Origin of the sequence: Oceanobacillus piezotolerans (genome assembly GCF_003665065.1) — a bacterium.
Lineage (GTDB): Bacteria > Bacillota > Bacilli > Bacillales > Amphibacillaceae > Oceanobacillus > Oceanobacillus piezotolerans.
This window is the reverse complement of the sequence record NZ_RCHR01000003.1, coordinates 1-57,671: the sequence shown is the minus strand read 5'-3', so window position 1 is coordinate 57,671 and position 57,671 is coordinate 1. Positions and strand designations below refer to the sequence as shown.

Annotated in this window: 57 protein-coding genes and 1 riboswitch (1 of these 58 running past the window's edge); of the genes, 21 read left to right on the top strand and 36 right to left on the bottom strand. The window is 37.7% G+C overall.

Annotated features, from left to right (window positions below):
* Together D8M04_RS08295 and D8M04_RS08290 are read left to right on the top strand one after the other, a co-directional pair.
* Positions 1 to 112: the 3' portion of a YpzI family protein gene (locus tag D8M04_RS08295; protein WP_121522462.1), read on the top strand. Its footprint begins 29 nt before the window's first position; the window shows 112 of its 141 coding nt (coding positions 30-141); its start codon lies beyond the left edge, outside the window; its stop codon occupies positions 110 to 112.
* A gap of 265 nt (positions 113 to 377) precedes the next feature.
* Entirely contained in the window at positions 378 to 653 is a 276-nt protein-coding gene (locus D8M04_RS08290; protein WP_121522461.1) for a phospholipase, read from the top strand.
* A gap of 142 nt (positions 654 to 795) precedes the next feature.
* On the opposite strand, the gene D8M04_RS08285 is transcribed toward D8M04_RS08290, so the two are convergent.
* The 10 genes from D8M04_RS08285 to D8M04_RS08245 form a co-directional block, all read right to left on the bottom strand.
* Positions 796 to 996 (bottom strand): cold-shock protein, encoded by a 201-nt coding sequence (locus D8M04_RS08285; protein WP_121522460.1) that lies wholly within the window; start codon positions 994 to 996, stop codon positions 796 to 798.
* Positions 997 to 1,148: 152 nt separating this feature from the next.
* On the bottom strand, positions 1,149 to 3,872 hold the full coding sequence (locus D8M04_RS08280) for a GTP-binding protein (RefSeq protein ID WP_121522459.1): 2,724 nt from the start codon (positions 3,870 to 3,872) through the stop codon (positions 1,149 to 1,151).
* A gap of 108 nt (positions 3,873 to 3,980) precedes the next feature.
* On the bottom strand, positions 3,981 to 4,061 hold the full coding sequence (locus D8M04_RS20710) for a putative holin-like toxin (RefSeq protein ID WP_222928586.1): 81 nt from the start codon (positions 4,059 to 4,061) through the stop codon (positions 3,981 to 3,983).
* Positions 4,062 to 4,428: 367 nt separating this feature from the next.
* Positions 4,429 to 4,854, bottom strand: a complete 426-nt coding sequence (locus tag D8M04_RS08275; RefSeq protein ID WP_121522458.1) for a helix-turn-helix domain-containing protein — start codon at positions 4,852 to 4,854, stop codon at positions 4,429 to 4,431.
* A 454-nt stretch (positions 4,855 to 5,308) separates the two neighbouring features.
* Complete coding sequence (gene codY, locus D8M04_RS08270) at positions 5,309 to 6,085, bottom strand: GTP-sensing pleiotropic transcriptional regulator CodY (RefSeq protein ID WP_121522457.1); 777 nt, start codon at positions 6,083 to 6,085, stop codon at positions 5,309 to 5,311.
* Positions 6,086 to 6,636: 551 nt separating this feature from the next.
* A complete protein-coding gene (locus D8M04_RS08265) occupies positions 6,637 to 7,401 on the bottom strand; it encodes an alpha/beta hydrolase (RefSeq protein WP_121522456.1) in 765 nt (254 codons plus the stop codon).
* Positions 7,402 to 7,656: 255 nt separating this feature from the next.
* A complete protein-coding gene (gene ilvA / locus D8M04_RS08260; RefSeq protein WP_121522455.1) occupies positions 7,657 to 8,856 on the bottom strand; it encodes a threonine ammonia-lyase in 1,200 nt (399 codons plus the stop codon).
* A gap of 96 nt (positions 8,857 to 8,952) precedes the next feature.
* The gene (locus D8M04_RS08255) at positions 8,953 to 11,331 is read right to left on the bottom strand and encodes a polyprenyl synthetase family protein (RefSeq protein WP_121523096.1); all 2,379 of its coding nucleotides are present in this window, start codon (positions 11,329 to 11,331) and stop codon (positions 8,953 to 8,955) included.
* A 329-nt stretch (positions 11,332 to 11,660) separates the two neighbouring features.
* The gene (locus D8M04_RS08250) at positions 11,661 to 12,650 is read right to left on the bottom strand and encodes a processed acidic surface protein (RefSeq protein ID WP_158595096.1); all 990 of its coding nucleotides are present in this window, start codon (positions 12,648 to 12,650) and stop codon (positions 11,661 to 11,663) included.
* Positions 12,651 to 13,404: 754 nt separating this feature from the next.
* Positions 13,405 to 14,649, bottom strand: a complete 1,245-nt coding sequence (locus D8M04_RS08245; protein ID WP_121522453.1) for an aminopeptidase — start codon at positions 14,647 to 14,649, stop codon at positions 13,405 to 13,407.
* Between the two features lie 320 nt (positions 14,650 to 14,969).
* Here D8M04_RS08245 and D8M04_RS08240 point away from each other — a divergent pair, with 320 nt between their 5' ends.
* From D8M04_RS08240 to D8M04_RS08225, 4 genes are all read left to right on the top strand, one after another.
* Positions 14,970 to 15,245 (top strand): DUF1292 domain-containing protein, encoded by a 276-nt coding sequence (locus D8M04_RS08240; RefSeq protein ID WP_121522452.1) that lies wholly within the window; start codon positions 14,970 to 14,972, stop codon positions 15,243 to 15,245.
* Between the two features lie 92 nt (positions 15,246 to 15,337).
* Positions 15,338 to 15,958 (top strand): RsiV family protein, encoded by a 621-nt coding sequence (locus tag D8M04_RS08235; protein ID WP_246001164.1) that lies wholly within the window; start codon positions 15,338 to 15,340, stop codon positions 15,956 to 15,958.
* Entirely contained in the window at positions 15,933 to 16,271 is a 339-nt protein-coding gene (locus D8M04_RS08230) for a hypothetical protein (RefSeq protein ID WP_121522450.1), read from the top strand. Before D8M04_RS08235 ends, D8M04_RS08230 begins: the two co-directional genes overlap by 26 nt.
* A 201-nt stretch (positions 16,272 to 16,472) precedes the next feature.
* Positions 16,473 to 17,606: a CAP domain-containing protein gene (locus tag D8M04_RS08225; protein ID WP_121522449.1), complete on the top strand. Its 1,134-nt coding sequence runs from the start codon at positions 16,473 to 16,475 to the stop codon at positions 17,604 to 17,606.
* A gap of 112 nt (positions 17,607 to 17,718) precedes the next feature.
* On the opposite strand, the gene D8M04_RS08220 is transcribed toward D8M04_RS08225, so the two are convergent.
* On the bottom strand, positions 17,719 to 18,309 hold the full coding sequence (locus D8M04_RS08220) for a TetR/AcrR family transcriptional regulator (protein WP_121522448.1): 591 nt from the start codon (positions 18,307 to 18,309) through the stop codon (positions 17,719 to 17,721).
* Between the two features lie 177 nt (positions 18,310 to 18,486).
* Between D8M04_RS08220 and D8M04_RS08215 the strand changes: the two genes are divergently transcribed.
* Positions 18,487 to 19,257, top strand: a complete 771-nt coding sequence (locus D8M04_RS08215) for an SDR family NAD(P)-dependent oxidoreductase (RefSeq protein WP_121522447.1) — start codon at positions 18,487 to 18,489, stop codon at positions 19,255 to 19,257.
* Positions 19,258 to 19,412: 155 nt separating this feature from the next.
* Here the strand turns inward: D8M04_RS08215 and D8M04_RS08210 are convergent, their stop codons facing one another.
* Complete coding sequence (locus D8M04_RS08210) at positions 19,413 to 19,712, bottom strand: MGMT family protein (protein ID WP_121522446.1); 300 nt, start codon at positions 19,710 to 19,712, stop codon at positions 19,413 to 19,415.
* A 276-nt stretch (positions 19,713 to 19,988) separates the two neighbouring features.
* Between D8M04_RS08210 and D8M04_RS08205 the strand changes: the two genes are divergently transcribed.
* From D8M04_RS08205 to D8M04_RS08190, 4 genes are all read left to right on the top strand, one after another.
* Positions 19,989 to 20,438, top strand: a complete 450-nt coding sequence (locus D8M04_RS08205) for a hypothetical protein (RefSeq protein WP_121522445.1) — start codon at positions 19,989 to 19,991, stop codon at positions 20,436 to 20,438.
* Complete coding sequence (locus D8M04_RS08200; protein WP_121522444.1) at positions 20,426 to 20,713, top strand: YxcD family protein; 288 nt, start codon at positions 20,426 to 20,428, stop codon at positions 20,711 to 20,713. Before D8M04_RS08205 ends, D8M04_RS08200 begins: the two co-directional genes overlap by 13 nt.
* Positions 20,714 to 21,057: 344 nt before the next feature.
* Positions 21,058 to 21,159: riboswitch (SAM riboswitch) on the top strand.
* A 145-nt stretch (positions 21,160 to 21,304) separates the two neighbouring features.
* The gene (locus D8M04_RS08195) at positions 21,305 to 22,411 is read left to right on the top strand and encodes a 5-methyltetrahydropteroyltriglutamate--homocysteine S-methyltransferase (protein WP_121522443.1); all 1,107 of its coding nucleotides are present in this window, start codon (positions 21,305 to 21,307) and stop codon (positions 22,409 to 22,411) included.
* A 389-nt stretch (positions 22,412 to 22,800) separates the two neighbouring features.
* On the top strand, positions 22,801 to 24,303 hold the full coding sequence (locus tag D8M04_RS08190; RefSeq protein ID WP_246001192.1) for a Na+/H+ antiporter NhaC family protein: 1,503 nt from the start codon (positions 22,801 to 22,803) through the stop codon (positions 24,301 to 24,303).
* Between the two features lie 112 nt (positions 24,304 to 24,415).
* On the opposite strand, the gene D8M04_RS08185 is transcribed toward D8M04_RS08190, so the two are convergent.
* The 4 genes from D8M04_RS08185 to D8M04_RS08170 all read right to left on the bottom strand — a co-directional run bounded on the left by D8M04_RS08185 (position 24,416) and on the right by D8M04_RS08170 (position 27,668).
* Positions 24,416 to 25,090 (bottom strand): amino acid ABC transporter permease, encoded by a 675-nt coding sequence (locus D8M04_RS08185; protein WP_425464011.1) that lies wholly within the window; start codon positions 25,088 to 25,090, stop codon positions 24,416 to 24,418.
* 11 nt (positions 25,091 to 25,101) lie between these two features.
* Positions 25,102 to 25,998 carry a transporter substrate-binding domain-containing protein gene (locus D8M04_RS08180; protein ID WP_121522440.1) on the bottom strand — a complete coding sequence of 299 codons (897 nt, stop codon included), beginning with the start codon at positions 25,996 to 25,998 and terminating at the stop codon, positions 25,102 to 25,104.
* 185 nt (positions 25,999 to 26,183) lie between these two features.
* Complete coding sequence (locus tag D8M04_RS08175; protein ID WP_246001163.1) at positions 26,184 to 26,615, bottom strand: FixH family protein; 432 nt, start codon at positions 26,613 to 26,615, stop codon at positions 26,184 to 26,186.
* 105 nt (positions 26,616 to 26,720) lie between these two features.
* Positions 26,721 to 27,668 (bottom strand): alpha/beta hydrolase, encoded by a 948-nt coding sequence (locus D8M04_RS08170; RefSeq protein ID WP_121522439.1) that lies wholly within the window; start codon positions 27,666 to 27,668, stop codon positions 26,721 to 26,723.
* Between the two features lie 291 nt (positions 27,669 to 27,959).
* On the opposite strand from D8M04_RS08170, the gene D8M04_RS20170 reads away from it, so the two are divergent.
* Positions 27,960 to 28,310 carry a hypothetical protein gene (locus D8M04_RS20170; RefSeq protein WP_187695429.1) on the top strand — a complete coding sequence of 117 codons (351 nt, stop codon included), beginning with the start codon at positions 27,960 to 27,962 and terminating at the stop codon, positions 28,308 to 28,310.
* 297 nt (positions 28,311 to 28,607) lie between these two features.
* On the opposite strand, the gene D8M04_RS08160 is transcribed toward D8M04_RS20170, so the two are convergent.
* The 3 genes from D8M04_RS08160 to D8M04_RS08150 form a co-directional block, all read right to left on the bottom strand.
* Positions 28,608 to 29,450: an aldo/keto reductase gene (locus D8M04_RS08160; RefSeq protein ID WP_121522438.1), complete on the bottom strand. Its 843-nt coding sequence runs from the start codon at positions 29,448 to 29,450 to the stop codon at positions 28,608 to 28,610.
* Between the two features lie 115 nt (positions 29,451 to 29,565).
* A complete protein-coding gene (pepV, locus tag D8M04_RS08155) occupies positions 29,566 to 30,975 on the bottom strand; it encodes a dipeptidase PepV (RefSeq protein WP_121522437.1) in 1,410 nt (469 codons plus the stop codon).
* A 468-nt stretch (positions 30,976 to 31,443) separates the two neighbouring features.
* The gene (locus tag D8M04_RS08150) at positions 31,444 to 31,887 is read right to left on the bottom strand and encodes a CBS domain-containing protein (protein WP_121522436.1); all 444 of its coding nucleotides are present in this window, start codon (positions 31,885 to 31,887) and stop codon (positions 31,444 to 31,446) included.
* A gap of 179 nt (positions 31,888 to 32,066) precedes the next feature.
* Here D8M04_RS08150 and D8M04_RS08145 point away from each other — a divergent pair, with 179 nt between their 5' ends.
* Entirely contained in the window at positions 32,067 to 32,387 is a 321-nt protein-coding gene (locus tag D8M04_RS08145) for a hypothetical protein (RefSeq protein ID WP_121522435.1), read from the top strand.
* Positions 32,388 to 32,772: 385 nt separating this feature from the next.
* On the opposite strand, the gene D8M04_RS08140 is transcribed toward D8M04_RS08145, so the two are convergent.
* The 4 genes from D8M04_RS08140 to D8M04_RS08125 all read right to left on the bottom strand — a co-directional run bounded on the left by D8M04_RS08140 (position 32,773) and on the right by D8M04_RS08125 (position 37,224).
* On the bottom strand, positions 32,773 to 33,300 hold the full coding sequence (locus D8M04_RS08140) for a chromate transporter (protein WP_121522434.1): 528 nt from the start codon (positions 33,298 to 33,300) through the stop codon (positions 32,773 to 32,775).
* Positions 33,297 to 33,863 carry a chromate transporter gene (locus D8M04_RS08135; RefSeq protein WP_121522433.1) on the bottom strand — a complete coding sequence of 189 codons (567 nt, stop codon included), beginning with the start codon at positions 33,861 to 33,863 and terminating at the stop codon, positions 33,297 to 33,299. Before D8M04_RS08135 ends, D8M04_RS08140 begins: the two co-directional genes overlap by 4 nt.
* Positions 33,864 to 33,888: 25 nt before the next feature.
* Entirely contained in the window at positions 33,889 to 35,499 is a 1,611-nt protein-coding gene (locus D8M04_RS08130) for a gamma-glutamyltransferase family protein (RefSeq protein ID WP_121522432.1), read from the bottom strand.
* Positions 35,500 to 35,643: 144 nt separating this feature from the next.
* Complete coding sequence (locus tag D8M04_RS08125) at positions 35,644 to 37,224, bottom strand: glucose PTS transporter subunit IIA (protein ID WP_121522431.1); 1,581 nt, start codon at positions 37,222 to 37,224, stop codon at positions 35,644 to 35,646.
* 457 nt (positions 37,225 to 37,681) lie between these two features.
* Here D8M04_RS08125 and D8M04_RS08120 point away from each other — a divergent pair, with 457 nt between their 5' ends.
* Positions 37,682 to 39,019 (top strand): MATE family efflux transporter, encoded by a 1,338-nt coding sequence (locus D8M04_RS08120; protein WP_425464010.1) that lies wholly within the window; start codon positions 37,682 to 37,684, stop codon positions 39,017 to 39,019.
* A gap of 129 nt (positions 39,020 to 39,148) precedes the next feature.
* Here D8M04_RS08120 and D8M04_RS08115 read toward each other — a convergent pair whose 3' ends face one another.
* On the bottom strand, positions 39,149 to 39,463 hold the full coding sequence (locus D8M04_RS08115; protein ID WP_121522429.1) for a CHY zinc finger protein: 315 nt from the start codon (positions 39,461 to 39,463) through the stop codon (positions 39,149 to 39,151).
* Between the two features lie 162 nt (positions 39,464 to 39,625).
* On the opposite strand from D8M04_RS08115, the gene D8M04_RS08110 reads away from it, so the two are divergent.
* Positions 39,626 to 40,003, top strand: coding sequence for a DUF4870 domain-containing protein (locus tag D8M04_RS08110; protein ID WP_246001162.1), 378 nt, complete (start codon positions 39,626 to 39,628; stop codon positions 40,001 to 40,003).
* A 68-nt stretch (positions 40,004 to 40,071) separates the two neighbouring features.
* On the opposite strand, the gene D8M04_RS08105 is transcribed toward D8M04_RS08110, so the two are convergent.
* Entirely contained in the window at positions 40,072 to 40,287 is a 216-nt protein-coding gene (locus D8M04_RS08105; protein ID WP_121522428.1) for a hypothetical protein, read from the bottom strand.
* A gap of 92 nt (positions 40,288 to 40,379) precedes the next feature.
* Here D8M04_RS08105 and D8M04_RS08100 point away from each other — a divergent pair, with 92 nt between their 5' ends.
* Entirely contained in the window at positions 40,380 to 40,583 is a 204-nt protein-coding gene (locus D8M04_RS08100) for a hypothetical protein (RefSeq protein ID WP_121522427.1), read from the top strand.
* A gap of 74 nt (positions 40,584 to 40,657) precedes the next feature.
* On the opposite strand, the gene D8M04_RS08095 is transcribed toward D8M04_RS08100, so the two are convergent.
* Positions 40,658 to 40,942: a 2TM domain-containing protein gene (locus D8M04_RS08095; RefSeq protein WP_121523092.1), complete on the bottom strand. Its 285-nt coding sequence runs from the start codon at positions 40,940 to 40,942 to the stop codon at positions 40,658 to 40,660.
* Positions 40,943 to 41,206: 264 nt separating this feature from the next.
* On the opposite strand from D8M04_RS08095, the gene D8M04_RS08090 reads away from it, so the two are divergent.
* Positions 41,207 to 41,527 carry a YflT domain-containing protein gene (locus D8M04_RS08090; RefSeq protein WP_121522426.1) on the top strand — a complete coding sequence of 107 codons (321 nt, stop codon included), beginning with the start codon at positions 41,207 to 41,209 and terminating at the stop codon, positions 41,525 to 41,527.
* Positions 41,528 to 42,025: 498 nt separating this feature from the next.
* Here D8M04_RS08090 and D8M04_RS08085 read toward each other — a convergent pair whose 3' ends face one another.
* Entirely contained in the window at positions 42,026 to 42,550 is a 525-nt protein-coding gene (locus D8M04_RS08085) for a type 1 glutamine amidotransferase domain-containing protein (protein ID WP_121522425.1), read from the bottom strand.
* Between the two features lie 283 nt (positions 42,551 to 42,833).
* Here D8M04_RS08085 and D8M04_RS08080 point away from each other — a divergent pair, with 283 nt between their 5' ends.
* Both D8M04_RS08080 and D8M04_RS08075 read left to right on the top strand, forming a co-directional pair.
* The gene (locus D8M04_RS08080; RefSeq protein WP_121522424.1) at positions 42,834 to 43,988 is read left to right on the top strand and encodes an acyl-CoA dehydrogenase family protein; all 1,155 of its coding nucleotides are present in this window, start codon (positions 42,834 to 42,836) and stop codon (positions 43,986 to 43,988) included.
* A 901-nt stretch (positions 43,989 to 44,889) separates the two neighbouring features.
* The gene (locus D8M04_RS08075; protein WP_121522423.1) at positions 44,890 to 46,290 is read left to right on the top strand and encodes a purine-cytosine permease family protein; all 1,401 of its coding nucleotides are present in this window, start codon (positions 44,890 to 44,892) and stop codon (positions 46,288 to 46,290) included.
* Positions 46,291 to 46,402: 112 nt separating this feature from the next.
* Here D8M04_RS08075 and D8M04_RS08070 read toward each other — a convergent pair whose 3' ends face one another.
* From D8M04_RS08070 to D8M04_RS08040, 7 genes are all read right to left on the bottom strand, one after another.
* Positions 46,403 to 46,636 (bottom strand): 4Fe-4S binding protein, encoded by a 234-nt coding sequence (locus tag D8M04_RS08070; RefSeq protein ID WP_121522422.1) that lies wholly within the window; start codon positions 46,634 to 46,636, stop codon positions 46,403 to 46,405.
* Positions 46,637 to 46,733: 97 nt separating this feature from the next.
* Complete coding sequence (locus D8M04_RS08065; RefSeq protein ID WP_121522421.1) at positions 46,734 to 47,771, bottom strand: amidohydrolase family protein; 1,038 nt, start codon at positions 47,769 to 47,771, stop codon at positions 46,734 to 46,736.
* 524 nt (positions 47,772 to 48,295) lie between these two features.
* Positions 48,296 to 49,303 carry a VOC family protein gene (locus tag D8M04_RS08060; RefSeq protein ID WP_121522420.1) on the bottom strand — a complete coding sequence of 336 codons (1,008 nt, stop codon included), beginning with the start codon at positions 49,301 to 49,303 and terminating at the stop codon, positions 48,296 to 48,298.
* Positions 49,304 to 49,327: 24 nt separating this feature from the next.
* Entirely contained in the window at positions 49,328 to 50,344 is a 1,017-nt protein-coding gene (locus tag D8M04_RS08055) for an NAD(P)/FAD-dependent oxidoreductase (protein WP_121522419.1), read from the bottom strand.
* 18 nt (positions 50,345 to 50,362) lie between these two features.
* Complete coding sequence (locus D8M04_RS08050; protein WP_121522418.1) at positions 50,363 to 50,842, bottom strand: aromatic-ring-hydroxylating dioxygenase subunit beta; 480 nt, start codon at positions 50,840 to 50,842, stop codon at positions 50,363 to 50,365.
* Positions 50,839 to 52,116, bottom strand: coding sequence for an aromatic ring-hydroxylating oxygenase subunit alpha (locus tag D8M04_RS08045; RefSeq protein ID WP_121522417.1), 1,278 nt, complete (start codon positions 52,114 to 52,116; stop codon positions 50,839 to 50,841). Before D8M04_RS08045 ends, D8M04_RS08050 begins: the two co-directional genes overlap by 4 nt.
* 35 nt (positions 52,117 to 52,151) lie before the next feature.
* Positions 52,152 to 52,928, bottom strand: a complete 777-nt coding sequence (locus tag D8M04_RS08040; RefSeq protein WP_121522416.1) for an SDR family NAD(P)-dependent oxidoreductase — start codon at positions 52,926 to 52,928, stop codon at positions 52,152 to 52,154.
* A 296-nt stretch (positions 52,929 to 53,224) separates the two neighbouring features.
* Here D8M04_RS08040 and D8M04_RS08035 point away from each other — a divergent pair, with 296 nt between their 5' ends.
* Entirely contained in the window at positions 53,225 to 54,109 is an 885-nt protein-coding gene (locus D8M04_RS08035; protein WP_121522415.1) for a LysR family transcriptional regulator, read from the top strand.
* A gap of 86 nt (positions 54,110 to 54,195) precedes the next feature.
* On the opposite strand, the gene ilvD is transcribed toward D8M04_RS08035, so the two are convergent.
* Together ilvD and D8M04_RS08025 are read right to left on the bottom strand one after the other, a co-directional pair.
* Positions 54,196 to 55,866, bottom strand: coding sequence for a dihydroxy-acid dehydratase (ilvD, locus tag D8M04_RS08030; protein ID WP_121522414.1), 1,671 nt, complete (start codon positions 55,864 to 55,866; stop codon positions 54,196 to 54,198).
* 104 nt (positions 55,867 to 55,970) lie between these two features.
* Positions 55,971 to 56,642 (bottom strand): FadR/GntR family transcriptional regulator, encoded by a 672-nt coding sequence (locus D8M04_RS08025; RefSeq protein WP_121522413.1) that lies wholly within the window; start codon positions 56,640 to 56,642, stop codon positions 55,971 to 55,973.
* A 177-nt stretch (positions 56,643 to 56,819) separates the two neighbouring features.
* Between D8M04_RS08025 and D8M04_RS08020 the strand changes: the two genes are divergently transcribed.
* Entirely contained in the window at positions 56,820 to 57,494 is a 675-nt protein-coding gene (locus D8M04_RS08020; RefSeq protein ID WP_121522412.1) for a DUF421 domain-containing protein, read from the top strand.
* Positions 57,495 to 57,671: the final 177 nt, after the last annotated feature.

Genomic DNA, 57,671 nt, shown 5'->3' with positions numbered 1-57,671 from the left:
TAAACAAAGCGGCCGTGTGGAATCTGACCGTGATGTAGGACTGCGATATAAAGGGGCAACCAAAATGTCGAGCCCTGAAGAAGCAAGAAGATTAAATGACGGGGATAAATAAATCAGTTGGGCGTTCCTTTCCCACTGATTGTGAGCACCACAAGGAAGAAACCAGCTGGCCGGAAAGAATCAGTTCCACACTTACTATTTCTATTGAATAATTGAAGATAACCATAACCCGTAATAAGCTGTTCCAAGCGACCAATTAATGGTCGCTTTTTAATTTTCCCTTCATACTTATTTTTTATTTTGACTAGGTTACGGCTTATACAATTCATAGAATATCCGAATAATTTATAGCAGGATTAGTAAAGGAGGAATGACTTTTGCCAAGGAGAAGAACAAGATGTATTATACCAGGCTATAATTGGTGTGGACCAGGATGCAGTGGACCTGGGGCACCAGTGAATAGAGTAGATGCCGCTTGCAGGGCACATGATTTATGTTATAGATATGGAGGCAATCGGTGTGATTGCGATGTTGCATTCCTTCGTCGCTTAGAGCCATATATTCACCTGTCTACAGAGGAAGGGAGGACGGCACGCTTAATCTATACTTATATGAGATTTCAGGCTGGCATAACTTGTTCATTTAGAAGATAGTATATAAAAAAATCCTTCTAATTGTTCATTTGCAATGCTTTAACTCCAATTTTAGATTTTTATACAAAAATTGAATCAATATTATATTTTTCTGCACCAAAAAAGCTCTTTTCCAATGGAAAAGAGCCTTTCTATCTGTTCGTTATGCTTTTACAACATTTGTTGCTTGTGGTCCGCGGTCACCTTGTTCAATATCGAAGGTAACTTCTTGCCCTTCTTCTAAGGTTTTAAATCCTTCACCTTGAATAGCAGAGAAATGGACGAATACATCGTCTCCTCCTTCTACTTCAATGAATCCAAAACCTTTGTCAGCGTTAAACCACTTAACCGTACCTTTATTCATTAAAAATTCCTCCATGTCTAGCGCGTAAAGCACATTTATCCTTGGGGAACAATCTCACTTGTACCCCATCATCTATATATTACCCATTTTACAAAACTATAAACATTTTTAAGTGTACTCTTTAAAGATTTTTGTGGAAGAAATAATATCCCTTACACTTCTACTGCTTTTTTGTGATCTTTGCTCATCCATTGATACTGACATACTTTTAATTGGAATAACTTCAGCGGATCTCGATATACTTCTGGATTCTCTTGCATATTTTCAAGTGTGGCTTTGTTTTCTACTACGATTGCCTCTTTTTCGCTTATAGTCCGTTCTAACTCACCAAATGGCCTTGTAAAGAACATATGAACATCCCGCTCTAATGTACGCTCAAAGAATTCAAATTGTTGTATATAGGTATTAGTTATGGATTCTGTTATCTTCGTATAATCCTTATTTTCAAGATACTGTTTATATCTATTTTGAACCATACCTTTATTTTGCGGGATAGAACTAAATAGTTTACCTGCGCCTTTCAGAAGCATTTGAGATGCATTGGATCCTAAAACAAAGTTGTTCTCGTCTAATTGCAGACTACCACTCGTCATACGTTCTATATCACGCTGCCAGTCATTTAATATATTAAAGTCACCCTGTAAACTCAATTTATCTTCTTCTAATAAACCATTAAAGCTAACCGCCATTTCATCAAGTATAACCTGAATATCTTTCAGAAGTTCTTCACTTTCAGATACCCACTGCTGAACCTGGTTACGGTAATTGGGAAGAGCTGTTAACTCCATATAATCTGATATTCGCTTATTCATTTCTTTATTTATTTTAAGATGAATATCTGTTAAGTCTGTATCTTCCTTTACTATTTCTGAACATTGCCTAAGAATCTCTGGAATCTTAATCAGTAATACATCACGCATATCCTCTTTCCCACTGGAATAGGAACGTTTAATCAAATCTACTTTTTCTTCCTGGATATCATTAAGCTGATTCACTGCACCTTCAAGCTTTGTAATTACTTCCTCATCCCACTGGATTTTTTCCTTTAAGGAGTTCTCAATAATCGTGCGTTTCGTTAACAGAAGCTTAATTGCTTCTTTTGTATAATACAGCAGTTTACGATTGCGTTCTTCTTTCATAGGATAGCCCTGCACCAGACTATTTACAAAGGATGTTAGTGCAGTGGATTGTGCATTCGGTAAGATTAGCATAGTCTCCGCTTTTGGAAAATACGTATGAATCCAATTACTTGTTTTGTTCAGTAATTCGGTTGCATCCATATTCACTGAATGATAATTACTTAGTACAAAATGAATTGGAAGCTCAGGTGCTTGTTCTCTAATTCGGATGGCTAGCTCTAGCTCTTTATAGGTTAATGGAACATCAGCATTTAGAACAAGAAGTACACTATCTGCAAACTCAACATTTTCAAATACGGTTTTTCTAGCTTTTCTTTGTTCTGTTGAAATGGTTGGTGTATCTATTATTGTGAGCTTATTTTCGTCTAAGAATGGAGCTGGTAATTTCACATGGCACACAAGTGAATCAAAATCTGCTTGTTCCTTCAAATCATTGAGATTTTCAACAAGCCATCTTTCTTCATCCTGAATAGCATGAATTTCATATTCCTCATGATGTTGGTAAAACGTTGTAGTATTCCAATCTCCTGATATTTTCTTATCTAACAAAGTATTTACTACGTGTTCTTTGTTCGTTGCATCTGCACTAACCATCATCAAATGGAATGTCTTATCATTTAATAATTGCTGGACCATCCATTCATACCGTTCCCCTAATGACAATCCTTTGTTCTTTGCCCAAGCAATCAATGTTTCAAAAAGCTCATATACCGATTTTGGATCATGCTGAACCTCGTTCACATCAAGGATTCGCCTTTCTGCCTCTTTCACTGTATCAACTTCCATTGTCGATGGAAACGTCTCATTCCATGCTAATACGGCTGCAGAAGAAAATAGCGTATCCGTTTCTGTTGATACCTTCATCCAATTGCTTAAGTGACTTGGAAGGAGATGTGACAAATCATTAATGAAATAATCTCCTTTAATTAATTCCAAATAGGTTTCTTTGTAATAGGGTGATAATTTACTCCAAATATGTGTTCTTTCATGTGAGACTTGCCCCATTAACTGATTCAGCTCATAGAGCCAAGCAAAGTAATATTCTGTATGCTTGTAGGACCTCCCAAACGCAACTACTAACCGTTCAAAGCGTGGTTGATTTAAAGCATATAAAGAAACCAGAACCTTATTAAATATTTTTGGTTCCATGTCTGTTGTAAGTCCGTGTTCTACATAGGATTCCAACTCGTCGAACCAACTCAGATTCTCCGTACGGATCGATTCATCGACAGCAAGCATAACAGCACTGTGATATTCAGCATGCTCTTCATAAAAGGCACGTGCTGTGTCCGTTACACCTGGGTAACCTGGATTTAAGTCAACTGCTTGCTTCAGCACTTCTTTTGCTTTATCTAGTCTATTCCGCTGTATGTAAAGAGAGAAAAGCTGCATGTATACCTCTGTTTGAAGATTGATGGATTCTGTATCTACTGCATAGTAAAATTCTTCAGCTATTTCCAGTAAATCTAACTCGACATGTGCATCCGCAATATTCTTTTGTGCCCATGGTTTAAATTCATTTGTAATGGATTCCCATTTAAAAATCGCCGCCTCAAAGTCATGGTTTAGATAATATACTTCTCCTTGGGCAAAACGAATCTCGGATAAGTCCGTTACTTCCTTTTGCTGTTCTTCCATAAACATATTTCCTAATGCCATAATTGGATAATCTTCTTCTTTTCCTTCCAGTAATAAATGATAATACGATTTATTAATTAAACTTTTTTCTTTGTCCATATTTATCCCTCACATCTAGATGATACCTATTATTAAAAGATTCAGACTATCTATTTTATTTATATATATACTACACTATTCGTTTTTTAGAAAGGTTTATGGGGATATTTATTTATTTCTCTCCGACATTAAAGCTATTACTAACGAACCAAACGTCATCATTAACACTAGCGTTTCGAATACCGACATGGCTGTTTACACCCTTTCCTTATGGTATCAGGAGAGTACATTATTGTGTATGTTTTTTCGAAACGTATTGTTTTTGATAGGTCTTTTCCTGTTTTCTTATTTTTAACCATATGCAGAGTGTTGCTTGTCCTATTCCCTTTCTTAGTAAATTCTATTCATTAGCTCCTTAAAAGGTTCTTTTGTGGATTTTTTTAACTGATCCAATCCACAGTATGTCACTAAGTTGATTTAGAACTATTGTTCAAGTCCAAGTAAACAGACTAAATAGTATATTTTTAGTAAGAGCATGTGTTGTAGTAGGATTTTTGAGCTGGTTGCGGTAATAGAAAAGGTCTTGTTTCTGCTATTTTCCTTTTTTAAGAAAAGCTTATTCTCCTTCTATTACTATACATTGTTGTAATGGTGGGCAGCCTAGAATCAGCCATATCTTCACAAATAACTCGAAACGCGGCTGTGAGGCATTATTAAAAATTTTGGAGATATTTGGCGGCTGCATATTCAATTGTTCCGCTATATCCTTGATATAAATATTTTTTTCTTTGGCGATCTCCTTAAATCGATTTTTTACAATTGGCTTCTCACTACTCTCCCTGTTTTCAATGAATGGATGAATTGCATCAAAATGTTTAATCTGCTCGATTTTGTCAATAATACATCCAATAATAAATTCCTCCATCTTATAATTATCGCTTCTCTCGCGGTCACGATGACGGTTAATAAGGTTCTCAAGATCTGTTAGTTCTTTTATTTGATTAAAAGTATCTTCCGATAATTGAATCGTTACTTCTCTCATGTATATTCCACCTCATAATTGGAAAAATGATTATAGAAAGGATGATTATTATGCGAAACAATTCAAACAAAGAAGATGTTATTGAAATTATCCACGAAACGTTTGATAAGGGAAGAAAGGGGTAGCTTGAGGTTGGACAAGCTACTCCCTGAAATAAGCTCCCCCTATATTCTATTGATCTCCTGAGCATTCCATTCCAAACTTATAAACCGGGGATAAACTTTACTAATAAAACCATGAATCTGTACTTACCATCCAATACTTAGGACACTTAGGACGTTATTTTAAGGTTATACCTCAGATATTTAATATTCCATCATTTTACCAAAGAAAAGATAATATTTATGTAAACATAAAGAAACCAACTACTGAAAACTAGTTGATTTCTTTATTAAGGTCAAGGATTTTGAATTCATCTTTCTTCTAAAGAGGAAAGTCCTGTATCTATGACGTTTTATAATTTTGCTTTTTCTAATTCTACTAGGAATTTATCATTAAGAATCTTAATAAATGTACCCTTCATCCCTAATGAACGGGATTCGATAACTCCCGCACTTTCAAGCTTTCTCAAAGCATTCACAATAACAGAGCGAGTAATACCTACGCGATCAGCAACTTTAGATGCTACTAACAAACCTTCTTTTCCATTGAGTTCTTCAAAGATATGTTCTACTGCCTCTAACTCACTGTAAGATAACGAGCTAATTGCTTGTTTCACGATAGCTTGGCTTCGTGCTTCTTCTTCTAACTCTTCCGTTTCGCCATGTAAGATTTCCATTCCAACAACTGTTGCACCGTACTCAGCTAATACAAGATCTTCATTGGTAAATTCTTTTTCTAGACGAGAAAGAATTAACGTACCCAGTCTCTTTCCTCCACCAATGATTGGTACAATCGTTGTTAATCCAGTTTTAAATAGGTCTTTGTGTTCAACTGGGAATGCAGTATATTCAGAATTAATATCTAGATTTTCAACAGTTGATTCAACATAGAATAAACGATTTGTATATTCTTCAGGGAACTTTCCTTCTTCAAGCATTTGTTTCATACGATCTGTTTGCGCCTCTTGTGGCATTTTAAAACCGAGAAGCTTCCCTTTTCTGCTGATAATGTAAACATTAGAATGGATCATCTCAGACAATGTTTCTGCCATTTCACTAAATCTAACTGGTTTGCCTCCAGCATCCTGTAATAATGCATTAATCTTCCTTGACTTTGTTAATAAATCCACAATATTTCCTCCATTTTAATCTATATTCATAGCTAGTCATTTTATTATCATAAGGATCGACGAATGATAGTATGAACAGATTTCCTTATTCTTCTACCATAACCATAGGTTCTAGTTCGTCTCCATTTAACAATCTTCCTTTATTACGGTAGAGATATTTGTTAATAAAGTAACATATCCAATTTTAAATAATAATACAAGTTACGACAAAAAACAATCTTTATAGACAAATTTTGCATCTTTTTAACAATTCTGTAACAAAAGTAAACTAGGATTACTTACTCATTTTATATTCTGTGTTTTGTGATAATCTACCTATTATAATAACATATTTCAGTCTATTTTATATTTACAAATTTGTGAATAATTTTATATATGTCTAAAAACAAAAAAAGATGTCACTTTATAGACACCTTTCGTTAGAGCGAACTGCTCAATATGTTCTTTTGTCGTAATTTGTAATGCTTTTAATGCTGCTACTATAAATTAGCTTATCGATTGGAGCAAGATAGTATAAGCCTCCTGAATCACTTTTATAATTAAAAATAAGTTTAATTATATACTGCTTTACTTTCTAATTGCTGCTCCAGAAACTGGTGACAAGCCTCAACAATATAGTCTTTGTCATTGTCCATAGATGCTACATGATATGAATCATGTAAAATGAGAAGCTTTTTACTCTTAGAACTTATTTGGTTTAAAATATAATTTGTATTCATTGGTGGTACAACATGGTCATCTTTTGATCTGATCCCAAGTGTGGGACACTGGATTTCACGCAGAATCTTTGGTGTGTCACTCATCAAAGTCTGAAGTTCATGGATGGCATGCAAGGGCGTTCTCGAATAAGTAATCTCAGATACGTTCTTCGCTTTAATGTCGGGTGCACTCTCATCAATATACCTTGGTTCCATTTGCTCTCTTAGAGGATCATATGCAGGAAGAGAAAGAGCGGTGTTGATAAGTATTAATCCGGCAATATTAGGGTATTGGTGAGCCAATTGAAGCGCTAGGGTTCCACCCATCGACTGACCTAGGACGAAAACAGTGGTACACTCCTTTTGCAATGCTTTATATCCATCTTCTAAAGATTGGTACCAATCATCTTTTGTACATTTCTCTAAATCCTTATAATGGGTTCCATGTCCTTTTAATCTCGGTGCATGAACTGTGTACCCTAAGCTTGCAAATGCTTCTCCTATATACCTTACACTTTGTGGGGTCCCCATAAATCCATGAGAAATAAGAATACCAATCTTGTTTTTCCTTATATAAAAAGACTCCGCACCTGGTATAACTGGATACTTTTCCTTCATGATGAACAGCTCCTTTTTCTTTCATTTCATCCCAACATTATAATTATTAATTATATCAGTTTACTAGGATTTAATGCAATAAAAACCTTTTAGTTTCAAAAGTAAAGAAGCCAAAATGGGCTATCAAAAGAAAATTCGAGCGATGCCTAATGAAGTCATGTCGTTTCGGTAATACTCTCTAACCTAGGATATCGCCCGACTTTTGAATTTAAAAGCATTTATGCCCGTCGCTCTTTCGAATATTGCCATTTTCGATTAATCTGGATGATAACCATTTTTCATTAATGCATGATATATATCATCTATATGTTCTTTGTTCTTCGTTTCAAGCGTAAGAGATAACTGTGCTTCATTCGGAAAAATTTTATCACCAATACGATTTAGTGAAATGTCAATGATATTTGCCTGCTGTTCAGAAATGATTCTTAATATTTTTTCCAAGTTACCTGGCCGGTCTTTATGAATAAGCTTGAATTGCATGACTCTCCCAGCTTCTACCATGCCCCGTTCAATAATACGGGAGATAAAACTGACATCAACGTTACCACCACTAAGAATGGCAACAACTTTTTTATTTTTTATTGGAAGCTTATGATGAAGCAATGCAGCTAATGAAACGGCACCAGAACCTTCTACGAGCAACTTATTTCGTTCTAGAAGCAGAAGCATTGTTTTGGCAATCTGTTCTTCATCCACGGTAAACATTCCATCCACATATTTCTTAGCAAGCTCAAAGGGATGTTGTCCTGGACGTTTGACCGCAATTCCATCTGCCATTGTCGGGGTGGAATCTACCGTTAATAATTGATTCTGCTTTAGCGATTCACTCATACTTGGACAGGCCTCTGCCTCAATCCCATAAATTTGCAGGTGAGGATTCTTTTCTTTCATTGCCGCTGCAACCCCTGCAATTAAACCACCGCCTCCAACCGGGCATACTACAGCATCTACGTCTGATATTTGTTCCAAAATCTCCAGCCCAATCGTTCCTTGTCCAATTATAATAGCAGGGTCATCGAATGGATGAATAAATTTGGCCTCTCGTTTATCACGTAAATCTAATGCATAAGCGAGAGCATCATCAAAGCTCGCTCCATGCAAAATAATCTCAGCACCATATGCTTCTGTAGCTTGAACCTTGCTTATTGGTGCACCAGTGGGCATCACAATCGTACAAGGTATACCTAACATCTTACTTGCATACGCCACGCCTTGAGCATGATTTCCCGCAGAAGCTGCTACAACGCCATTTTTCAATTCCTCCTTTTCAAGAGAATGCATTTTATTATAGGATCCTCGAACCTTAAATGAGCCTGTTTTTTGTAAATTTTCAAGTTTCAAATAAATATCGTTATCAGCCATGTTGCTAAACGTGAGTGAATAGTCAAGTGGTGTGCAATGAACGACACCTTTTAGCTGGTCATTTGCTTTTTTAATATCTTTTAAAGAAACCAACGCAGTCTCCCCTTATGCCTGTACTGATTTTAGTATTTTGCCAAAACTATATTAGGCTTATACACAGATAGGAAAAGCTAGAGGCACTCTCTAGCTTTAATGGTCACGGATTACTATATAATCAAGAAAATGTGCTAAAAAGTTTGTCTTAGTCTGCATTTGTTCTAATACTTCCACGGACCTCAAATAATGCTCCCACATTTCTTTTTTTGCACCCTCTGTTCCTAGTACTGTGACAAAAGTAGAGTGGTTGTTCTTCTGATCGATATGAGTCGGCTTCCCGATAACATTAAACTCACCTTCTACATCCAATAGATCGTCTTTTATTTGAAAGGCAGCCCCAGCATGGTATGCGAACTTTTTCAGTAAACTAATCTGTGTATCTTCTATACCAGCAAGAATAGCTGGCATCACTAGAGAAGCTTCAAATGCAAGTCCTGTTTTATAGAACACCATGGTATGAAGCTCGTTTAGACTTAATTGTTTTCCTTCCGAGCCCAAATCAAGGGCTTGCCCTTTACACATTTCCGCTGTTGCTTGAGCAGAATAATGAATCAGTTTGAGTACTATTTTAGAATCAAAAGCATCTAGCGTTGCTTGTGCTTCAACAGCCTTTTGAGTTAAAAATAATCCTGTTAATTCGGCAATCGCTGTGTTATATACTTCGTGAACGGTTGGCCTTCCTCTACGAAAAGCGGAATTATCCTGTGCGGGTAGATCATCGAAAATTAAGGAAGCAGTATGCATGTATTCGATAGATTTAATTAATGGGAGAAGTTCCTCTTTATTTAATCCATATTCATGAATCCCTTGCACCCAAGTTACTATTGGACGGAGACGTTTTCCATTACTTTGTAGGCTGTAATTGGCAGCATCCAGAATGGAGTCCCGTTGCAGAGCGTTCTCCGTTGATAAAGGCAAAAGCCGGTTGATCTCTTCTCGTGCTTCTTCTATTATGTCACTAAACGTCTCTCGCTCCTGTCGCTGGTTGCGTAACAATCTAAGCACATGATCACGAAGCAGTTTATCAAAGAAGTTTATATGATCTGCCTTTTGTATCAAGTTTTGAATCAAATTATTTAAGGAAGGATGGAAGTCACCGAGGATGCTCATTAATTCCTTATATTTAGGTGAGCCAACTTTTTCTTTAAAACGTTTTTGACTGTTAATTGCTCGATTTAAAATCACTTCACAGGTTTTTTCATCCGCATCATATACCTCATGAATGAGGTGATAAATAACTGTCCAATACAATTCAAACGGGTTTATTAAATCCTTTCTTTGGTCATGATGGGTTAAATAATATGTGTAGGGAGTCACTGCACCGTCCTCTAAATCCTTAAACATATCCGTAAAATCATCTGCAAGCTGATTATATATTCCATAGTAGAAGGTCCGAGAATCAAAGCCTTCATCCTTTGGTGCGCTGATTGCCGTACGTACTATAAGTCGTGACGAAGCAGATTTTAAGATAATTGGAATAAACAACTCTTCATTTGTATACGTTGTGTCAGCTAAGTCTTTTACACGATCAACTTCCTGTGAACGAAAAAACACATATGCTTGATCGAAAAATATTTCTCTTGTGTCCTGGGTTTGATAGTCTTTCATATAAAGGAATGCATCGCGCAATTCTCTGTGTACTGATTCGATGAATTCCCTATTTTCTCCTTCCCAGTTTTTTATTTCAGGTACGAAGCCCGTGCTTAATGTAGTATGGATAAGTTCAGAATATTGCTCTTTTTCTTTAGCTGACAATACATGAGAATCCAATAAATCATCAATAAACGGATAAGTTAACCCATATGCATAACCGAGACGAATTGCTTCCGAAAGCTTTTGTTTACGTACATCTGGTTTAATATCCTTATCCATTTCATCCTCTGCATGCATGATAACCCCGGCAATAATCTTGATAAGTTTACGCTGGGCATGTTCTACATCCATTTCATCAGGAATGATGGAAGATACCTTTCGAAGCTTTTCAATCAGCCAAATCATTGTAGACTCAATGCCTTCTTTTTTCCCGTAACGGTATAAACCAGCCGTACTAAAGGTTTCTAAACCCTTGGTTTTATTTGGCGATTTGGTAAGCTGCGTTTTCAATCGCTGGACTACTTCCTCAATCTGTTGTGCGGTTTCAGGATTGTTTAATGCCTTACCTAAATCCCGTATAAAAAGATAAGACATAGAACGGTCCAGATAATTATCCAGCTCCCCTGTTCTGTCCAGCCATTTTATATAACTATGGTAGTCCTTTTCCTCTCTACTTTTAGATCTCCCAGCAAGACGTGAAAGGAGGGATCTTCCTTTTATATGTTTTTCTTTCCATGTTTCCATATCCTTTATTAATGGCTGAACATAGTTCTTATTATCAAGTGCTTGTTTTAAGGCATGAAAATAAATTAGCGCCATACCCTGTGCATGCTGATAAACTTCTTCGGTGTTTAATATCTCTTGATCTTGTTTCCTCATATTCAATTACATTCCCTCTGTGTTTATGTTGTCTGAATCCTTCTATCCGCACAACATCATATTTTTTCTTAAAACATAACATCTTTAAAGTTGGATGGCTATTTTGGAGTTCCCTTATTATAAGTATTGGGGATTATTTATATATATGGTGTTTATTGGTAAATATGAAAGAGGTGGATGGAATTATCTGAAATCCCTTAATTATATTAGCTCAAAACCAAGCTAAGCAGCTAAAAAGCTCCCACGTGGGAGCTTTTTAGTATGGTATATTTCCTTTCAAGAACGACTGCAGCTCTTTATTGATAATCTTTGGATATATGTATCCAAGATTAATTCACCCAAAGCGAATATACTACTTCAAGTAAGAGAAGAATGTAGACAATATTGTAATCATTCATCCCGACAACTGATAAATCTTCACTCAATAAGATGTCATTATTCTGATACATATCAACAGCTACATCAAGGTCTTCTATGTATTCATAGTTCTCAACGGAATCATCATACTCCGTTAAGAATGTTTCTAAATCATCTTTTGAGGCAAACCCATAGCTATCCAACGTTTCTTGTAAATTAGCATCATCAATTGCTGTTCCTTCCCAGGGATTTAAATACATGTCAATCATAACATCCAAGTCCTCAATATATTCATAGTTCTCAATGGAATCGTCATGCTCTTCTAAGAAAGCATCTAATTCCTCTTTCGAACCGAATTCGTATGATTCCAGTATTCCTTGCAGACTTGTATCATCGATTACAGTACCTTCCCACGGATTCAGATACATATCAATAGCAAGATCTAAATCACCAATATAGTCGTAATTATCAATGGTATCCTCGTTTTCCTTCAGGAATGACTCTAGTTCTTCCTCAGATTCAAATTGATAGGTTTCCAGCAGTTCTTTAAGGTTCTCCTCATCGATTTCAACCATACCGTTTATGTAATAATCGATGCTATAAACAAGATCTTCCTCAAACACAAGATATTCACTGTCTAAGACATCCTGACCTTCCATGATATCGCCAAATTCTATTAGTAATGCATTTAATTCCTCTCTTGTTAAACTAAATTCATCTAAGACAGGCTGAATGGATTCTTCTGTTAATGGGATACCAAGCTCATCCACTGACCAGAAATGCTCCTCCAAGCTCCAATCTTTACTCTCGAGATGTTCAGTGTATGCTTCCTTTTCCCAGCCTATCTCATCTAAATACGCTTCAAATTCCGGATCATCCAATTCTACTGCAAGAGCGGTGTTAGGCAAAACAGAAAAACTAATAATAATTGCAAATAATAAGCCAACAACTTTGTGCTTCAAAGTGTCTCCCCCTAATAAAATTGTAAATTGCTAGATGTATTATACTGGGAAAGATTAAAAAAAGCTATAGAAATCAAAATCTTTTCATTTTAATTAGGAATATTAATATTTACACTGTTATAAAGATAGATATAGTCAAATGAAAAAAATTGTGGTAAAGTGGAATTCAACTAATCGGCTCCTGCAGTCAGTTAACCTGTGATAAAAATTCTAAAGATACTCTTTTAAGGTGTGATGTTGATGAATCGGCTGATGACCATAGCGTTTCTACTGCTAATTTCATGTTTCTTTTATATGACCTTAAACGATTATCATTCTTTACAAATTTACCCAGAAAAAATAGTAGCAGACCTCCATTCTACAGATAACCACTCATTCAGTAGTGATCTTACAGATAAAGCACCCCTTCCCATTACGAATAGCTTACTTGTCATCTTTATACCTATCAGTCAATTTTTAGTATTTTCGCTGATTAGAGCAAGAAGGAAATTATTGCTTACCCCGGTCTTTTATCAGGCGAATTACTTGATCCAGCCTTTGAATTAAACATTTTTTAAACTAATTCAAAGGAGGATCTGAAATGTTACTAATCCGATTTATCATCATAGGGTTCTTTTCCTTAACAGCTCTTTCCCTTTTTACCTACCAAGGAATTGAGTTCGTGCAGGCCTTAACCGAATATTTCAAACAGAAGTCCTAAAGAAAAAAGTTCAGGAGATTATCTACAACTCCTGAACTTTTTTTCTTTATATTTTTATATTGCCCAGTCTCCCTTTCGGAAAATAGGGATAACAGTACCATCTTCCTTGATACCGTCAATATCCATTTGGTCAGATCCAATCATAAAGTCAACGTGAACAATGGAAGTATTCATCCCATGCTTCTGTAATTCTTCTTCACTCATTTTTGTTCCACCTTGAATTGTTGTTGGGTACGCTGCACCAATTGCTAAGTGGTTAGAGGCATTCTCATCAAATAAAGTCGTAAAGAATGTGATGCCTGATTGTGAAATTGGTGAAGGATCTGGAACTAATGCTACCTCTCCAAGTCCAGTTCCACCTTCATTATCAAATACTAATTTTTTGATGGTAGCATCTCCCTTTTCTGCAGAGATGTCAACGATTTTCCCATCTTTAAAGTGAACTTCTATGCCTTCAATTAATGTACCAGCATAGCTAAGTGGCTTGGTGCTGCGAACTACACCATCCATCCGGCGGGTATCAGGTGCGGTAAATACTTCTTCTGTAGGCATATTTGCAATAAACTCTTCTCCTTTTGGATTAAAGCTCTCTGCACTAGCCCATATATGATTCTTCGGTAATCCTAGTTTCAAATCTGTTCCAGGTGCTTTGTAATGTAATGCATCAAACTGAGCATCGTTTAATTTTGCTGCTTTCTCTTTAAGTAATTCTTTATGTGCATCCCATGCTGCAACTGGATCTTCTTCATAAACTCGACAAGTTTTGAAAATTTGATCCCATAAGGCATCTACCTGTTCTTCTGTTGTTTGTAAATCAGGAAAGACCTTTGCAGCCCAGCCTGCGCCAGCCGCCGCTGCTACTGTCCATTTCAGGTCATCGTTCTGAGTTGCAACTCGTTGAGCTTTAAAGGCTTTACCGGCTATGTTTTGGAAGGCTGCCACTTTTTCCGGATCCACTTCGTTAAGTAAACCTGGATCACTCGATAAAACGGAAAGTCGGCTTACACGATGATTCAAAACATGATCCTCAGATTCCTGAATTTCATAATCCTTAATATCTGTCAGGACCTCTTTAGACTGATGTAAATAATGCTGCTGAGTAATTTCATCATCAGACCATTTGACAATGACTTTTTCGGCACCAAGTGCATAGGCTTCCTTCGTTATATAGCGAGCAAGTGGAGCTTGATCCACGTTAATTGTCATCTTAACCCAATCACCGGGCTGTAAATTAATTCCTTTTGCGACTAAAAGCCTGGCATACTTTTTTAAATTTGCTTCAAAGTTAGGTAATACCATTTCCATTCCTCCAATACTATTTTCCACATACTTTATCTTATTATAAAACAGTTGAAAATACTCGTGAAAATACTTAATCCATAAAATATGATTAGGTTTAAGATTTCGGATAAGCAGGTTTCCTGAGGTGAATCCGACCTCGTTAACAACTGATATTTATTCTTCGTCTACCCAGCTTCCCACTACAGGCATTGTATAAATTTTCCTTCATCATAAGCATTCTAGCTTTACCTTTTTATCTTCTTCCTGTATGTTTTTGTTAGAATATGGGAATATAATTTATATGAATTATTATTGCACGTAAGTGAGGAGGAACTCGAATGGACGAAATTGAAGTTGGCGAAGTGTTTACAATTACAGATGAGCAGGAAGAAGATCAAGAAGTAGAAGTACTTGCAAAGGTAACACTGGAAGGAAAAGATTACATTGCAGTAAGCTTCGTAGCTGATTTACAAGAAGATCGTGAAGATGACATTGATGTATATTTTCTAGCGGTAGATGATGAAGGTGATGTAGATGCAATTCAAACTGATGAAGAGTTTGACAAAGTATCTGAAGCATTCGATGCCATTTTAGCCGAGAACGAAAATGAGTAAACACAAGCGTGAGCTTTCATTTAGAAGCTCACGCTTTTTCTTTCATAATAAACATTTTCTCTGCATAGGCTGAATGAAAAAGGATGAGAAATGTGCCTATTACTTTCCCTGTGAGCACTAGAACTCTTGTCATTCATCATGGGTCAAATATTCATGTTTATTACCCACAGGTTAATCGGATGAAAGATACTACTCTTGCTAATCATATTAAACAATTGATTATAAAAGACACGCAAACCCTAATTAATCTTCAGGTTGGCAATATGCCCTCCACTCTGGAAGAAATGCTTGGTAGTTATGCATTGAAGAATAACCAACGGAAAGTATTCAGTTTAACTTTAACCAATTATACATATCACGAGAAAGCTGCACATGGAATGACTTTTATTAAAGCATTAACCTTTGATCTGACGAAAGAAAAGAAAGTAAATCTTGCTGATCTATTTAAACCAAGAAGTGACTATAAACAACGCCTTTCTAAGCTAGTGGAGGAACAGATCATCGCACGGGACGTTCCTTTACTCGGAGCATTTACCGGCATTAAACCAGACCAAGATTTTTACATTGCCGATAAAACACTTGTACTTTTTTACCAGCTATATGACATCACACCATATGTCTATGGCTTTCCAATGTTTCCAATTAATATTTATGACATACAAGATATTATAAATAAGGATGGACCACTTGAAAGGCTGGTGGAAAATAACTAAGAATCTAATATTTTATAAATTAATAAACTTCCAGCTTCCTATGCGAAGAATTGGATACCTATCATTAAAAGATAATAGTGAGGATACGACTAACTTTTTCATTAATTTAGTCACATTTTTCTCCTTCATTCATATAATAGCTTCTGTGTGTGATAATATTACGGAAGGAAGAGGAAGAATGGAAGAGAAATCAACTATGGTCAAGAATCCAGTTTTAAAATTAATCGATACAGGATATAAAGTAGTAGAAATCAATATGTCTGATGCTACTGAAAATTTATATGCGGTTTGCACCCCAATTAAAATGAAATAATTCAGACTGCCTTATTAAGGCCTCTCTAATGTAACGAATACATAAAAGAGAGGCCTTTTATCGTTTGCGACCTTCTCTTGAGGAAAAAGCATTTAATGGCAGGCTCATTACCGACTATTTACTGGGGAAAACTTCCTTGAAGCCCATGCTTTTTCATGTGTATATTTCATGCTACAATAGGGCTGACAAGGAGTGGGATGAATGCCCAGAATACGAACTATTATTTTTTTGTTATTACTTGCTTGGGGATTCTGGCACTTCTATGGTGACATATGGAAACAAGCTGGGTTCCAAGGCGTTTACGATGATATACGAACCGATATTAATCAAGTAAGTGAAAATCCGACGATCCATGCCGTGGTAGATACCATAAATCAGGAGTTTCAACGCTTCATGGGAATGGTACAAGATAATATCGGTGAGGACGAAACTCCAAATGAACCAATGGTTGAAAAACCTGAACTCCAACAACCAACAGAGCAAGAGTTTTCTATTAATAATATAGAGATAGGTGATATCCGCTCAGAGGTGGAAGCTAAGGTTGGTGAACCGAAACGTGCTTCGGAAAATGAATACGGAGTAGATTGGGTAGCTTATCATGAGAACTATCAAAATTTCTTTATGGTCGCTTACGATGACAAAGACCAGGTAGCAGGCTTATACACCAACCAAGACTTAGTATCGTCCACACATGGGATTAGCTTGGAAAGCACCCAAGAAGAGGTACTTGCTGCTATAGCAGAAGAGCCATTAGATGGCATCCGAAAAGGGCTTGTTACGTACCAGTTAGATAATAATCAAGAGTATGACATCTTTTTAATGGATGATAACTATATTACGATCTTTTATGATAAACATGAAAATAAAACCGTAACAGCTATCCAAATTATAAGTAAAGAACTGGAGCAAGAAAAGAAAGCTTATTTCGGCGAGCCTAACGATGACTTAAAGCAAGGCTTTGAGTATCAGCTATTTGATTTAACTAATGCAGCGAGAGTGAATCATGGTCTTCCTGTACTAAGCTGGGCGGAACCGGTCAGACAAACCGCCAGGGACCATAGTACAGATATGGCGGTGAATAATTACTTTAGCCACACCAACCAGGAAGGACAATCCCCATTTGATCGAATGACAGAGGATGCGATTTCCTATACGATGGCTGGTGAGAACTTAGCCGCGGGACAGCCAAGCAGTATTTTTGCCCATGAAGGTTTAATGAATTCACTTGGACATAGGGAAAATAAATTGCATACCGGATTTGAAGCCCTTGCTGTTGGTGTTGCATTTAATGAGGATGATCAACCTTATTATACTGAGAATTATTTATCCAATTAAATAATTTAAAAAGCCAGAATCCCAAGACTCCGGGAGGCTGGCTTTTGTTATTTTTAAGAATTTCATGCAAATTCATCAGGAATATGAATGTATTAATCGTTTCTCGTTTTTTCTAATCTTTCACATAGAAACCATCTGTAGAAGTAACCATTAACTCAATAATCTGTTTAGCCATATATTCTGGTTCCTCAGAGAAATCTTCCTCAATCCAACGAATAATGAGACCTGCGACACCGTGAGCTCTGTATATGTATAACCATTTTGGATCAAGTATAGTACCTTCACTCATCACATAATTATATTCAGCTATAAATAATTCCTCTATTGCTTTTGCCATCTGATAACGAAAATCCACCCGTATATGATCACTTAATAACAATCGATAAAGTTTGGCATTTCCTTTAAAGTAATGGAATAACGTAATGTCTTCAGAATTCATTTCATGAAAGTTTACTTTGCTCATTGATTCGTAAGGAACACGGATTTGTTGGACCATCTCAGTCAGCACGTCTTTAATACATTCATTTAATAAATTATCTTTTGTTTCGAAATTTGCATAAAAAGTTCCTCTATTATAATTTGCTTCTTTCACAATTTCAGAAACTGTAATTTGTTCAAAGGTCTTTTGATAGAGCAATGTTATAAAAGCCTCTTTTATTGCTGCTTTAGAACGTTGTACTCTTTTATCATAATAAAGTTCCATCCCTCCACCTCACCTCTAAATGATTTATCATCTATATTTTACAATTATTACTGAACAAAACCTATCCTTTTGTTCAGTAATAGACAATCTAAATTTTTTGTTTATTGCTGAAAAATGACAAATTTCGATATAATATCAATTGAAAGCGTTCTAAAATTATTTTAGGAGGTAATGATAATGACATTTCCAGTATTAGAAGGAAAAGTTGCAATAGTAACTGGTGCAGCAATGGGGATGGGAGAAGCAACTGCAAGACTTTTTGCTGATGCAAAAGCGAAAGTTGTTATTGCGGACTTTAATGAAGAAAAAGGGAATGAAGTTGCACAGTCTATTAAAGCTAATGGCGGAGAAGCAGCATTCGTTAAAGTTGATGTATCTAATTCAGAACAAGTAAAAGCAATGGTTAAATTTGCTGTAGATACGTATGGTAAATTAGATGTAGCGGTAAACAATGCAGCACTTACTCCAGACGACAAACCAGCTGCTGAATTTGATGAAGATTACTGGGATCGTTTAATGTCAGTAGATTTAAAGGGTGCAGCTCTTTGCATGAAATATGAATTACAACAAATGAAAGAACAAGGCCATGGTGGCTCTATTATTAATATTTCTTCCGTTAGTGGGTTCCGCCCACAGCCAAATAACATCGCTTACGTTGCTGCCAAGCACGGTGTTGTCGGTATGACGAAGGTTGCAGCATTAGAAAATGGACCCGAAAACATTCGCGTTAACTCTGTTGCACCAGGTGCTATTGATACCCCTATGCTTCGTGGTGCTCTTGAACAATTTGGCTATACAGAAGAAGAGTATGCTCCACAATTAAGTTTGCTAAATCGCTTCGGCCAAGCTGAAGAGATTGCTCAGGCAACATTATGGTTAGCATCTGACGCATCTTCTTATGTAACAGGAACAACGATTCACGCTGATGCAGGCTATACTTCTCGATAATTGAAAATCCAGCATAAAAATCTACAGTTTTTTTTAAAATTGTAGGTTTTTTATGTTTGGATTTTATCAAGATGGGTATATATTAGTAAACGCTCATTAGTAAAATATAAATAACACTCCTCAATACATCCGACTTCATTTTGTCGGGTGCTTTTTTATACTTGATATTTTTCCAAATTAATGATGCCTTTCTCCCCTACCTCCACTCCTTCGATAATTAAGTTAGTCTTCTGCTCTAGAAAAGTCTCTTCATCCTGAACAGCGATCTTGCCTTTCGCATTAATGACACGATGCCATGGCAGCCGATGCTTCCTGCTCATAGAGTGAAGAATCCTTGCTACTTGACGTGAAGCACGAGGATTTCCTGCAAGTCCAGCAATTTGTCCATAGGTCATTACTTTCCCTTCTGGTATTTCCTGGATAATTTTTATAACTTTCTCTGTAAACGGAGTCATAATATTCACCTCCCAAATATAGTGAAACTTCACTGAGTGTTAGTACCCCAAGGGTATGAGTATGAGGCCCTTGAACGAATCGGGCGTTTATTGGCTGTTAGTCCCCTATTACTATCCTTGTATCCTACTCGAATTCTTGAAATAGGGCAAACACTCGTTAACTTGTGATAAAAAAGACGATTTTTTTCGTAATTACAGAGTACAATCAAACGTATTTTTCATGTTTATAGTATAATAGACTTATAATATTATCCAAAACAAGAGAGGAAAGTCAAATTGAAGAAATTATTAACAGCATTGCTTACTGCAACACTTATCTTCGCTCCAATAGGTGGCTCTATTTTTCAAGATCATTCTATTACAGTTGAGGCGAAAAAGTATAAATCAGGGAAAAAGAGCTTTAATTATAATAATAGCAATAGCAACAGCAATAATAGTTCTTTATTCCAAAATAATAAGAAGGACTCCGTATCTACAAATAAATCCACTAGTAATACCAACCAAAAGGGTGGATTCATGTCTGGCGGCCTGATGAAAGGGTTAATGCTTGGAGGACTTGCAGGTCTTCTGTTTGGTGGCTTACTGGGTAACTTAGGCATTCTTGGTTCTTTATTAGGCTTGGCGGTTAATATTATTGCCATTGTTGCTGTTATTGCTATCATTCACAAAATCTATACTTTCATTAAGAATAAAAAGAAAGAAGAAACAAACACATGGAGAAACTAATCATTCCTGAGCAGGATATCATCAATGCGCTTTGCGTCTATATAGCACGAAAAAAGGACATTAAGCCTGAAGAAGTTGAAGTGGAACTTCAATATGACGATGATACTGGTTTTTCTGCGGAAGTTTTTTGGTCTGGCAGACAGCAAGTACTTGTCATGTCCAATCTCATCGAAGCTATTCGTATGTGGCTAAAGGAATTTCTTCACCGTGATCCCTATGCTGGAATTAAACTAGATTTAGATGATGAAGAAGGCATTTTTGCTATTATTCAGTAAGGAAAGCTTTTTAGTAAATATCCCTTCTCATACCCATAATAGAGACAGGATTCTTATCTCAATAAGAATCCTGTCTCTATTTTCATTTCTTCTCTTAGAAACTTACACCATTCCATGAATCTCTATAAGTCTCTATAAGCACCTCTTTCAGTAAGGATTTTTCAAGTTAATTAATATAAAGGCTTCTAGTCTATTAAGAAATTAATCAAGAGTTCCCTCCTCTCCCTTCCTGTAAAGAAAAATTCTATCACTCTTTTATTCCGTAAAATTTCTTACAATTCACGGTTGACAGACTAATATTTTAGGTGTAAATTGAATATATATTAAAATCAAATAATAGAATATTCTTATCAAGAGAGGTGGAGGGACTGGCCCTTCGAAGCCTCGGCAGCGGACTTTTTATAGTACTGTGCCAATTCCAGAAGTTATTTACTTAAAGATAAGAAGAGAGCTAAGTCTAAAACACACCCTCTTCTTATAAATAAGAAGGGGGTTTTCAATTTTATTAGAGTGATAGAATAGATATTCATTTATTTGGAATAAGGATTTAGTGCATATACAAACCAAACAATAGAAAGAAGGAATATAATCATGACAAAAACTATAGTAAAAGCACCATTTAGAGCAGATCATGTTGGAAGCTTGCTTCGTCCAACAAACCTCCTTCTAGCAAGGAAAGATTTTAAAGAAGGAAAAGCGTCTGCAGAACAATTACGTGAAGTAGAAACAAAAGAAATCAAACACATTGTTGATAAACAGATTGAAGTAGGTCTTCAAGCAGTTACAGATGGAGAGTTTCGTCGTGATTGGTGGCATTTGGATTTCTTGGAGCATTTAAACGGAATCGAAGGCTTTACACCAGATTATGGATATACATTTAGCGATAACGTAGAAACAGATCGACATCATGTACGCAATGTAGGAAAAATCTCCTTTAACCCTGAACATCCATTTGTAAAAGACTTTGTTGAATTTAAAGAAATTGTTGGAGACCGTGCTGTAGCGAAACAAACGATTCCAAGCCCAAACCAATTGTTTGAGCATACGATACGTAATCGAGAAATCTATCCAGACATTGAAGATTTCGCTAAGGATGTTATCCAAGCTTACCGTGATGCTGTAAAGGCATTTTATGATGCTGGCTGTCGTTACCTTCAATTAGATGATGTTTATATTGCTGGTCTTTCTTCCCCCGATTATAACTTAATTGACGATACCTATACGAGAGAACAGCTAATTGATTTGGCAGTTCGAGTTGTAAATGGTGTATTAGAAAATCAGCCTGAAGATTTAGTGGTCACAACTCACCTTTGCCGCGGGAATTATAAATCAGCCCATGCTTTTGGTGGCAGCTATGCACTAGTAGCACCAACCCTTTTCGCTAAGGAAAAAGTAGATGGATTCTTCCTAGAATACGATGATGAACGTTCAGGGGATTTCGAACCATTAGAACACGTTCCAAACGGCGGTCCACAAGTAGTACTAGGCGTATTTACTTCTAAAAATGGTAAGCTTGAGGATAAAGATGCAATCAAAGCTCGTGTTGAAGAAGCAACAAAATATGTACCTTTAGAGCAATTATGTATTAGCCCTCAATGTGGGTTCGCATCAACCCACCATGGGAACAATCTAACAGAGGAAGATCAATGGGAGAAATTAAAATATATCGTGGAGGTATCTAAAGAAATTTGGAGCTAATCTAAAAAGACTGGTCTGATATTACGAAACAAAACATCAGACCAGCTTTTTTTTGTTTAGTTCAAGGAAGCCTTAAATTTTATAGATTGGTAAAATCCTCTTTACACTGCCCTTTGCGTGAAGAGTTTTGAAACTAATTCTGGTGTTTTAAGGAACAATGAAGCGGTTGATTGTAATATAACCCTTCATTTTATTTCAACATCGACTTTAGTCTTTCCGTTCTTTTCTTCAAGTTTAATAATCCCCTTTGAATAAATATACATAATAATGCATATTTACAAATTCACCTTGTCGTAGTATACTATTTTTAGTTTTCTAATATTTAACGTTTTGTAAACAAAGACATAGCATTATACACGACAAGAAGGATGGGATTAAATTTGGAACATATGGGAATTATTTCATTACTACCACCAATATTAGCAGTAATTCTTGCTATCATTACAAAGAATGTAATTATTTCATTGTTTTCCGGTGTCTATATTGGGGTGCTGATATTAGTAGGAGGTAATCCACTCCAAGCAACAATGGAAACGATAGAAATGTATATTTACCCTCAGTTATCTGATGGTTATAATACGGGTGTGCTTGTCCTATTATTTTTCATTGGTGGCTTTGTATCCTTAATGGAGAGTTCGGGTGGAGGTGCCGCACTTGCTTATAGTGCAATTAAATACATAAACAGTCGAGCAAAAGCGCAAATTTCCGCATGGATTGGCGGTCTAATTATCTTTTTCTCTGACTTAGGATCGCCTCTCATTGTTGGACCAGTATTTGAGAAAGTCTTTGATAAATTGAAGGTTTCCAGAGAAAAGCTTGCTTGGATTATTGATTCCACTGCTTCTCCAGTTGCGGTATTAGTTCCGTTTATTGGATGGGGTGTATATATCATGGGATTAATGAAAAATGAATTTGACCGATTACAAATTACGGCATCAGAATTTGATACGTTGGTTCAAGTTATTCCTTTTCAATACTATGCTATTTCTGCTGTATTAATGGTTCCATTAATTACATTTGCCAAGCTTGATTTCGGACCTATGGCGAAAGCCGAAAGACGGGTACAAGAAACAGGTGAGATTTACTGGCCAAATTCCAAACCACTTCGTAAAGCGGAAGCAGATGGAAAGTATACGGAAGGAACAAGTGCCATTCTTATTTGGCTGCCATTACTTGTTTTGTTTATCACTTTGTTTGGTCTATTAATCTCATTTGGCTTCCCATTTGAACAAGTACCCGGCAGTGATTTCCGTGTTTCTTTAACAACAGCATACCTATTTGCTGCCATTACCCTTATTATTTTAATGATGGCATTAAAACTGAAGAAATTCGGAGAAATCTTTGATATTTATACTTCCGGAATGCAAAAAATGGTATATGTAGCAGTAACACTTGTGCTTGCATGGGCACTTGGAACAGTTATGGGTGAAATGGGAACTGCAAACTACATTGTCGAGGCAATGCAAGGAAATATTCCTGGTTTTATCATTCCTGCCATTCTTTTCCTTGTAGGTACCATCATGTCGATAGCTTCTGGAACTTCTTGGGGAACCTATGCTATTATGTTTCCTGTTGCAATTCCAATGGCTGTTGGTTTGGATGCACACTTACTAGTATGTATTGGAGCCGTTTTATCTGGTGGGATGTTTGGCGACCATTCCTCCCCTATTTCTGATACAACGATCCTATCGTCAACAGGGGCAGGTACAGACCATATCGACCACGTAAAAACGCAATTTCCTTATGCTATCCTTAATGCAGCAGTTACCTTTGTCGGCTTTATCGTGGCAGGCATAACTGGCAGTGCTTGGACTTTACTATTTACACTGGCTCTATTAATCATCATTGTATTTATTATTTCAAAAGTAGATAAAAAGAAACAGTTAGCATAAAGGGAAACTTCAATCAGCATAAACAAAAAGGAACCCGTACCATTTTGCATAGTGGTACGGGTTTCCTTACTTGTTATTAATGAAGATATGAAGATGCATACAGCCTATCATATTATGTTGCAACATACTTACTAAATCTCTTTTCCATACTTTCTTGCAAGTAGCCGATAGCGATACAGATTGGCCAGTAGATGAGCGCAACCAAGATGTACATCGTCATCGCATCAAATTCCCTTCCAGCTACAATCTGTGTTTTTTGAAAAAGCTCTGGTACAGTAATAACTGCAGCTAAGGAAGTGGCCTTGACCAAATCCATAAAGATATTCGTCATTGGTGGTATCGCAATACGAACGGCTTGTGGCAGAATAATACTTCTTAAAGTAAACCAATATCCCATTCCTAATGCAGCAGAAGCCTCCCACTGGCCCTTATCTACACTACTCAAGGAAGCACGGTATGTTTCAGCACTATAGGCAGCACAGTTTAATGAAAACCCGAGAATGGCTGCTGAGATTGCATCTAAGCGAATACCAATCACTGGCAAACCGAAATATAGAATAAAGAGAAAGACCAGGATTGGAGTTCCCCTCATAAAGGAAATGTAAATTCTAGCCGGCCATCTAAGTAAGATATTTTCAGAACTTCTTGCTAAAGCTAGAAATAAGCCTAACACTAAGCCAATCCCCATACTAGCGATAGAGATAAGAATAGTCATAGGTAATCCTTCTAATACAAATGGCAAGCTTTCAAGTGCTAATTGAACATCAAACAATCCACCAATTTCCATCATTTAGCCCCTTACAGATCCAAGCCTTCAATAACTTCAATTTCACCTTCTGGCTCTACAGAAGCATCTTCTTCATAGAATTGAATTGCAATTTCAGATAAAGTTCCATCCTCACGCATTTCGTTCAAAGCTTTGTTGATTTCCTCTGTTAACTTATCTGCTCCCTTTGGAATAACAACAGCTTGTTTTGTTGGATGGAATTTCAAGTCCGGATGAACATGCAAATCAAAGTCTGGGAACGCCGCTACACCGAATTTTGTCAAGTAATAATCGTTAATAACAACGTCTGTTCTTCCATTACTTACGTCACTTAAGTATGCTTCATTTGGAGCATTTCCATATGTAATGACTTCTCCACCGTAATGTTCTGCAATTTGACTATATATAGTAGTCGCACCGCCCCCTGCTTTTTTCCCTTCTAAATCTTCCAGGGATTCGATTCCTGAGTTGTCGGATTCACGAACAGCCATTACTGTATAAGAATATTTATATGGATCACTGAAATTAAATTCCTCTTTTCGCTTGTCTGTTGGCTCTATATCATTCGCTGCTACGTCAATTCTGCCACTTTGCACAGCTGGTAGCATACTATCAATTCCCATAATCTCAAATTTAACATCTAAGCCAAGACGATTAGCAACCTCTTTCATTACTTCCACGTCATATCCAGTTAATTCATCATTTTCATCATAATAGGAAGCAGCAATTAACGTACCAGAAGTACCAACTACCAATTCACCAGACTCCTGAATTTGTTCCCATCTTTCATCTGTGGTTGCTTCCTCAGAAGTACTTGCATTTTCTTCTTTAGTAGAATCTGTGTTTCCATCTTCCTCGCTTGCTGTTCCACAAGCAGCTAATATGGCCGCAAATGCCATAAAAAGAAGCAATAAACTGATTTTTTTCATACTGAGCACCCCTTTGAATTTGTTATATTATTTTGGATAATAAAACTATAACAGATAATATTTACATTTACAAAGCAAAAGATTACACTCTTGTAACAGTTAATTATTTTTTTGTAATACAGATTCTTCAAGTCTATGAAATGCAAAAATACCTTCTACCCTTTTCGAGTAGAAAGTATTTGATTCTATTCTTCATTTGTCACTCCATTACCTATCGTAATTGTCTTTTTAGGCATGGTATGTAAATCTCTTGCCGTTGTATGAGCATACATTTCATAGATGCCGTCTTTTTCAAAGTTTGTTTCTGCTGTATAGGTGCCATCTTGATGATTTGTTGTATCTAGCATGATAGATTCTTCTTCTAATCCTTGTTCCCAAATCTCAAAAGTTACTTCCTCTGCGTCTATAACAAGGGAGTCTCCATAGTAAACGGTTGCTTTTAGTGGAACCGTTTCACCCACTTCAGCTGTCTCGGGCACTTCAAAATCAACTTCTAATGCTGCAAGTTCTTCTGCACCCTCTCCATCTCCTTCTTGAGGAGTTCCTTTTACAATATAAAAACCAATAGCAAAAACAATGAGAACAAGCATTATAATAGTCAATATTCCTTTATTCACCTAAATACCTCCACTTTAATATCTAATATTAATTATACAATGAGTTCATTTTTAGTTGCAAAGTAAAGGTATTCTCTGTGTTTATTAAACACATAATCTTCATTGTTACCTATTAATAAAATCCTCTAGCCTTTTCTGATATTCCTTTACAGCAACTGTATATCCTTGTGAATGGGTGGCCCCTGGTACAATCCAAACATATTTCTCTCCCCCAGCTGCTTTATATAACTCATGAGCCATTTTGGTTGGAACCAATTCATCCTCCTGCCCATGGATAATATAGAGTGCGCGCGTATTCTTTTCCACTTGATTAATGGCAGATGCTTCTTGGAAGGTGTAGCCAGCCCTTACATTTGCCATAATACTCGTTAGATGAAGAAGAGGAAAGGATGGCAAGTTATATAGGTGCTTTAACTGATGCGCAAGCTCTTCCATTACCGATGTATAGCCACTGTCTGCAATGATGCCTTTTACTTCGGAAGGCAAATCTTCTTCCCCACTCGCCATTAGAACTGCCGAAGCTCCCATTGACTTACCATGTAAAATAATTTCTTCTACTCCATAATTCTCAACTAATAGATTCGCCCAATCCAAATAATCCATTCGGTCGTCCCATCCGTAACCAATGTAATCTCCCTCGCTTTGCCCGTGTCCTCGTGCATCAGGCAGTATAATATGATAGCCCAGTTCATAATAGAATTTAGCATACTCCCCCATTTTCATTCCATCTTCCCGGAAACCATGTACTAATATAACTGCTCGATCACTTGAATTCTCTTGCTGAATAAAATGAGCTTTCAATAGCAAGTTATCTTTCGATACGATTTCCAGCTGCTTTAACTCTTGCATAGAGAACCACTGTTTCGCTTCATCTATGATTGCTTGATTCTCCTCACTTGTCACTACTTCCACCACTTCTTCTCCACTATACAACTCTACTTCTGTATCACGCATAACTGCTTCTCCATAAAAATAATTAATGACAAGGAGCGTGAATAACAAGAGGAGGATGCATACAGAAACACCGGTTAATATCCACCTTTTCTTTCCCACTAATATCCCCACCTAAATGCATTACTTTAATATTATCTTATTTTTCAACTGGTCAAACTATACGTTATCATTCACGTGAAACTTCGCTCAATCGGGGCTAATAGCCAATTTACCTGTAATAAAATCTGCCTTTTCTTTTAGCATCTATATGGTTAATTTCTAAAAGACTTTATATCTATAACTTTCTAACTATTGAAATATTATCTTAATGATGTTGTAACCTAAATTCCGTTTTATACTCTGATTTAACGGGTAATATTTAAGTAACCAATTAGAAAGGAGTGTTTTTATATGTACCTTAAAAAATTACTAGTAGGAACTGTCTCTATTGCTGCAGTCATTACTTTAGCAGCTTGTGGTGGTGGTACGGAAGAAGAAGCACCACCAACAACTGAAGATCCAAGCACGGAGCAACCTGCGGATCCTGGTACTGAAACTGACCCAGGTACTGGTACTGAGCCTGGCACTGAAACTGATCCTGGTGCTGGTACTGAGCCTGGTACCGAAACTGATCCTGGTGCTGGTACTGAACCTGGTACTGAAACTGAACCTGGTACTGAAACTGAACCTGGTGCTGGTACTGAGCCTGGTACTGAAACTGATCCTGGTGCCGAAACAGACACTGAGACTGATATGGAATAAACAAGCAAGTAGCTAGTGGTTTTTCATTTTCTTAAGCAACATAATAACCTCCCCGTTTATATAAATTTTGGCCGTCTACTATGTCCTTGGTAGACGGCCTTTTTTATAAGTACAGATACACAGCCACGCAGCCAGTTACAATTTGGGCTTTTCTACTGTAAAAACATATGGTGTAAGCAGTCCAATCATAATAGTAAAATATCTTTTTGCAGGAGAAAAATCTCTCATTATTATCCTTCCTAGATAAATAAAGACTTCTCTGAAAGCATATTCCAGAGAAGTCTCTTATCTTCATGACTAAAACTCTTCATAAGTTGCTGGATCTTGATTCTTATTTCTCCCATCTGACCGGGTAAGTGCGGAAATCGCAAGCATATCAGATTCGTCCAGCACAAAATCAAAGATTGATAGATTCTGTATTTGGCGCTCTGGAGATGCTGACTTCGGTATGGAAACTGCTCCTAATTGATAATGCCAGCGTAAAATAATTTGAGATGTAGTTTTATGATATTTTACAGCAATTTCACGTATAGTCGGGTCTTGCATTGCCCCATTTACGCGCCCTAATGGACTCCAGGATTGGGTAGTAATATTATTTTCATCATGCCATTTTCTTTGTTCTTCCTGATTGAAATATGGATGTAATTCAATCTGGTTTATGCTTGGCTTTACTCCAGTTTCTTCTTCCAAGCGCTGCAGATGCTCTGGCAGGAAATTACATACTCCAATGGAACGAACAAGGCCCCATTTCTTCGCATCAATTAAAGCTTGCCAAGCTTCCATATATGTATCTTGCTTTGGATTAGGCCAATGAATTAAATATAAGTCGAAGTAATCCAGTTGTGCACGATATAACGATTCCTGAATCGCCGTTACGGCTTTATCATAAGCTTGATAGCGCCCTGGCAATTTAGAAGTAACGATCAACTCCTGCCTTGGAGTCGCACTCCGTCTAATCGCTTCCCCAACTGTTCCTTCATTTTCATAATTATAAGCGGTATCAATTAAACGATAGCCGCTATCAATCGCATTAACAATTGCATTTGCTCCTTGATTTCCATTTAATTGATATGTACCAAAACCAATTACCGGTACAGTTAGCCCATCATTTAGTTTTATTTCTGGAATGTTATTATTCATGTTCTATCTCCTCCCTTAATTAAAGAATACCATTCTCTGAATTGTAGATTCAATTATATAATCTAAAAAAAAGAAGAAAAGGACCATCCATACTTGAATGATCCCTTTTATAACATCAAGCTTTCGCTAATTCATAGATAGCTTGGGCATAAATTGCTGTTGCTTTTAATAAGTCATCAACGTATGCATATTCATCCTTTTGATGCATAACATCTTCTCGCCCTGGAAACAGCGCACCAAAGGCAACCCCTTTATCAAGTGCACGCGAATACGTTCCCCCGCCAATAGCAAGCAGTTCCGCTTTTTCCCCCGTTTGCTCTTCATAAACCTTTTGCAATGTTTGAATAAGTGGATCCTCTTTCTCCACATAAGTCGGTTTAGAATCGGAGAAGTTTTCCAGTTGCAAGCCTGCTTTCCTTAACACGGATTCCATTTTCTCTTTTCCTTCTTCGATAGAAAATGTCACAGGATAGCGCATATTTAATCCGGTACGCCCTCCAGATTCTTTGCTATAGTTCATCACTCCAACATTAATCGTTAAATCACCAGACTCATCTTCAAAAACGATATCGAATACTTCACCGCGATTCTGGTTGTGGAACTGAGCTACGGTCTCCGTATACGTTTTACCAGCCTCATCTAGCTCAAGATTGACTAAAAACCGCGCTAGATATATACCGGCATTTATTCCATCATTAGGCTCTGCACCATGAGCACTTTTTCCAACCAATGTAAAAACAAGTTCACCATCTTGTGCAGAAGCAGTCCCCTCTATATTATTCTCCTCTAGATAATCCAGATAGGCCTTATCATAATTATTAATACCGTCTTGGAAAGATAGGTGTGCTTCTGCATAATCCGGCACCATATTGTATCTTCTTCCAGATTGGAAAGAGGTTAATACAAATGGACTGTCAGAGACTCCAGGAGATTCTGCTTGTACGACATCGACATCCACAATTCCTTTCTCCGCGTAAATGATCGGAAAATCTGCATCCGGTACAAATCCCGTTGTTGGCATTTCTTCTTTAGAGAAATAGTGGTCTACACAACGCCAATCACTTTCTTCATCGGTCCCAATAATTAGTCTCACTCGTTTCCCAAGGTTAAGCCCAAGCTCCTTGACAATCTTCATACCATAATAAGCTGCCATAGTAGGCCCTTTATCATCACTGGAGCCACGAGCATAAATTCTCCCGTCCTTTATAACTGCACCATAAGGGTCCACACTCCAGCCATCCCCTTCTGGTACTACGTCGACATGCCCTAGAATACCGACAAGCTCCTTTCCCTCTCCCATTTCCAGGTGGCCAGCGAGATTTCCTACATTTTTAGATAAGAAGCCATCTTTCTCCCCTAGATTTAATACAAAATCCAGTGCATCTTTGATTCCTTTACCGAGTGGAGCATCAGCTGTTGCATTCTCCTCTTCAAGGACACTTTTAATTCTTAATAATCCTTGTAAATCTTTTATCAGATCATCTTTTCTTTTTAATACTTCATCCATCCATTGAATATCACTCATGATATGTATTCACTCCTTTTCTTGCAATATTTATATTGTACTCCTTTTAATCATTTGATGTAAATTTTCCACTATAAATGTGTTTAACCCTCTTTATATAAAGTGAAACTTACAAACAGTGGGATTATGGAAGAACAAAGGCACAAGCGCCCGTTTAGCAACGTACAAACTGGAGCGCTCCGCAATGAGATAAAGGAAACATGCCCCTTTATGGGGTATGCCGACGTTGGCGTAAGCCGATTTTAGTCGGCGCTTCCTTTAACTTGAGTCGATGTTGACTTATCGTAGTGAAGGAGTGTGAAATTTGGGACTGCGCATTGCTCGTCCCACCAAAAGATCTGCTAGTTGCTGGGCGCTGGAGCCGGACGTGGCTTTTCTTAATGAAAAGAAATATCCACAGGTCGTTATTTTATAATTTCCTAGACTATTATAAAACCATTCCAGCATATAAATGGAATGGTTTAACCGTTAGATAGCATTTAACACTTTTTCTGTTATTTTCCGAATAACATCTCCTCGGCTCACAATACCCACAACCCGATTCGATTTATTCAATACTGGAAGCTTTTTAAAATGATGCTGTGACAAGATATTAAGCGCCTTCTCCAACTCATCATCCTCATATACTGTAACTACATTTTTCTTCATAATTGTTTTCATATTAACCCTGATCTTTTCCGGGATGATCTCTTCTAAATCCTCTTTATAAAACATTAAATAGGAGCTGTATGTTTTTGGGTTGATATATCGTAAGACATCACCATCACTAACAATGCCGACCAATTGATTGTAATCGTTTACAATAGGAAGCCCGCCAATTCTATATTTAGATAATGTTTCTAATAGGGTTTGAATCGTATCCTCTTCTTTTAATTTATATACATCCCTAATCATAAAGTCCTTTACTTTCATACTTTCAACTCCTAACCCGTTAAAACGTTTACCCTGTAACCCTTTTCATAATTTTATTCTACCATATTTTACTCCATTCGTTATACAATTTTGTTTCTTTACGATTTATCAATTATTATAAGTAGGAATGGATTACACGGAAAAAAAACATCATCAGTTTATGAATTTGGAGGATAAAAATGGAAGAAACTGTCTCACTTGGAGCCTTAACTACATTAGTTCAAAAGAAAATAAAGAAAAAAACCCTTGTTAAGGTGATTTGGAATGATCAAGAAAAAATGACATTACTCATCACGCCAAATATGAAAATTAACTCTTTTATCTATGAAGAAGAGAAAGGCTATCTTTTTTACGACAATACAGGAAAAGAGATTGATTATGAAATCCCCTGTGTTATACCAGAAAAACTGCTAGTTGACGGAAAGATTGCACTTGAGCAAATACAAGTAAACGGACAAATATTATCAAAGGAGGATTTAGCATATTTACGGGATTTATAATTTGGCCTCAGATTCCTATTTTTATTAAAAGAGGCTAGAACAAAAGTGTTTTATCAAAAGAAAAATCCGAACGATGCTTAGTGGAGAAATACCGTTCCGGAAATATACTTCGCTTTCCGCGGGCAACGTCTCAGCCTCCTCGGAAGAAGGGCACTTCCTGCGGGGTCTTCACTTGTTGCTTTTCCCGCAGGAGTCTACGTATATTTCCTCCACTAACTTGGTGCTTCGTTCGTCTTTTGGATTAAAACATTTAGTTATGTCCCAGCCTCTCGCTTTATGCAACTTGTTTTCTTGGTCGATTCTTATGGAAAATTTTAATCGTTCCTAATTTGTCAGGATCTGTCAACAAACGATAGAGCTGTTAAGCTAAGAACAAAGCTTTCGTTTATAAGAAAAATCCTCCATAAATTAATGCTCCAAATATGATTATCGCTGGATGGACTTTTTTAACTTCTATTAAAATATAGCTAATTACTGTAAGAAGTAATGTTTGAAGGAACCCAATGCCGACATACGATTCGACAAAAAAGTTAATTGTCATTTCGCCTAGTAAGATCGCTATAACCGGAAGGACATAAGTTTTCAATCGTTTTACCTTGGGGGAATCCTTATATTTATAGAGAATACCACCTAACACAAGCATCAGGATCAGCGACGGAGCAACTGTTGCAGTTACTGCCACGATTAAACCAAGGACTCCACCCACTTCAAATCCAATATAACCAGCCATTTTCGTTGCAATTGGACCTGGCAGGGAGTTTCCAAGAGCTAATACCTCCGAAAACTCCTGTACAGTTAACCACTCATACCGTGACACAACCTCTTCTTCAATTAAGGGAATAGAGGCTGGTCCACCACCATATCCCAAAATCCCTGGAATAAAAAACGCCATAAAAATATGCCAATAAATCATGATCTCTTACCTTCATTCTTGTTGTTCTTTTTATCCTTTTTAAATAAAGAGTATCCTAAAAGGACACCAATGATAATCCCTGGATGAATGCTTGCTATATACATAGCAATGAGGACTATCACTCCCAGAACTAGCGAAAACCTAACGCCAAGTCCTTTAACGGATTTATCAATAAACTGTTTCGTCAGAACCCCCATCATCATCCCGACAATTGGAACGACCGCAGCAGTCATCCCCTGTACCCAATCAAAATCCCTTAAATTAGATAAAAACGTAAGTAAGACAGTCATTAGAATAATGGTAGGAAGAATATTGGCGAGGACGGCATTAATCATTCCCCATATTCCTGAAACCCGATAGCCAATATAGCCAGCCATTTTCGTTGCAATTGGTCCTGGCAACGTATTCCCAATCGCCAGTACTTCCCCGAATTCTTCCTCTGTCATCCATTTAAAATTACCAACAACCTCTTTTTGAAAGAGGGGTATAGATGCTGGCCCTCCACCAAATCCCAGCATTCCTGTACGGAAGAAGGCAATAAAAATATTCCACTGTGTCTTCATCTCTGCTAAAACCTTCTTTCTGTTATTACCAAGTAGCCACAACTCCATCTGTTCTTGATTCTGTTCCGCCAACAAGCACGCCGGTTTTAGGATCACGTAAAATAACCTGTCCTCTGCCAAATTCATTTGCTTCGATTTGAATTTTGATCTCATGTCCCTTTGCTGCCAATGATTCAATCATATTCATCGGGAACCGTGTTTCCAGCTCAATGGTCCTCTTTTCTATCCATTGCCATCTTGGCGCATCTAAGGCAGCTTGGGGATTCAATCCAAAATCAATCATATTCATCAATACTTGCACATGTCCCTGTGGCTGCATAAATCTACCCATGACGCCAAAAGGACCAATTGCCTGGTTGTCCTTCGTCAAAAATCCAGGAATAATAGTATGATAGCTCCGCTTTTCCCCAGCAAGTGCATTAACATGATTAGAGTCCATGGAGAAATTACAGCCACGATTTTGAAGTGCAATTCCAGTGCCTGGCACTACAATTCCGGAGCCAAAGCCTTGGTAATTACTCTGAATAAAGGATACCATATTTCCCTTACCGTCGGCAGTCGCTAAATACACTGTCCCACCGGCAAGCGGTTTTCCAGCCTGTGGAAGAATTGCTTTTTCACCAATTAACTTTCTTCTTTCCGCTGCATATGCTTCACTTAATAATTCTCCAGAATGATATTTCATATACTTATCTTCCGCTACATGCTCCTGTGCATCAACAAAAGCAAGCTTAAGAGCCTCAATTTGTTTATGATAGGTATCAGCTGTTTCTTTCTCAGCAAAAGAAAAACCTTTTAAAATATTTAAAGCTTGCAAGGCAATAATTCCCTGGCCATTTGGCGGGATTTCCCAAACATCATATCCGCGATAGTTCACACGTATTGGATCTACCCAATCTGGTTTGTAATTTGCCAAATCTTCTTCGCTTATAAATCCGCCTGTTTTTGTCGAAAAACCCGCAATTTTTTTAGCCAATTCCCCGCGGTAAAATGATTCTGCCTTGGTTTCAGCAATCTCTCTTAACGTTTCTGCCTGATCAGGAGAACGCCAAATCTCACCTACCTTGGGTGCTCTTCCTTGTGGCGCAAACGTCTGAAACCAATGTTCAAAGACATTATCCAACAATTTTTCTTTATAAACGTTAAATGCCTTCTCCCAGTATTTTGCAAGCGTAGGTGAAAGCGGATAGCCTTCCTCCGCATATTGAATCGCCGGTTCCAGTACCTCAGAAAGTGATAATCTGCCAAAGCGTTCCGAAAGCTCTGCCCATGCTCCTGGTGCCCCTGGTACGGTGACAGGAACCCAGCCATATGAAGGAATTTCATCATACCCTAATGCTTTTATTGCATCAATCGAAATAGATTTCGGAGACCTTCCACTTCCATTTAATCCATAAAGCTTATCCTTCATCCATACAATCGCAAAAGCATCACTGCCGATTCCATTAGAAGTTGGTTCTACCACCGTTAAACAGGCAGCTGTCGCGATAGCAGCATCGATGGCATTTCCCCCCTTCTTCATTATCTCAATCCCAGCCTGTGCCGCAAGTGGCTGTGAAGTAGCAACCATCCCTTTTTGTGCATAAAACGCTTGACGTGTAATCGGATATGGATTAATTGAATTAACCCCTCTCATTCAAATCCCTCCCCATTGTCGTTATTTCTCTGATTTTATATTATAAGAATACGCAAATATTTGACAATTTTCAATACATTAATATCAAAGCAATAGAAAAGGATAGCCTGCCTTTCAAATGAAAAGCAGGCTATCCCTAAAGTATTACACACTGAGCTTCAATAAATTATCTTTTTGTTTCACAGAAGTAAGGTTTGTTGGTGCAATATCCACGTATTCTTCTGTATTCGTAATTACAATTGGAGTTGTTACTTTATAACCGGACTCTTTTATAGCTTCTATATCAAAATCGATAAGCAGATCACCCTGCTTCACTTTATCCCCTTGTTTCACATGGGCTGTAAAATGCTGTCCCTTTAAGTTAATAGTATCTACCCCAATAAATATTAATACCTCAGCTCCATCCTTGGAGGTAATTCCAATAGCATGTTTAGATGGGAACAAGGTTGTAACCTCGCCATCAATTGGTGAAACAACTTGTCCTGATTCCGGCTCGATCGCTATCCCTTTCCCAACAGAGCCCGTTGAGAAAAGCGGATCCACTACATCTGTTAATGGAACCACTTTTCCATGTAGCGGACTTTGAATCGTTTCTGGTTTCACACCAACAATACGATGGGTAAAATTATCATCGAGCGCTGGTTTATTTTCATACCCTATAAAATAAGTCATTAAGAATCCTAGTATAAAAGCTACTGTTATACCGATAACAAAAGAGCCCATAGGCGTGAATATAGGAATAGCAAGCAGACTCGGCAGCGCAAAACCTTTCATTACAACGCCTAAAACACCGTTAATCGCGCCCCCTATACCACCGGCAATTGCTGCATAAATCATCGTCTTTTTATAACGTAGGATGATTCCATAGTTAATCGCCTCTGTTGTTCCAGCTAATGCTCCAGGAACGAAACCACTTGCGGCTAGTGCCTTAAGCTCTTTGTCTTTCGTTTTTAAGAATACAGCTATTGCAATTCCGATTTGGGCAAATGGTGCTGCTGCAGCAAGCGGGATAATTGGGTCTTCTCCAAATGTAGTCGTATTCACAATTGCTAGTGGGATAATAGTCCAGTGTAAACCAGCAATCGTTAAGAATGTCCATGCCGCACCTAATAATAGACCAGCTAGAATCTCACTTCGAGAAATCAAGAAACTAATCGTACTCCCAAGCCCTTCCCCGATAAGGTTTCCAATTGGGCCAAAGATAAGCAAGGTTAACGGCACAATAATAAGAAGGGAGATTAATGGATTAATAAACATTTGGATTTCTTTATAAATCACTTTTTTCAATACTTTATCTAACCCAGCATAAACGAACATCGCTAGGAAAATCGGGAATACAGTAGAGGAATAATCCGCTAATTCTAGTGGTATTCCAAGAAAATCAATCGACGTTTGTTCCGTTTCAACTAATTGTACAATACCCGGTGTTAATAGGGCCGCACCAACAACCCCACCAACGTATCCGTTTGCACCAAGTTTAATCGCAATCGAAATACCAAGAAATACAGGAAGGAAATGGAATACTGCTCCAGCTGCCGCATTTAATACAATATAGGTACCGCTTTCAGGACTAAGCCATCCAAGCATAGAAAAAATCGATAATGCCGCCTTTAGTAAACCAGCACCTGCCAGCACACCAATTATCGGACCGAAACTCCCGGAAATAACTTCAAGTACCCTCGTCAATGCTGACTTATCTTTTACTTGTGTTGTATGGTCATTCATCATCATTACTCCTTATTTTAAATAACTAAAAAATATCATTTTATATGTTTTGTGTTTTTGCTGTTTATTATTAAAAATCCTCTTACGTTTTTTCTCTTATCCCCACCAATGTTTACGTTTTCAATACATTTCATATTTATTTCTCTTATTATATAGAATGTTTTTCGATTATATTAGGATTTTATTCACTTAATTAGGACACGTTTTGCATTTGTGGAGAATATGTAAAACTGAAGTTTCACTCATTGAGGGCGTTTTACTTGCTGATGATTGTCAATTGTAATTTTCCTTTTTACTGAAATTCTTCTCGATAGCGATCTTACATTCAGTTAACCTGCGATAAAAGTAATAATTATAGGTACAATAGATACCTCCATCACCCAGGCAAATTACTAATATAATACTTGAGCAATAAGGTATCATAGAGCTATACATAATGATTTGAGGTGTTTTCATATTGGCTGAGCAAGATTTTACCCAGGGTAGGATTATGAAGCAATTATTCTTCTTCTCCGGGCCGATTATGCTGACGAATTTACTGCAGGTATCCTATCAATTTATTGACAGTCTATGGGTAGGGAATCTACTGGGAGCCAATGCGCTCGGTGCTGTAACGATCTCCTCCACTGTTGTGGTAACAGTGCTATCCTTTATTATTGGAATCAATCATGCTGCACTAACTGTATTATCCCAGCAAAAAGGAAGGAAGGACAGTCAGGGGTTGAAACGCTATTTAAATGCCTTTGTTGTCGTCCTGAGTTTGTTATCTGTTATCGTTGCTAGCATAGGTTATCTTTTCGCCGGACCGATTCTTGAGATGTTAAACACACCACCGGAAATGCTTCAAGAGGCAAAGATATACTTACAAGTTAATTTTCTCGGGATTTTATTTTTAATGGGATACAACTTTATCGGTACCGTATTAAGGGCAATTGGGGATAGTAAGACACCTCTGAAGTTTGTATTGGTGGCAGCTATTTTAAATACAATTCTAGATCCTCTATTTATTTCTGTATTTAATTGGGGGATAGAGGGAGCAGCATATGCCACAGTTATTTCACAAGCTGTAGCATTCTTGCTTGGAGTATGGTATACCCTTCACTTTAAGCTTGCACCGTTTACATTCCCATCATTACCAACACGCGAGGAAGTTTGGCTGATTTTACGACTTGGTATTCCCTCCGGTTTGCAAATGACTGTAATCCATGCTGGTGTTGCAGCAATTATGACAGTTGTCAATTCATTCGGCAGCCCAGTAGTTGCAGGATTTGGGGCTTCACAGCGTATTGATAGCTTAATTATACTGCCAGCAATGGCACTGGGAACAGCTGTTAATAGCATGGCTGGTCAAAATATAGCTGCAGGCAGATGGGACCGAGTAAGACAAATTGCCATTTGCGGAGCCTTGTTTAATACGGTTATTATGCTAGCCATTGCAACTCTTGTCTTTATCTTGGCAAGGCCGCTAACAAGCCTCTTTATCCAAGAACAAGAAGCCGTCCAATTTGGTACCAATTACTTGAAATGGATTGCCTTCTTCTATCCATTTCTTGGACTGAATTTCGTCTTGAATGGAATTGTTAGAGGTGCTGGTGCAATGTATCAGGTACTCGTTTTAAACATCATCTCCTTTTGGATTCTTCGTTATCCATTAACGGATCTGTTTTCCAGGTTTATTGGTGAAAACGGAATAGCGTTAGGTATGGGAGTTGCCTTTATCATTAGCAGTGTTTTTGCCTTTTCTTACTTTAAATGGGGAAAATGGAAGGAAAAGAGGTTGTTTGGTGAAGGATAAATAGTTTTGGAAGGTTCTGAATCCACTTGCAAACTTGCAAGTGGATTCATTAGGATTACAAGACATGAGGAATCATTGTGGTAAAAACTGATATAATGAATAAAAGGCACAGAAAAATGTCTGTGTCTTTTATTCAACCTTAAAATAATAACTATAATGTTTGGAGCAATTAGGATTAAATACAGTTTGACATTTACTGCACTTGTCACCGGAAAGATATTCATGAATCGTTAATTCTGTTTGACATACCCCACAAAAGATAGCTTTTTCTTGAAACTCATTCTCTCCCCAAGCTTGTCTGATATGTTCTGTTGTTTCATCATGGCATTTATAACACGGATAAAATTTACCACAGCATTTAAATTTGATAGATATCGTATCCATCACTCCATGATAATGTTTACATCTTCCTTGTGAATCAACTGGAAAGCCATAAATCTTCATGAAAGGACCCCATTTCTTAAAAAGATTATATAGTTTAAATTATCCGATTTCAAGAGAAAACGAATTTCCTTTCATTTCTTTACATTTTTCGCCTTTATAAATAACAGTAGTTTTGATAAGTTTAATGAAAGGTATCAAAATATTTTAAAGGAGGTATAACACATGTCAGATAAAGAAAATTATCCTAAATGGGTTGAAGAAGGCGAGGTGACTTATATGCCATCAAACGATGAAAGAATTTTTGCACTGCTGATATACTTACTTAGCTTTCCATTTCCTATTTTAGGGCCCCTTATCATTTGGCTCGTAAAAAAGGATGAATCTCAATTCGTTCATTTCCATGGTAAGGCTTATTTTAATTTTTTCATCTCTTATGCTATTTACGGAATCATCTCTACCATTTTAATTTTACTGCTTATTGGCTTTCTTTTTTTATGGATATTAGGAATTGCTGCAGTCATTTTTACCATTATCGCAGCAGTGAAATCTTACAACGGGGAAGAGTATCGAATTCCATTTTCCTTTAGATTTTTTGGATAGTTTTTTTAGTTCAATTATAATTGTAAAAAACCCTCTACATAACGATGTAAAGGGTTTTTTTGTTCTATTTAATAACCTTGCTTGTCTCCTTCTTTCAACGAGGCTTCCGCAGCAAGATCGTCTTCTTCCACTTTCTTAAATCCTTTGTCCAATCTTCCAGCGTTCTCAATGTCCCCAGAAGCCATATATCCAGCTATTTCTGTGTTCGAAGTGGTACCATAAAGCCCCATCCCACCAAGCTTTACATTTATATTCTCTTCTTTGTTTCCTTTTTTCTTATCCATCTTTTCACCTCCTACTGGTAATATAACCAAAGGCAGCTGTTCTATTGGTTAGAAATTTACACTTTGGAAAGATTAATCCATGAGGTGATAAAATGAGTCAAAACAATGGGTATAGTCATGCACAGAAGGAAAAAGTGGCAGAAAGAATCCGTGTCCAGTCTGGAATAATTAAAGATTCACTATTGGATGTAGAACACCGTGCATCTGGAGACTCCGTTAATGAGCATCGCACATTGGAATCAGCAAACGCCTCTATTGCAGAAGATATTGTGAAACAGACTTTTCATAATTCTTAATTAGCCATGAAAATATAGGGACAGAAGCATTGGCTAAATCACCAGTCAGGCGGCTGTCCCTCCTCATTAAGATCCTAAACTTTGGTTCTTTTTTCTTTTTCGATATACTCCTGTATCTTCTTCTCTTCCCAATCTGGACCGAATATTCCAAAGGACGCGACGGAGATCCCATGAGATGCAAGACCAATTCCCCAGCCTAAAAGTGGATACAAGAACCACCAGTGCCCTGACTCTTCATAACTTAGAAAATTAATCAAAAATAGCATGGAATTAAACAGGATAAATACGGCCAAATGAATATAAAACGACTTTAGATTTTCCATTCGTTTCTTTGCTCGTTCATAACTCTTATCTTCCAATTGACTCACCTCTTTTCTCTCCTATCTAACTTACTCTACGCTTCTATATCACTTTTGTTTCTTCATTTTTTCCGATAAAACAGATTTTAATTAATACTGGATAACCCTCTTATTAAAAGGAGCTATTTGTTATTGTATACCTGTAAACGAAGAATGGTTTAATCAGGGTTTGAGCACTTCTATGTTTCAAAATCTGCAAAACGGTTATATATACACTACATGATAAATAAAACTTGAAAATATATAAATATAGGAGGAATATCCATGGAAAATGTACATGTAGTAGAAAACGGTGTAAAAGCAAAAGAGAAAATTGATCAGCTAATGGTTCAAGGCTATACGAAGGATGATATCTATGTTATTGCTCACGAAAAGGAACGCACCGAAGATTTAACAGATGGATTAAATGTTAATGAAGTTGGACTTAAAGAAGAAGGCGTTTTTGATAAGATTGCCAACGTGTTCCGAAAAAGAGGGGACGAGCTACGTTCTCAATTTGAAAACCTTGGTCTTAGCGAAACGGAAGCGAATCATTATGAGGAAGAGCTTGATAAAGGCCGTGTGGTAGTGATTGCAAAAAAATAACACCGTAAAAAGAACAGCATCTCTTTTTCAAGGGATGCTGTTTTATTATTTAATTTATTGTTGTGCTTAAGTACAAAGGCGCAAGCGCCCGTTTAGCAACTTACAAACTGGAGCGCTCCGCAATGAGATAAAGGAAACACGACGACCGTAGGGACATAGAAAGTTCGACTATGTCGAACTGTTATCGTAGTGGAGGAGTGTGAAGTTTGCTAGTTGCTGGGCGCTGGAGCCGGACGTGGCTTTTCTTCATGATAAGAAATATCCACTGGTCGTTCATTTTATAATTTCCTAGAATACAAAAAAGCCATCCCTGCATGTTGAGCGCGCCAACACCCAATCAGGATGACTTCTATCTTCAAATCACTTGTATTCTTAGATATATTCTTATGGTAAAAGAAAAACAAACATCTTGCAACCATTAATCTTATCCAAAAATGTCTAATGATGGTATTTGAAAGTGAATGCAGGGAATTGAACTTCTTTTCTCCCCTGGATATTCTACGCTTCTGCAAGCTTATCCGCAAAAGCCTTCACATATGGCGGCAAATCTGGTGGTCTGCGGCTAGAAACAAGATGACCATCCACTACGACTGCTTCGTCACTCCAATTTGCTCCGGCATTTGTCATATCATCTTTAATTCCTGGGGTACTCGTAACATTTTTCCCTTCTAAAATCCTTGCTGAAATAAGCACCCAGCCTGCATGGCAAATTTGCCCGATTGGTTTTTGCTGGTCATTCATACTGCGAACCATCTCCAGTACTTCTGGATAGCGTCTTAATTTATCAGGCGCCCACCCTCCAGGAACAAGAATAGCATCATAGTCTTCCGCATTCACATCAGAAAAAGCATAATCAGATGTTGCTGGCACACCGTATTTTCCAATGTATTCTTTCTTTGCTTCTTTTCCAACTAGGTGAACGATTGCACCTTCTTCCTGTAAGCGCAAAACAGGATACCAAAGCTCCAAGTCTTCAAAATCATTCTCGACTAGGGCTATTACTTTTTTATTTTCTAATCGCATATTATCCCTCCATATTTTAACTACGTCCAGTATAACAGGGTTAACTGCTTTTATCAGGTATAAGGGTTGCAAATTATGGCGTTCGACTTTTAATCTTTTACTCTGATTAATATCATCATACGTAAAAAGTAATTAATGTTCGTTTTGATGTAAACTCTTCTGCCTTTTAGTTAATGTAATGAAAATTCACGAGATTGAAAAGTTTATAGAATCATGGAATAATAATGGATATAATTCCAAGTTGTTCTATATGATTAGATTGTTCTATATGGAGGGTATACAAATGAATTTATTGGAACTAAACACAATGGAGGAAAGAATCGAACTGTTATCCAAAACAGTTGAGCCTTTTTCTAAGCGAGCATTGGAACACGATAAAAAAGGAATTTTTCCATTTGAAAATTTCCATGAGCTACAAGCTATTGGCTATCCTTCCTTAACATTGCCTAAGGATTATGGCGGGCTTGGGATCTCTCTTTATGAGATGCTGTGCTATCAAGAGATAATTGGAAAAGCCGATGGTTCGACAGCACTTTCTATTGGATGGCACATGGGTATTATCAAGCACCTTGGAGAAAATAAAGCCTGGAAAGAAGAAACATTTGCTTTAGTGGCAAAAAAAATAAAGGAAAATAGTGCATTGCTTAACAATGCAGCAACAGAACCCGCAACAGGAAGCCCTACACGTGGTGGCAAACCAGAAACCTTTGCCAAAAAAAGCAGCAAGGGATGGATACTTAATGGGCGTAAAACATTTACAACACTTTCCCCCATCTTAAGTTATTTTGTCGTCAGTGCCTCCATTGATGGTACCGAAGATGTTGGGAACTTTCTTGTTAATCGAGAAAGAGCTGGAGTAAGGATAGAGGAAACTTGGGATTCAATCGCTATGCGTGGTACGGGAAGTCATGATTTGGTTTTAGAAGATGTTCAGGTAGAAGAAAATGACCTAGTTGAAATACTATCGACTGGAAAAAGAAAGCCGGCTGGTTGGCTACTACACATTCCTGCTTGCTATATCGGAATAGCCCAAGCTGCTCAGCAAGCAGCTTTGGAGTTTGCAACAACGTATGCTCCAAACAGTATTAAAGGCACCATTTCAGAATTGCCGAATGTAAAACAAAAAATCGGGGAAATAGAGCTCAAAATCTTAGAAGCCAGACACTTCCTTTATTCTGTTGCCAGAAAATGGGATGAGAGTGATGAAGCAACAAGGAACACAATGGGTCCAGAACTAGGAGCTGTAAAGTTATCTGTTGTAAATAAAGCTATTGAAATAGTCGACTTAGCAATGAGAATTGTTGGTGCAAGAAGCCTATCTGAAGCTAATAGACTTCAGCTCTATTATCGCGATGTCCGGGCAGGGCTTCACAATCCACCAATGGATGATATGACTGTGATGCAGTTAGCTAGTAAATCCATCGCAGAAGTTCGATAAGTCATATTTTATATTGGTTCACCTAGTTGGCCTAGCATTAAACTGCATGAAATTCTCCGTAACTTTGGCAGTATCATCAAGTATTATAAAATGAATAGATGTGGCTGGGACAAAAGTTTTTTTAAAGGAAAACCCGAACTTTGACTAGCGGAGAAATACCGCTCCGGAAATACACTACGCTAATATAGTTCATTATTGGTCTTTTGATTCAAACAATTAAGTTATGTCCCAGCCTCGTCTTTTTACTAGAAGTATCTATGATAACCTCTATTAAGAGCGAAAGCTATAGACCGGCATAGGGATGATCGCTTTATCTGTTTTTAAAAGGTGGTTAAATCTTTGACATCATAATCAACTATTTTAGTTAATATAGGACTGACATACATACTTCTTTTAGGAAAGTAATGAATTTTCGGTCGATCTAACGAAATAATAGTGATTATAAGAGACCTTACCAAAGATAAAGACAGTTAAACGGTCATTATAACTGTTATTTCGCCATTAACGCTCATTTATTTCGTATTCCTGCACTTGTTTAATTCAAAATAGTTTGTTATAGTTAAAAGCAGTTGCACAGCTAGTCAATGACCAAATCTTGGTCAAATAGTAATTTCATTCAGCGGGCTTTCCCTCGTCCCCACCAATTACTACTTCAAAAAGGGGTTCTTTAAACACCTTCCTACAAATTTTGCAAAATTTGTATTTGCAAAGTCTAACAGGCGAATGGCCTAATTACTCTAATGCAGATATACTATCCTATCTGTCAAGCATTTATTGATAGTTATAACCTAATGTCGATTTTCCGGCCTTATTTAGGTTATACATTACTGTCAGTGAGGGTTTGAAAATTTACTTACACAATATGTGAATTGTTTCACAAACAAAAAAGGAGTTGTTCATTATGAAGTCTGTAAATAATACAGATAATCAACCTACAGGAAATACGGGTGATGACTACTCTTTAGACAGAGTACCTCGTAGTAAAAGAAACATGGGATGGCTAAGTATTACCAATATAACATTTGGTATTGCTACAGCTATTTTTTATTTCCAAATGGGAAGTGTAATGGCACTGCAATTCGGTGCGGTTAATGCCATTATTTCAGCGGTATACGCTATTATTGTTGCTGGTATTTTAGGAACCTTTATTGCATATCTATCAGCTAAATCAGGTATGAACGTCAACTTGTTATCAAGAGGCGGCGGATTTGGTTATATCGGTGCATCGTTAACCTCATTTATTTATGCTACTAATTTTATTATGTATTGTGCACTTGAAGGAATGATATTAGTTGCTGCCGTTCATGAGTTTCTACCTGTTATTCCTGAATGGGTTTTAATACTTATCTTTGGAACAATGGTTATTCCTCTAAATTGGTTCGGAATTAAGCAGCTTGATAAACTGCAAAAATGGTCACTTCCACTATTCTTTGTATTTTTGATTGCTGCGATTGTGATGGCTGCTATGACACCATCTGTTTACGAAGGAAGCTTCTGGTCTTATATGCCAGAAGGGGCTCAAGTAGGTGGAACAGCCTTATTGCTTTGTATCGGAATGCAACATGGAATTATGGGATTAACTCCATTGTTAGCATCTGATTATGCTCGCTTCCTTAAGCCAAAAGATATGAAGATCGGTATCTTTGCAATTGGATTTATTCCACAAATTTTCTGTTTTGGTGTTATGGGTGGGCTCGGTATTTGGTTCGGTGTTCGTTTAGGAGAACCAAATCCTGGTGTTTATATTGTACTTCTGCTAGGTATATGGGGAGTATTATTCACTATGCTAACTCAAATCAGAATTAATATTACCAACATTTACAGTGGTTCGCTCTCATTGGCTAACTTCTTTGAAAATGTATTTAAATTCACACCAGGGAGACGTTTCTGGGTCGTTGTTACTGGAGTTTCTGCCATCATTCTAATGCTTGGTGGAATCACAAATCATCTAGAATTAGCTATGACATTCCAAGGTGTCTTCTTAATGACTTGGGCAACGATTCTAGTAACTGACGCAGTTATCGTTAAAAAGATCTTGAAGATTGGACCCAGATATTATGAATCTAGACAAGATATGCTATTTAAATGGAATCCAGTTGGGGTTGTTTCCCTGCTAATTGCAATTATTCTAGGTACAATAGCAGCTCTTGGGTTTATGGGTGAATTCCTGCAAAGCACTGCCGCATTCTTCTCAAGCTTATTGGCTGCAGTCCTCACAGTCATTCTAGCCATTACTACAAAGGGAAAATATTATATTAAAGAAGAAGCAAACGATATTGCCAGAGAAGATTATATCGCGTAGTTATTTTAGCTCTCTATCACTAAAGTGATAGAGAGCTTTTCTTAAATATGAAGGATAGGAAAACTCTGGAACAAGAGAATTCAGCATTCTACTCATCCCAGAGTTCTCTAGGTTAACCAAAAAAGGCTTCTGCTTTTTCAAGTTGTACTTCTTGTTCTGGTGCGAGATCGTGTTCGTCTACAATTGCATTTACTGGACATGCTGCTACACATGCGCCACATTCGATACATAAATTCGGGTCTATAAAAAATTGATCTGGCCCTTTTTCTATGCAATCAACCGGGCAAATTTGCACACATTCTCCTGCTTTCTCATCTTTACATGCATCTAAAATGACAAATGCCATGTTTTTTTCCTCCTTCCCGCCTCACTTGGCATGTAAAACTTACTCGCCTGCTTAAATGCAACTAGGGATGGCGAAAGCCAAATTTTCTAATGGTATTTTATTTCGTATGCTCTATTTTCTTTTGATAGGCACCTGCATCCAAACCTAAGAACTGTATGGCATTTAGACCGTGTATTTTTGCCTTTTCTTCTTCACTAAGTTTATCTAAATGATCTACCACCTTACCAGATGGAGTTTCCCGCAGTAAAAACGGATAATCTGAGCCAGCAATAATCCGATCGGTACCGAATTCTTCTATCATAAATTGCAGATTTTTTGGCTCATATACAAGTGAATCGTAGTACAGCTTCTTCGCATAATAGCTTGGAGGCTCGACTGTCTTCTGGATATGCGGCCATACTTCAAAGCCCTTGTCCATTCTCGGAAGTAAGTATGGCAAAGAACCACCACCATGGGCAAAGCAAATCTTCAAGTCTGGATATCGGTCAAGCATGCCGCTCATTATGATACTCCCTGCAGCTAATGCCGTCTCAGAAGGCATCCCTACCATATACATAAAATTATGGCGAGGCATTCGTTCTCTCCCAACCGTTGCCCATGGATGAACAAATAGCGGAACTTTTAATTCATGAGCAGCTTTGAAGAACGGTTCTAATTGCTCGTCATCAAGGTTTTGACCGTTCACATTGCTTCCAATTTCTAACCCTTTTAAGTTTAATTCAAGCACCGCACGTTCCATTTCCTGAATCGCCAAATCAACATCCTGTAATGGCACTGTTCCTAATCCAATGAAACGATCTGGATGCTGTTTTACAATGGAAGCAATAAAGTCATTTTGAAACGCTGCCATCTCCAATCCTTTCTTTCCATCTGCCCAGTAGCTAAATGTTACGGGAATCGGGGATAACACTTGAACATCTATGCCCTCTTTGTCCATGTCCCTGATCCGCTCTTCGGCATCCCATGCTTGGTTTGTAATTTCGCGAAAGTTTTTCCCTTGAATCATAATCTTCGCTCCACAGGAACACGTCTTCTCTAATACCGGCCAATGATCATCATTGTACTTCTCAGCTAGATTAAGAAAATTTTCAGAAATAATATGGGTATGAAAATCAACCCGCAGTATCTCACTCATGCATCACGCCTCCTTTTATCATTCCAGGCTCTTTTTTGTTTTAACTCATTTCAAAACAGCGGGTAACACCGCTTCGGAAATACACTACGCTTTCCGCGGGCTCGCGCTGAGCCTCCTCGTTCGCAAAGACCGCTCTCTGCGGGGTCTCAGCGTCTTCGCTTTCCCGCAGGAGTCTCCGTGTATTTCCTCCGCTGATAAGGTGCTTCTTTAATCTTTGACATGTTAGGGAAACACTACTCTACATATAAAGTGATTGGAGCGGAGGGCAGTCGACTCCTGCGGGAGGACAGGCCTAGGTGAGACCCCGCAAGTGCGATAGCACGAGGAGGCTCACCAGCCGCCCGCGGAAAGCGACTGCCCGCAGCGGAAATCAAGCGCATAATTAAAAGGTGTTTCCCGGGTTATATGCTAAATACTGAATTATAATACTCAAAACTCTCCTATTTATGTCCTTCCATAAATCAATATGAAAATAGCTCTCATCCAAACAAGGTATTGAGCAGACACGGTCCAACTCTATTCCTCTATTCTCCAATTTTCGTTCCATATGTGAAATACGATTCTGGAGGTGTGCTTCCCCACATTTCTAAGCCAAGCTTGCCGACGCTGGACTCCCACTCAATTGCTTCCCAATCTGGAGAAAATATTAGGAATCCTCCTGTCCAAATTTCTACTCGGTGACCTGACGGCTCAAACACATAGATAAATTGCGCTCCACTTGTGCCGTGCTTTCCTGGACCCCATTCAATTTGGATCTCATTCTCTGCCATAATATTTGCAGCCCGAATCAGCTCATCCGGAGAATCCAGATAGTAAGCCAAATGATGGAACTTTGAACCATTTTGATTGGAGTTACGCATTAAAGCAACTTCATGGGCAATATTCGTACGACTTAACCAAGATCCTAAGCGTACGTCCTCCTGGTTTTTAATATAGTATCGATGATGAATTCCTAAGAGATTTGTCCACCATTCCTGCTCCTTTTTCACATCGTCAACCAATAAATTCACATGGTCAAACCGGCGCGGTGATACGCCATGCATACGGAATTTACTTGGATGACTTGGCAGTTTCGAAATAAGATTTAAATCTTCTGTCAAGAATTTCTCTTTTTCCCAATACAATTCTATTGGCAACCCACTTGGAGATTTAAATTGGATAGCATCTCCTATCGCTTTTTTTGTACCTCCATCTACCCAAGTAAAATCAATATTCATATCCTTTAATTGCTTTTCAAACAGCTTTAAAGATTCATCTGAGCTTACTCTCCATGCCATATGCTTTACTTGGGATACGTTGGAAGCCTGAAGAATAAGTGTATGGTGGTCGAAATCCTGCCAAGCTCGCAAATATGCTCGGTCCCCTTCTATTTCCGTTACTACGAGACCCATAATATCTGTAAAAAAGTCCAAGGATGCTTCAAAATTCGTTACTGTAATTTCCACGTGTCCCAAATGTGCTACTGTACGTAAATATTTTGCTAACCTTTCTTCTGCTGATTGTTTTACTATTTCTTCTGTTACCTTTGCCATCTATTAAACCTCCCAATATTTTTATTAGCTTAGTACTCTAGCTTTCTTTTGTTTATTATTCTTTCTACTCATAATCGACGTGCTATGTGCACCGTGCAGAGATTCTTCAGGGTTGATGAACACCTTTGCATTGCTTACAGCTATAGGCGCCTCTCCAAAACCCGTTGCCATTAGTTTGACCTTTCCAGGATATGTTGAAATATCACCAACTGCATAGATTCCCGGAATATTGGTTTCCGCTCGAGAATTAACAACAATACAATTTTTCTCAATGTGTAACTGCCAATCATTAATTGGTCCTAGATTCGAGATAAACCCATAGTTAACAAGAAATTCATCTGCCTCTAACCTTCGTGTTTCTTCGCCACCAGCCTGAACGATCTCCACCTCATTAATTCGCTCTGAACCTATGATTTTTTTGGGCACAAAAGGTGTGACAATTTCTACATTCGATTCCTTCATACGTTGGACACTATGCTCGTGTGCACGAAACCGATCTCTGCGATGTACAATCGTTACCTTTGCAGCAATTTTCTCCAGCATTAATGCCCAATCAACAGCTGAATCTCCACCTCCGAAAATAACAACCTGCTTATCCTTGAAGTCCTGTAAACTCTGAATCCGATAATGTAAGTTCATTTCTTCAAACTCTTCTTCACGCGGAAGATTCATCGTACGTGGCTTAAACGCGCCATTTCCGGCTGTGATAATAATGGTTTTAGAATAATGCACATCTTTGCTTGTCGTAATTGTAAAATAATCCTCACTTTTCTCAACCTCTTGAACCTCTTCTCCTGTGCAAATGTCTGGTTGAAATTGACTCATCTGCTCAGTTAACCGACCAACAAGCTCTCCTGCCTTTATTTCCTTAAAACCAGCAACATCATATACATATTTGTCCGGATAAAGTGCAGTAAGCTGACCCCCTAATTCTGGCAGACTCTCTATAATCTTTACTGATGCTTGACGCATTCCGGCATAGAAGGCTGTAAACAAGCCTACCGGTCCGCCGCCAATAATTGTAATGTCATAGACCTTCATCTATAGACCCCACTTTCCCTACAGAATTAAGCTAATTTTCCCCTGTGGTCGTAAGCTATCTAAATGGAGGATGACCTTCTTCTTCTTTATTCTCAACTTGCCATCCTGGCTTACAATTTCAAACTGTTGTTTCCCTATGAAGCTATCTAATACTTCCCGTTTGGTTCGATAGGTTGTGAAATTACAAAGCACCTTGATCGTGTCTTGATCTAAGTCTTGTACTAAAACATTATGATAGTTTCGAATGGTAGTGGAATGGGGATACTCCACATGGGCTTCCTTTTTCAGAAGCCGTTCTGCTCGCTTTTGAATCCTATCCCGGTCATCATGTATATAAAATAAAGATCTTGTTGCATCTGCATCTGGCTCATAAATCGGTGGGACGGTATAGCTGGCATCATCAGTAAAAAGCTCTGCCCATTCTAATAGCTTCCATTCATCTAGTAAGTTTGCTTCGTGATAGAGGAAGTCAACGACATTTTGGCGTGTTACTGTCATTTCATCGTTACCTCCTCTTCCATCATGGATGGTTTAATAATCTTCTTATATTGCCTCCAAAAAGCTCGCATTTGTAATTCGTCTGTTGCCATTGCATTTTCCTCACGAATCATTCCTTTAGAAATATCATTCCATTCTACTTCTGAGTTATTTGTATAGGCTTCTTGGCAAAGTTCTAATGCCTCGTTATCGTCAGGTGTAGCAAACCCACCAGGCCCTAAAAACTCCAGGAAATTATTGTTTCTTGCTAGACGATGATCCTCAGGCTCTCCTACTGGGGCAAGTGCATAACCAGTTACCTCCATATAGCCAGGCGAGGTCGGATAAAACGTTCTTGCTGTAACAGCCATAATGTCATTAATTACAAGATTCGGAAAAATAAGGATATTACGGTTGTAGTTTGTAATACGTTCAGCTCTTTCCTCTCCATATTTTTCTTTTAGACGCGCTTTTATCTTCTCCATGTCTTCTTTTAATTTTTCATCCCATATCGGCGTCCATTGTGCAATTGGGCGACCCCACGGTGCTACATATTCCATGACTCCATGTCCATTACCCAGTTCACGACCATGTCCTTCTAAGCGAACCCTTTTCAAATTAGGGTCTTGTTCCTGCTTAATATCAAAGTAGGTTTTATGTGTTGGCATTCCGTGATAAAGATCCACACTATTTTCTGCCAGCAGCTTCCAATTCGCACGAACACTGTATTGCTGGACGCCACCTAAAACCTCGAGCCCTGCATCTGACTGATCTGCAACCAAATCAATGTATTCTTTTGCATTACCCAGGTATTCATCTAAGGAAATAGCATGATCATCAAAGTTTACGAAAACAAAACCTCGATAGCTTTCCACTCTTTTAACCGCTTTCATATTCTTCGTACCTTCAGCATTAAAATCTTCTGGGAATCCATCTTTTCCAGGCATTCCAACAAGATTGCCGTCATTAGTAAAGCTCCACGCATGGTAAAAGCAACGAAATACCCGAGAGTTCCCTTCATTCTCACGACAAACCAATGCACCACGATGTGGACATGTATTGTATAGTGCTCGAATTTCTCCATCCTGACTTCGAACAAACAGCAGATTTCTTCCGCCAACTTTTTTTCGCTTGTAATCACCTAGTTCTTTTAACTCTGACTCATGTCCGATGAATAACCAGCATTTGTTAAATATCTCTGCCCGTTCTCTTGCTAAAATTTCGCGTTCCGTAAATACACTGCGGTGAACAAGAAATTCACTCTTTTCTTTATCATCAATGACAAAGCTATTCATTTAAGTACCTTCCTTTCATTTTTTAGTAAACGCTATTACAACATATTACTGCCGCCATTTACACTGATCACTTGCCCAGTAATAAAGCTTGCACCTTCTGTCGCCAGATACCAGACAGCATCTGCAACTTCCTCTACTGCCGCCGCTCTTCCCTTAGGAATGATTTGAATATATTTGTCGACTAATTCGGAATCACGATCACGAATCGCATCTAAGGCCTCGCAATCTACTGCTGGCGGAGCGACGGTATTAACAGTAATATCATATTTGGCGAACTCTCTGGCAAGGCCTGTTGTCATCGCATGCACACCACCTTTTGCCGCATTATATGCCGCATGGTCCCACAGCCCATTTCGCACTGAATCTGCACCGACATTAATTATCCTGCCAAACTTGGCATCCACCATATGGGGAAGAACTTTGTAGCAAGACCAAATAGTTGTCCATAGATTACGGTCAATTGTCTTTCTAAGTGTATCCGGTGTCTGTTCTAAGAAAGGTAAAATCACGCCGCCACCTGCATTATTAATCAGGATATCAACTTTACCATAACGTTGGATTGTCTGATCCACCATCGATTGGACATTTTCTTCAATAGAAAGATCTCCAGCATAATAAGTAATCTCTGAATTCACATGCCCTTGTATCTCCTCTGCTGCTTTTCTGGTACGTTCTTCATTCGTTCCACTGACCACAACATGGGCCCCTGATTTAGCTAATTTTAATGCGATGGCTTGCCCTATTCCTCGGGCTGATCCTGTCACAATAGCGACTTTTCCTTTAAGCGTTTCGCTTAATAAAACATCCTCCATATGCTAATACTCCTCTCTATCCTTTTGTAATCCCTTTCAATAACTTATAGGCTATAAAAGGACGTTATATCCTTGCTTGGTATTCATTATAGTAAAGGGTCCATCGGAACTCCAATTAAATATTTTTTGATTTTTTGACCAATTCCAAAAAACATTTTATAACCTTTTTATTAGAAGATGCTATATAATAGGATTATTCTGGTAATTAAAAATTCTAAGAAGACACTTAAAAAAACACAACTTTGTAAACGCTTACTATCAGTTGTTTGACAAACCTAATCACAGGAGGATATAGGATGAATGAGAGTCAAATAGAAACATTTCTGACAGTCGCAACGTACCGAAGTTTTTCAAAAGCTGCCGCAGTGCTAAACGTAACGCAACCAACGATTACATCTCGGCTTAAGAATTTAGAAGAAATCTTGCAATGTGAGTTATTCAAGCGTATTGGGCATGAAATTTTCTTAACAAAAGAAGGCAATGTATTCATGGAATATGCAAAAAATATCCTCATCTATATGAAACACTCCAAAGAAATCTCTGGCTTAATGAAAGAGCCTGTTATTAAGGTAGGCTTCTCCCCTGGCTACTCCTATTCATTTATTGTTGAAATGCTAAAAACCATTCAATCTGCAGGTGACATGGATATTCAGGTAAAGGAGGGGTTTGATTCTGTTAACTTAAGCGATATGGTGTTAGCTGGTGAGTTGGATTTAGTTTTCACAAGAAATGTGTTAACCAATAAAAAGGATATAGTTTCGGAACCTTTGTTTGATAATCCACTTATCGTTGTCTTACCTAAGAACCATCCTTTAGCGAAGAAACAAGTAATACAATTAAAGGATTTATGCGGGGAGACCATACTGAGCTATCGAAGAAAATCAACATTATGGAATTTGATTGATCGGCAATTGCTTGGTATCCAGCCAACAACACGGATTGACCTTGACAACAATGAAATGCTTATGCAAGCAGTTATGAATAGAATTGGAATCGGTATAATTCCTGAACTCGGAATGGACAAACGCTATGCGGAAAGTATTGCTATTAGATCCATCCCTGAACTTCAGCAAATACCCAATAAAGTCTACGTCCAATACCGTAAAAATACCCAGATTCAAAAGCTATCAAAGAAAATCATCTACTCTATTATTAATCATAAGTATAAAGAAGTGCATTAATCGAGACAAAAAGATATATCTAAATACCCCTTTCTCATCGAGACGAGAAAGGGGTACATTCATCCATAATCTATTAAACTATCAAATTAAATACTCATAATGCCACCTTTAGAGGCATTCATGACAAGTTTAGAATATCTTGCTAACCATCCTGTTTTGATTTTTGGTTCAAATGGCTTCAGGTTCTTACGTCGTTCTGTGAATTCTTCTTCCGACACTTTAACATTCATTGTCCGGCTTGGTAAGTCAATTTCGATAATATCGCCATTTTCAATTAGCGCAATTGGACCGCCTTCTGCAGCTTCTGGTGAAATGTGACCGATTGAAATACCACGAGATGCACCACTAAAGCGCCCATCTGTAATTAACGCCACTTTCGTTCCAAGTCCACGACCCATTATAGCTGAGGTAGGTGCTAGCATTTCTGGCATACCAGGTCCGCCTTTTGGTCCTTCATAGCGAATAACGACAACGTGACCTTCCTGTACGATACCATTGTCTATCGCTTCTTGAGCCTCATCTTGTGAATCAAAGACAATTGCTTCCCCAGTAAATGTTTTAATCGATGGATCCACTGCCCCTACTTTAATCACAGAGCCCTCTGGAGCAATATTTCCATACAATACAGATAAACCTCCGACAGGACTATATGGGTTGTCTTTTGTGCGAATCACATTTGGGTCTTTTATATGATGATCTTTTACAAGATCACCCATTGTTTTACCAGAAATCGTTATTCTTTCTGGGTGAATTGCTCCCGGGATTTTGGTTAGTTCATTAATAATTGATTCTACTCCACCAGCTTTATTGATATCATCCATTGAAATATCAGATGCAGGCATTATTTTGGCTAAATATGGCACTCTTTCTGCAACCTTATTAATATCCTGTAAGTCGTAATCAATTCCCGCTTCTTTCGCAATTGCTAATGTATGAAGGACGGTATTTGTCGATCCGCCCATTGCCATATCAAGTGCGAATGCATCATCAATCGCTTCTTTTGTAATAATATCACGCGGTTTCACATCTTCTTTAATCATACGAACTAATTGTTTCGCTGCTTCACGGACTAATTCTTTACGCTTTTCACTTGTAGCAACAATGGTACCATTCCCAGGAAGTGCTACACCCAGCATTTCCATTAAACAGTTCATTGAATTCGCAGTAAACATACCCGAACAGGAACCACATGTTGGACAAGCATTCATCTCAATATCTAAGAGTTCATCGGCAGACATGTTCCCTGATTTATGGGCACCAACACCTTCAAATACAGAGGTTAAAGAAATTTGTTTCCCTGTTGCACTTACTCCAGCTTCCATCGGTCCACCGGAAACAAATACGGAAGGGACATTCGTACGAGCAGCCGCCATCAGCATACCTGGCGTAATCTTGTCACAGTTTGGGATATAGAATACACCATCAAACCAGTGCGCATTAATTACTGTTTCGGCGGAATCTGCAATGAGTTCACGACTCGGCAGGGAATAACGCATTCCAATATGTCCCATTGCAATCCCATCATCCACACCGATTGTATTAAATTCGAAAGGAATACCCCCGGCTTCGATAATCGCTTCTTTCACAACGTCAGCAAACTCTCGTAAATGTACATGACCAGGAATAATATCTATGTATGAGTTACAAACACCAATAAAGGGTTTTTCAAAATCTTTCGGCTTTACTTTTCCAGTTGCATATAAAAGACTGCGGTGAGGAGCACGATCGACCCCTATTTTAATCATGTCACTTCTCATCTGATTCCCTCCATATTTTTAAATTTTAAATCTATTTTAAATGTTATGTTGTCTGATGTCAACACCGTTGTATGACAACCGGGGTGTTTATATTTATAATTTTTTTATTCCATCTCTAAATCCTTCATCGCTCTTAGAATATGAATCTTCATTGCACTTCTTGCACCTTCAGGATTTCTTGCCTTCATAAATTCCATAATCATCTTATGGTCATTTAACGTATCTTTTACAACACTTTCATTATGCTGAGATAATATGACACCTTTATCGATTGCTTGAAAAATAACTGGCATTAGTTTGTCAATAAACTCATTATGGGTAGCCTTAGCAATCGTTTTATGAAATTTTTGTTCTACATCTGTTCGATCCTTACCTTGATTTATCTTTTGTTCAATTTGCTTTCCATAGTCAAGTATACGGTTCAATTCGGCATCACTAGCTCGTATCGTCGCATAATATGCAGCTTCCGGTTCAAAGATTAGACGCATTTCATACAAGTCTTTTGCATTTATTCTAGCATTTGAGAGATCATGTAAGGACTTTACCGTTTGATTTAAATTCATATCTGTTTTAACATAGGTTCCTCTACCGCGCTTGATTTCTAATACTTCATTGGTAACCAATATTCTTATTGCTTCACGCAATGTTGTTCTACTAATATTAAGCTCAGCTGATAACTCTATTTCATTTGGGAGTTTATCTCCCGGGATGAATCTTTTTTCAATTGTAATCATGGATAGAATTTCTTCTGCTATACTATCTGACAGTCTCTTCATTTGGTTCACCTATCACTTAATCCTAATTTTCTCAAGTATAACACATTACTAGTGCTGCATTAATTAGTCAGATTTTCCTCATTTATATTAGAGTATTTTATTCAAGCTCTAACTAGGTTGTTTGGAAAGTAAAAAGAGGGGTATTAAATAGAATACTAGAGTAAGGAGGAAAGTGAAATGGATACTTCTATAACTGTAAAAGTTATATTTGGTCTTTTCGCACTGCTTATCGTTGTCCGTATATTAGGCAAAAAAGAACTATCTCAATTAACACCAATCGATTTTGTATATCTATTAGTTCTTGGCGGACTTCTCGAAGAATCTATTTATGATGATTTGGTAAGCATCTGGGAAGTTCTTTATACTATTGCATTATGGGCCTTGCTCATCTATATCATTGAAATGATTATTAGGAAATTTGAAGTTCTTAGACCCGTATTAAAAGGAGAGCCTTCCATCATTGTAGATAATGGTGAACTAGTTATAAAAGCGCTTAAGAGAAATAAACTAGAATTAGAACAACTCAGGTCCCTTCTAAGACAACAAGGAATATTTTCATTAAAAGAAGTGAAATATGCCATTTTAGAACCAGGTGGACAATTAAGTGTGATGAAGAAGGATTCCGAGTCAGCTGTGACAGCTGAGATGCTGGACATCCATTCTGGGGAATCCTCACTATCTCATTTACTGATTGATGAGGGGGAAATAGAGTATAAGATTCTTAAATCTATTGGCAAAGATAAAGAATGGTTAATCCATGAAATGAATAAAAGAGGGTATGATGACATAACAAATATTTACTATGCTGAATGGTCCGAAGAAAATGGTTTTATTATAGAAACGAATGATTAGTTTTTTATAAAATGTATAAAAGTTTTGCTATAGTTACATGAATATATAAATATAATGAGGCTGGGACAAAACCCCAGTGAATAAAAAATAAGGCGTGGGGCTTACAATATAAAACTGTAGGCCCCACGCCTTTTATGCCATTTTTAAGTAAACAAAAAGGACACCTTTTGATAAAAT

Bases quoted from the DNA above. Each gene is read 5' to 3' on its own strand.
- D8M04_RS08285 (WP_121522460.1), bottom strand. From the start codon at position 996: ATGAATAAAGGTACGGTTAAGTGGTTTAACGCTGACAAAGGTTTTGGA.
- D8M04_RS08280 (WP_121522459.1), bottom strand. From the start codon at position 3,872: ATGGACAAAGAAAAAAGTTTAATTAATAAATCGTATTATCATTTATTA.
- D8M04_RS20710 (WP_222928586.1), bottom strand. From the start codon at position 4,061: ATGTCGGTATTCGAAACGCTAGTGTTAATGATGACGTTTGGTTCGTTA.
- D8M04_RS08275 (WP_121522458.1), bottom strand. From the start codon at position 4,854: ATGAGAGAAGTAACGATTCAATTATCGGAAGATACTTTTAATCAAATA.
- D8M04_RS08265 (WP_121522456.1), bottom strand. From the start codon at position 7,401: ATGAAGGAAAAGTATCCAGTTATACCAGGTGCGGAGTCTTTTTATATA.
- D8M04_RS08255 (WP_121523096.1), bottom strand. From the start codon at position 11,331: ATGAGGAAACAAGATCAAGAGATATTAAACACCGAAGAAGTTTATCAG.
- D8M04_RS08245 (WP_121522453.1), bottom strand. From the start codon at position 14,649: ATGGTATTACCTAACTTTGAAGCAAATTTAAAAAAGTATGCCAGGCTT.
- D8M04_RS08240 (WP_121522452.1), top strand. From the start codon at position 14,970: ATGGACGAAATTGAAGTTGGCGAAGTGTTTACAATTACAGATGAGCAG.
- D8M04_RS08225 (WP_121522449.1), top strand. From the start codon at position 16,473: ATGCCCAGAATACGAACTATTATTTTTTTGTTATTACTTGCTTGGGGA.
- D8M04_RS08220 (WP_121522448.1), bottom strand. From the start codon at position 18,309: ATGGAACTTTATTATGATAAAAGAGTACAACGTTCTAAAGCAGCAATA.
- D8M04_RS08215 (WP_121522447.1), top strand. From the start codon at position 18,487: ATGACATTTCCAGTATTAGAAGGAAAAGTTGCAATAGTAACTGGTGCA.
- D8M04_RS08210 (WP_121522446.1), bottom strand. From the start codon at position 19,712: ATGACTCCGTTTACAGAGAAAGTTATAAAAATTATCCAGGAAATACCA.
- D8M04_RS08200 (WP_121522444.1), top strand. From the start codon at position 20,426: ATGGAGAAACTAATCATTCCTGAGCAGGATATCATCAATGCGCTTTGC.
- D8M04_RS08195 (WP_121522443.1), top strand. From the start codon at position 21,305: ATGACAAAAACTATAGTAAAAGCACCATTTAGAGCAGATCATGTTGGA.
- D8M04_RS08190 (WP_246001192.1), top strand. From the start codon at position 22,801: ATGGGAATTATTTCATTACTACCACCAATATTAGCAGTAATTCTTGCT.
- D8M04_RS08185 (WP_425464011.1), bottom strand. From the start codon at position 25,090: ATGGAAATTGGTGGATTGTTTGATGTTCAATTAGCACTTGAAAGCTTG.
- D8M04_RS08180 (WP_121522440.1), bottom strand. From the start codon at position 25,998: ATGAAAAAAATCAGTTTATTGCTTCTTTTTATGGCATTTGCGGCCATA.
- D8M04_RS20170 (WP_187695429.1), top strand. From the start codon at position 27,960: ATGTACCTTAAAAAATTACTAGTAGGAACTGTCTCTATTGCTGCAGTC.
- D8M04_RS08160 (WP_121522438.1), bottom strand. From the start codon at position 29,450: ATGAATAATAACATTCCAGAAATAAAACTAAATGATGGGCTAACTGTA.
- pepV (WP_121522437.1), bottom strand. From the start codon at position 30,975: ATGAGTGATATTCAATGGATGGATGAAGTATTAAAAAGAAAAGATGAT.
- D8M04_RS08150 (WP_121522436.1), bottom strand. From the start codon at position 31,887: ATGAAAGTAAAGGACTTTATGATTAGGGATGTATATAAATTAAAAGAA.
- D8M04_RS08145 (WP_121522435.1), top strand. From the start codon at position 32,067: ATGGAAGAAACTGTCTCACTTGGAGCCTTAACTACATTAGTTCAAAAG.
- D8M04_RS08140 (WP_121522434.1), bottom strand. From the start codon at position 33,300: ATGATTTATTGGCATATTTTTATGGCGTTTTTTATTCCAGGGATTTTG.
- D8M04_RS08135 (WP_121522433.1), bottom strand. From the start codon at position 33,863: ATGAAGACACAGTGGAATATTTTTATTGCCTTCTTCCGTACAGGAATG.
- D8M04_RS08130 (WP_121522432.1), bottom strand. From the start codon at position 35,499: ATGAGAGGGGTTAATTCAATTAATCCATATCCGATTACACGTCAAGCG.
- D8M04_RS08125 (WP_121522431.1), bottom strand. From the start codon at position 37,224: ATGAATGACCATACAACACAAGTAAAAGATAAGTCAGCATTGACGAGG.
- D8M04_RS08115 (WP_121522429.1), bottom strand. From the start codon at position 39,463: ATGAAGATTTATGGCTTTCCAGTTGATTCACAAGGAAGATGTAAACAT.
- D8M04_RS08110 (WP_246001162.1), top strand. From the start codon at position 39,626: ATGTCAGATAAAGAAAATTATCCTAAATGGGTTGAAGAAGGCGAGGTG.
- D8M04_RS08105 (WP_121522428.1), bottom strand. From the start codon at position 40,287: ATGGATAAGAAAAAAGGAAACAAAGAAGAGAATATAAATGTAAAGCTT.
- D8M04_RS08100 (WP_121522427.1), top strand. From the start codon at position 40,380: ATGAGTCAAAACAATGGGTATAGTCATGCACAGAAGGAAAAAGTGGCA.
- D8M04_RS08090 (WP_121522426.1), top strand. From the start codon at position 41,207: ATGGAAAATGTACATGTAGTAGAAAACGGTGTAAAAGCAAAAGAGAAA.
- D8M04_RS08085 (WP_121522425.1), bottom strand. From the start codon at position 42,550: ATGCGATTAGAAAATAAAAAAGTAATAGCCCTAGTCGAGAATGATTTT.
- D8M04_RS08080 (WP_121522424.1), top strand. From the start codon at position 42,834: ATGAATTTATTGGAACTAAACACAATGGAGGAAAGAATCGAACTGTTA.
- D8M04_RS08075 (WP_121522423.1), top strand. From the start codon at position 44,890: ATGAAGTCTGTAAATAATACAGATAATCAACCTACAGGAAATACGGGT.
- D8M04_RS08070 (WP_121522422.1), bottom strand. From the start codon at position 46,636: ATGGCATTTGTCATTTTAGATGCATGTAAAGATGAGAAAGCAGGAGAA.
- D8M04_RS08065 (WP_121522421.1), bottom strand. From the start codon at position 47,771: ATGAGTGAGATACTGCGGGTTGATTTTCATACCCATATTATTTCTGAA.
- D8M04_RS08060 (WP_121522420.1), bottom strand. From the start codon at position 49,303: ATGGCAAAGGTAACAGAAGAAATAGTAAAACAATCAGCAGAAGAAAGG.
- D8M04_RS08055 (WP_121522419.1), bottom strand. From the start codon at position 50,344: ATGAAGGTCTATGACATTACAATTATTGGCGGCGGACCGGTAGGCTTG.
- D8M04_RS08050 (WP_121522418.1), bottom strand. From the start codon at position 50,842: ATGACAGTAACACGCCAAAATGTCGTTGACTTCCTCTATCACGAAGCA.
- D8M04_RS08045 (WP_121522417.1), bottom strand. From the start codon at position 52,116: ATGAATAGCTTTGTCATTGATGATAAAGAAAAGAGTGAATTTCTTGTT.
- D8M04_RS08040 (WP_121522416.1), bottom strand. From the start codon at position 52,928: ATGGAGGATGTTTTATTAAGCGAAACGCTTAAAGGAAAAGTCGCTATT.
- D8M04_RS08035 (WP_121522415.1), top strand. From the start codon at position 53,225: ATGAATGAGAGTCAAATAGAAACATTTCTGACAGTCGCAACGTACCGA.
- ilvD (WP_121522414.1), bottom strand. From the start codon at position 55,866: ATGAGAAGTGACATGATTAAAATAGGGGTCGATCGTGCTCCTCACCGC.
- D8M04_RS08025 (WP_121522413.1), bottom strand. From the start codon at position 56,642: ATGAAGAGACTGTCAGATAGTATAGCAGAAGAAATTCTATCCATGATT.
- D8M04_RS08020 (WP_121522412.1), top strand. From the start codon at position 56,820: ATGGATACTTCTATAACTGTAAAAGTTATATTTGGTCTTTTCGCACTG.